Genomic DNA, 57,671 nt, shown 5'->3' with positions numbered 1-57,671 from the left:
GAGGGTGTGCGCCACCTTCTGCTCACCAGCTCGGGCACCCTCGTCGGGTACGCGCAGCTGGAGGACACCGACCCCGTCGAGGCGCCGGCCGCCGAGCTGGTCGTGCACCCCGCGCACCGCGGCCAGGGGCACGGCCGGGCGCTGGGTGCCGCCCTGCTCGCCGCGACCGGGAAGCGGCTGCGCGTCTGGGCGCACGGCGGGAAGTCCGCGGCGCGCCACCTCGCCCAGGTCCTCGGCCTCTCCCTCTTCCGTGAGCTGCGTCAGCTGCGCCGCACCTTGAGCCCGCTGGACATGGCGGAGCCCGTACTGCCGCCTGGCGTCACCATCCGCACCTTCGTGCCCGGCCAGGACGATGCCGCGTGGCTCACGGTGAACAGCGCCGCTTTCGCCCACCACCCCGAGCAGGGGACGCTCACCCAGCGCGACCTGGACGACCGCAAGTCGGAGCCGTGGTTCGACCCGAAGGGCTTCTTCCTGGCCGAGCGCGACGGCGAGCTGATCGGTTTCCACTGGACCAAAGTGCACGCCGAGGAGCAACTCGGCGAGGTGTACGTCCTCGGCATCCGGCCCGACGCGCAGGGCGGCGGCCTCGGCAAGGCGCTCACCGCGATCGGGCTGCGCCATCTGGCCGCAGAGGGGCTGCCGACCGCGATGCTCTACGTGGACGCGGACAACAAGGCGGCCCTGACGGTGTACGAACGGATGGGCTTCGCCACCCACGAGGTGGACCTGATGTACCGCACGGAGTCCTGAAAAGCCGGTTCGGAGCCCTGAGCAGCCCGCCCTGAGCCCTGGGCGACACGGCTTTCCCGAGGGGCGGCGTCCCTTGACGCCGCCCCTTCTTTTCGGCACCCTTTCACTACTCAATTAGTGAAAGGGGTGAACATGGCAGAGTCCGCAGCGGTCGAGTTCCGCATCGACCGGCGCAGCGGCGTCGCCACGTACCTCCAGATCGTCCAGCAGACCAAACAGGCCCTCCGCCTCGGCCTGCTGGAGCCCGGCGACCGGCTGCCCACCGCACGCGAGGTCGTCGAGGCCACCGCCATCAACCCGAACACCGTGCTCAAGGCCTACCGGGAGCTGGAGCGCGAAGGTCTCGTCGAGGCCCGGCGCGGGCTCGGCACGTTCGTGCGCCGGACCCTCGGTTCCACGGCCACCACGGACACGCCCCTGCGGGGCGAACTCACCGACTGGGCCCGCCGGGCGCGGGAGGCGGGACTGGAGCGCGACGACATGAACGCGCTCTTCACCGCCGTACTGGACAGCACGTTCAAGGGGGACAGCCACACATGACAGGCGCTGCGATCGAGGCGAACGGCCTCGGCATGAAGTACCGGCGCAGGGCCGGGGGGTGGGCGCTGCGCGGCTGCTCGTTCCGGCTGCCCACGGGGCGCGTGTGCGCGCTCGTCGGGCCCAACGGCGCAGGCAAGTCCACCCTGCTCGCCCTCGCCGCCGGGTTCCTGCGGCCGGTCGAGGGAACGGTCCGGATCCTGGGCACCACCCCCGCTGAGGCGCGGTCCAGGATGGCGTTCGTGGCCCAGGACAAGCCGCTGTACCCGCAGTTGACGGTCACCGAGACGCTCTGGGCGGGCGCCGAGCTGAACCCCGCCACCTGGGACCAGGCCGTCGCCGAGCGCGTCATCGGGGACCTGCCCGGGGACGCCAGGGTCCGTACGCTCTCCGGCGGACAGCGCACCCGCCTGGCACTCGCCCTCGCACTCGGCAAGCGACCCGAACTGCTGCTGCTCGACGAGCCGATGGCCGACCTCGACCCGCTCGCCCGCCACCAACTGATGGGCGTCCTGATGGCGGAGGCCGCCGAGCACGCCACCACCATCGTGATGTCCTCGCACATCCTCGCCGAGCTGGAGGGTGCCTGCGACTACCTCCTGCTCGTCGACGGCGGCCGGGTTCGCCTCGGCGGCGAGACGGAGGACATCCTCGCCGCGCACGCCCTGCTGACGGGTCCGGTACGGGACCTGGCACCGCACACCGTCGTCGAGTCCCGCACGACGGGACGGCAGCTGACCGCACTGGTACGGAGGGAGGGCCCGGTGGACGACTCGGCCTGGGAGACCGTGGAACCGTCGCTCGAGGAGCTGCTGCTGGCGCATCTCCGGTCACCGGAGGCACCGGCGCTGCTGATGCCGAGCGCCGAGGCCGGCAGGGAGGTGGCTGCCGTATGAGCGCCATCGGTCTGCGTGCACCCGCCGCACCCGCCGCCGGGTTGCGGGGCCCCATCCGCGTCCTCCTCCGCCAGCACCGCCGCTCCCTGTGGGCGGCCTGCGCGCTGCTGGTGCTGGGCATCGGCATCGTGGTCGGGCTCCGGATCTGGGTCGCGGTCGCGAGCTCGGCCGAACGCTGCGCCGACGGCGACACCACCCGCTGCGGCGACGGCTCCTACCTGACCACATACGCCCGCACGGCCGGCGAGAACTATCTGGCGAGCGGTGGTACGGCCGTCCTGCTGCTCGCCGGGCTCGTCGGCGTCTTCGTCGCCGGACCGCTGATCGCCCGCGAGCTGGAGAGCGGCACGTTCCGGCTCGCCTGGGCCCAGTCGGCCTCCCCGGCCCAGTGGCTGGCGGCCCGGCTCGCCCTGCCTGCGGCCCTGGCGACCGCCGGGATGACCGTTCTGGTCCTCGTCTACCGCTGGGGCCGGTCGTACCTGCTCGAGAGCCCGTATCCGTCCGGGCTCACCTGGTCCGCTCAGGGCGTCTACCCGGCCATCGGGCCGGTCGTGTTCGGATATGCGCTGCTGGCCGTGGCCGTCGGCGCCCTGTGCGCCGTGGTGGTACGCCGTACCGTCCTGTCCATGAGCCTCACGGCCCTCGTCCTGGGCACGGTCATGCTCGGGTTCGGCAAGCGCCGCTACGAGCTCTGGCCGACCGTCCGCGCCCTCGGTGGCGACTACCCGAGCGGTGACGCCTGGTACACCGAGTCGGGCATGCTCACCGCCTCGGGCAAGGAGATCTACTGGAAGGACTGCATCCCGGCCGGCTCGCCGGAGTCCTTCACGAGTTGCCTGCGCAACCGGGGCGGCATCACGAACTTCGCCGACTACCACCCCGCCTCGCACTTCTGGCCGCTCCAGCTGGTCGAGACCGGCATCCTGCTCGTCCTCGCCGCCGCTGCCGTCGCCCTCGCCTTCCGCGTGCTGCGCCGCCGCCACGGCTGATCCGCCCCGACCTACCAGCGGGGTCCGGGCCGCACAGGGGGCGGCCCGGACCCCGCACAGGCGGCCCGCCGCCGCAACTGCGCACCCGCTACACCGCTTCCTGCACGTCATGTCGCCGTTACCGGCCATTCAGACGCGCTTGCAACCCTCTCAGGATGCAGCCAGCTGTGCCGACCCCCCGCAACGGGAAAATTCCCGGCAGAGACCGTGCGATTCCCGCGATCTCCGTACCGTCCGACGCGCCCCAGGGGCCTTCCGCGCGGAACAATAGGGCCATGAGCCAGCAGCCCAGCTCCGAGGTCCCGGTGCAGCCCGCCGCGCAGCCGTCCATCGGCTCTCTCGCCGCGCACCGTCCGCATGCCGTCGCCTCGGCGAACGGCGGACTTTCCACCGCCGCCGACCTCGATCCCGACCTCGACGCGGACGCGGATGCGTACGAACCCGATGTCGACGGCGACGAGCTGCCCCATGGCCGGTTCCTGGACCGGGAGCGCAGTTGGCTCGCCTTCAACGAGCGAGTGCTGGAACTGGCCGAGGACCCCGCTACGCCCCTCCTCGAACGGGCGAATTTCCTCGCCATCTTCGCCTCTAACCTGGACGAGTTCTTCATGGTCCGGGTGGCGGGTCTCAAGCGCCGTATCGCGACCGGCGTCGCCACCCGCTCCGCCTCCGGCCTGCAGCCCCGCGAGGTCCTCGACCTGATCTGGACCCGGTCGCGCGAGCTCATGGCCCGGCACGCCGCCTGCTACCAGCAGGACATCGCGCCCGCACTTTCCGACGAGGGCATCCAGCTGATCCGCTGGCCGGAGCTGACCGAGAAGGAACAGGCCCGCCTGTTCACCTTCTTCCGGCAGCGGGTCTTCCCGGTACTGACGCCGCTGGCCGTCGACCCGGCGCACCCGTTCCCGTACATCTCGGGCCTCTCCCTGAACCTCGCGGTCGTCGTACGCAACCCGGTGAGCGGCCACCGCCACTTCGCCCGCGTCAAGGTGCCGCCGCTGCTGACCCGGTTCCTGGAGGCGTCTCCGCAGCGGTACGTCCCCATCGAGGACATCATCGCCGCGCATCTGGAAGAGCTCTTCCCGGGCATGGAAGTCCTTGCCCACCACATGTTCCGGGTCACCCGGAACGAGGACCTGGAGGTCGAGGAGGACGACGCCGAGAACCTCCTCAAGGCCCTGGAGAAGGAGCTCATGCGGCGCCGTTTCGGCCCGCCGGTGCGCCTGGAGGTCGAGGAGTCCATCGACCCGTACGTCCTGGACCTGCTGGTCCGCGAGCTCAAGGTGTCCGACGCCGAGGTCTACCCGCTGCCCGGACCGCTCGACCTCACCGGACTGTTCGGCATAGCGTCGCTGGACCGGCCGGAGCTGAAGTTCCCCAAGTTCATCGCGGGCACCCACCGCGATCTCGCCGAGGTCGAGTCCGCCTCCGCACCGGACATCTTCGCCGCGCTGCGCGAACGCGACGTGCTGCTGCACCACCCGTACGACTCGTTCTCCACCTCCGTCCAGGCGTTCCTGGAGCAGGCCGCGGGTGACCCGGACGTCCTCGCGATCAAGCAGACGCTGTACCGGACCTCGGGCGACTCACCGATAGTCGACGCGCTGATCGACGCCGCCGAGTCCGGCAAGCAGGTCCTCGTGCTCGTCGAGATCAAGGCCCGCTTCGACGAGCAGGCCAACATCAAGTGGGCGCGCAAGCTGGAGGAGGCCGGCTGCCATGTCGTCTACGGCCTCGTCGGGCTGAAGACCCACTGCAAGCTCTCGCTCGTGGTCCGCCAGGAGGGCGACACGCTGCGCCGCTACTCGCACGTCGGGACCGGCAACTACCACCCGAAGACGGCGCGGCTGTACGAGGACCTCGGCCTGCTGACCGCGGACCCGCAGGTCGGGGCGGATCTCTCCGACCTGTTCAACCGGCTCTCCGGCTACTCCCGCCGCGAGACGTACCGTCGGCTGCTCGTCGCCCCGAAGTCCCTGCGCGACGGACTCATCTCCCGCATAAACAAGGAGATCGCGCACCAGCGAGCCGGGCGCCCCGCCTACGTGCGCTTCAAGGTCAACTCGATGGTCGACGAAGCGATCATCGACGCCTGCTACCGGGCCGCCCAGGCGGGCGTGCCGGTGGACATCTGGGTACGCGGCATCTGCGCGATCCGCCCCGGCGTCCCCGGCCTCTCCGAGAACATCCGGGTCCGCTCGATACTGGGCCGCTTCCTCGAACACTCCCGGGTCTTCTCGTTCGGCAACGGCGGCGAACCCGAAGTGTGGTTCGGCAGCGCCGACATGATGCACCGCAACCTCGACCGCCGGATCGAAGCGCTGGTCCGCGTCACGGACCCCGCCCACCGCGTCGCGCTCAGCCGGCTCCTGGAGACAGGTATGGCCGACACCACCTCTTCCTGGCACCTCGGTCCCGACGGGAACTGGACCCGGCACGCCACGGACGCGGACGGCCAGCCGCTGCGGCACGTCCAGGAAATGCTCATTGACGCCCGGAGGCGCCGGCGTGCGACGCCCTGACCCCCAGACGACGACCCGGACGGACGTGTCCGCGGGCGCGGTCCTCGGCCCCTACCTGCAGGAACAGGCCGCGGACTTCCTGCGGAGCCTGCGGCTGCTCCACGAGAACAGCGCTCCCACCGACGCCGGGTCCGTCGCCGCCGAAGAGGCCGCCTGCGCCCTGCGCCGGTCGGCCCGCCGCATCAGCGGCACCCTGCACACCTTCCGCTCGGCACTGGAACCGGGCTGGGCGGAACAGCTCCGTACGGAACTGGCCTGGCTCTCCGGCACCTTGGCCCGCGAGCACGCGTACGCGACCCGGCTCACCCGGCTGCTGGACGCGCTGCACGCCCTGTCCGGCACCGCGCTGCCCGCGCCCCGCGCGAAGACCACGGGCAGCGCACCCCGCGACACCGATGCCGCCCAGCACGAAGTCGCCCAGCAGGCCGTCGTCCACGCCAAGGAACGTGCCGCGCTCGATGTCGGCGCGGCCCGGGCCGGGGCGCTGCTGGAGCGACAGCTGACCCTCGCCAGGACCCGCGCGCACTCGACGGCGCTCCAGGCGCTCGGCTCGTCCCGGTTCCACGCCGTCGCCGACGCGGTCGCCCTGCTCGCCTCCGAGGTCCCGCTCTCCGCCGCGGCCGGCGCCCCGGCCGTCGAGATGCTGCACGGGCCCGCCGACCGCGCCGAACAGCGGCTGCTCGGTGCGGTGGCCGCGCTCCCGGCGGACGAGGCGGTCGAGCCGTACAACGAGGCGTACGACGCGCCCTGGCACCAGACCCGCCTTCTGCTGCGACTGCACCGGTATGCCCACGAGGTGGTACGCGGCACCCCCGACCCGGTCCTGGCCGCGCCCGGGCACGCGCTCGACGTGCACCGGGACGCGGCGGAGGCGGCCGCGGCGGCGGCAGCGGCGGCCCGCACACCCCGGATCGCGCCGGCCACCGCGTACGCCCTGGGGGTGCTCCACGCCGACCAGCGGCACGAGGTGGAGACGGCCCGTGGGGTTTTCCGTGAGACCTGGCCGTATGCGGCGGCCGTGACCGCGCCATGACCGGTACGGCCGTGCAGGCCGCGGGGTGCGTGCTGTGGCGCCGGTCGCCGCACTCCGGAGAGCTGGAGATCTGCCTGGTCCACCGGCCCCGCTACGACGACTGGTCGCACCCGAAGGGCAAGCTCAAGCGTGGCGAGCCGGCGAGGGACGCCGCCCTGCGCGAGGTCCTCGAGGAGACCGGGCACCACTGCGTACCGGGTGCCCCGCTGCCCACCGTCCGGTACGTCGCGAACGGCCGGCCCAAGGAAGTCACGTACTGGGCGGCCGAGGCGACGGACGGCGCGTTCGTCCCGGGCGACGAGGTGGACCGCATCCTCTGGCTCTCCCCGGAAGCGGCCCGCACCCGCCTCACCCAGCCCCGTGACCGCGCCTTGCTGGACGCACTGCTGACCGCCCCGCCGACGGCATAGGGGCGCTTTCAAGCCACCCGGCGATCGAGGGGCCGTGGGCCACACCGGGCCCCGTTCACCACACGCTCCGCGCTCATCCCGCAACCGCAACGCGATGGCCGCACCGCACCGCCCGCCACGGTTCACCTTCCGTTCACTCTCCCCCGTAGGCCACTTCACCTGTTCTGCCTAATTTCGGCAGTGCACGGTGCGCGGCGAAACGCCGCACCACCCACCACATCGCACGCCGTCGTAGAACGAACAAGACCTCGGCGGCTCCTGGAAGGAAAAACCCGAAAGTGAAGCTTCAGCGCAAGAACCGGCTTCGTGCCACCGCGCTCGGTGCCCTCGCCGTCTCCAGCGCCCTGGTCCTCACGGCGTGCGGTTCGGACAACAACACCGGCAGCACCACCGGCGGCAGCGGCGAGAAGACGAGCGCCGCGTCCGACGTGAAGTGCGACGACGCCAAGGGTCAGCTGCTCGCATCCGGCTCCAGCGCACAGAAGAACGCCATGGACCTCTGGGTCAAGGACTACATGGCCGGCTGCAAGGGCGTGGAGATCAACTACAAGGCGTCGTCCTCCGGTGAGGGCATCATCGCCTTCAACCAGGGCACCGTCGGCTTCGCCGGCTCCGACTCGGCGCTGAAGCCCGAAGAGGTCGCCGACTCGAAGAAGATCTGCAAGACCGGCCAGGGCATCAACCTCCCGATGGTCGGCGGCCCGATCGCGATCGGCTTCCACCTCGAGGGTGTCGACAGCCTGACGCTGGACGCCCCCACCCTTGCCAAGATCTTCGACGGCAAGATCAAGAAGTGGAACGACACCGCGATCGCCAAGCTCAACGACGGCGTGAAGCTTCCGAACAAGGCGATCCAGGCCTTCCACCGCTCCGAGGACTCCGGCACCACGCAGAACCTCGGCAAGTACCTCGCCGCCACCGCGCCGAGCGACTGGAAGTACGAGCCCGAGAAGAAGTGGCCGGCCCCCGGTGGCCAGGCCGCGTCCGGCTCCGCCGGAGTCGCCGCCCAGGTGAAGCAGGTCGACGGCTCGATCGGTTACTTCGAGCTCTCGTACGCCTCTTCGCAGTCCATCTCCACGGTCGACATCAACACCGGTGGCGCCGCCCCGGTCAAGGCCTCCTCGGAGAACGCCTCCAAGGCCATCGCCGCCGCCAAGATCGCGGGCACCGGCAAGGACCTGGCGCTCGACCTCGACTACACCACCAAGGCCGAGGGTGCCTACCCGATCGTCCTGGTGACGTACGAGGTCGTCTGCGACACGGGCAACAAGGCCGAGACGCTCTCCACGGTCAAGTCCTTCCTCAACTACACCGCCGGTGACGAGGGCCAGAAGCTCCTCACCGACGCCGGTTACGCGCCGATCCCGACCGAGATCAACGCCAAGGTCCGCGAGACCATCGCGTCCCTCTCGTAACCAGAAGCAACACCCGTAACACCAGCTGAATCAGCTCCACAGGCAACACACGGCAGCCGGCCCGGTGCACCCCTCCGGGCCGGCCCGCCGCCCCACCCCATCCGGTGCACCGCCGCCAGGGGAGCGACACCGCTCCCCCACACAGACCGGAAAGACCATGGCTTCCACCACACCGATAGATACGCCACCGGCGCGCCCGGTGCAGCGCAAGCGCGCCAGGCCCAAGGCCCCCGGACGCGCAGGCGACAAAATCTTCCTGGGCCTCTCACGGGGTTCAGGCATTCTGCTGCTCCTGATCATGGCGTCGATCGCCGTGTTCCTTACGTATCGCGCGACCCTCGCCGTCTCCGAGGACCAGGGCAACTTCTTCACCACGCTGGACTGGAACCCGGTCGGCGACAAGCCGGTCTTCGGTATCGCGGTCCTGCTCTTCGGCACAGTCGTCAGCTCGATCATCGCGATGGCCATCGCGGTTCCGATCGCTGTCGGTATCGCCCTCTTCATCTCGCACTACGCGCCGCGCAAGCTGGCCGCGCCCCTCGCGTACGTCGTCGACCTGCTCGCCGCAGTGCCGAGCATCGTGTACGGCATCTGGGGCGCCCTCTTCCTGGTCCCGTACCTGGAGGGCCTGAACCTCTGGCTCGACCAGTTCTTCGGCTGGACGTACGTACTGGACAAGACCGAGGTCGGCGTCGCCCGCTCGCTCTTCACCGTCGGCATCCTGCTCGCGATCATGATCCTGCCGATCGTGACGAGCGTCAGCCGCGAGGTCTTCCTCCAGGTCCCGAGGATGAACGAGGAAGCCGCCCTCGCTCTCGGCGCCACCCGCTGGGAGGTCATCCGCCTCTCGGTGCTGCCCTTCGGCCGCTCCGGCGTGATCTCCGCGTCGATGCTGGGCCTCGGCCGCGCACTCGGCGAGACGATGGCCGTCGCCACGGTCCTGTCCCCGAGCTTCCTCATCTCGGCACATGTGCTGAATCCCGGCGGCGGAACGTTCGCCCAGAACATCGCCGCGAAGTTCGACGAGGCCGACCAGTTCGGGCGTGACGCCCTGATCGCCTCCGGCCTCGTCCTCTTCATCCTCACCCTGCTGGTCAACGGCGCGGCCCGGCTCATCATCGCCCGCCGCAAGGAGTACTCGGGGGCCAACGCATGAGCCAGGCAGCCAACACCGGCATCCAGGAACGTCCCACCCCTACGGCGGCCGCTTCCAGGAACAGCCTCAGCAGCCGGTCGCTCCCCCGCTGGGCCCCGCTCGGCTTCGCCGCCGCAGCGCTCGTGCTCGGCGTCGGTACCGGCGCGGCGGCCGGCTGGCAGAGCCGGATCCAGTGGGGCCTGTTCTCCGCGGTGCTGTTCGTCGTCATCTCGTACGTCACGACGTCGGCCGTCGAGAACCGGCGCCAGGCCAAGGACCGCCTCGCCACCAGCATCGTCTGGGTGTGCTTCCTCCTCGCCGTCGTTCCGCTGGCCTCGCTGGTCTGGACGACCGTCAGCCGCGGCGCGAAGGTCCTGGACGGCTACTTCCTCACCCACTCCATGGCCGGCGTGCTCGGCACGGAGCCGGGTGGCGGTGTCTACCACGCACTGATCGGCACCCTGGAGCAGGTCGGCCTCGCCACCCTGATCTCCGCCCCGATCGGCCTGCTGACCGCCGTCTACCTGGTGGAGTACGGCAAGGGCGCGCTCGCCAAGGCCGTGACGTTCTTCGTCGACGTGATGACCGGCATCCCGTCCATCGTGGCCGGCCTCTTCATCCTGTCGATCATGCTGATGACGCAGCTCCAGCCGTCCGGCCTGATGGGTTCGCTGGCACTCACGATCCTGATGATCCCGGTCGTGGTCCGCTCCACCGAGGAGATGCTCAAGCTCGTCCCGAACGAGCTCCGTGAGGCATCGCTCGCCCTCGGCATCCCGAAGTGGCGCACCATCCTGAAGGTGGTCCTGCCCACCGCGATCGGCGGCATCACCACCGGTGTGATGCTCGCGATCGCCCGGATCGCCGGCGAGACCGCACCGATCATGCTGCTGGTCTTCGGCAGCCAGCTGATCAACCCGAACCCCTTCCAAGGCGCGCAGTCGTCGCTCCCCTTCTACATCTGGGAGCAGTACAAGATCGGCAGCGAGGCGTCGTACGACCGCGCCTGGGCCGCTGCTCTGGTCCTGATCGCCTTCGTCATGATCCTCAATCTGGTGGCCCGCGGCATCGCCCGCTGGAAGGCCCCGAAGACCGGCCGCTGACGCGGCACGAAAGAAGCAGTGATTCAGATGGCCAAGCGCATCGACGTCAGCGGTCTGTCCGCCTATTACGGCTCCCACCTCGCCATCGAGGACATCTCGATGACCGTGGAGCCCCGCTCCGTGACCGCCTTCATCGGCCCGTCCGGCTGCGGCAAGTCCACTTTCCTGCGCACCCTGAACCGGATGCACGAGGTCACCCCCGGTGGCCGCGTCGAGGGCAAGGTGCTGCTGGACGACGAGAACCTGTACGGCTCCCACGTCGACCCGGTCACCGTGCGCCGCACGGTCGGTATGGTCTTCCAGCGCCCGAACCCGTTCCCGACGATGTCGATCTTCGACAATGTCGCAGCAGGCCTGAAGCTGAACGGCTCGTACAAGAAGAGCCGGCTGTCGGACACCGTCGAGAAGTCCCTTCGTGGCGCCAACCTCTGGAACGAGGTCAAGGACCGCCTGAACAAGCCCGGCTCCGGTCTCTCCGGCGGCCAGCAGCAGCGCCTGTGCATCGCCCGCGCGATCGCGGTCGAGCCGGATGTGCTGCTGATGGACGAACCGTGCTCCGCCCTGGACCCGATCTCCACCCTCGCCATCGAGGACCTGATCGGCGAGCTGAAGGAACGCTTCACGATCGTCATCGTGACGCACAACATGCAGCAGGCGGCCCGCGTCTCGGACCGTACGGCGTTCTTCAACCTCGCGGCGGTCGGCAAGCCCGGCAAGCTCGTGGAAATCGACGAGACGGAGCGGATCTTCTCCAACCCGTCGGTCCAGGCGACGGAGGACTACATCTCCGGCCGCTTCGGGTGATCAAGGACAGCCTTGGGGTGCTGCATGGCGGTGCCACCACAAGGCAAAGGGTCCGCCCCCGCTCCTCACATGGGAGCGGGGGCGGACCCAATTCCGGGACGGGTCACCCGACCGGCAGATCGGGGCCACCCGGAAAATCGATCGAGCCGGCCGACGGGCGGATCAAGCCCTCCGCCGGACCGGCCAAGGCCGATCGAGAACTCCTCGGAGGGCGCATCGGGCCCGTCCGGGGATCGAGGACGAAGCGGCCACCGGACCTCTCCGGCGCCCGGCCGCCCCAGCCGTCCTAGCCGAACATCAGCACAACGAGCCCATAGCTGGCCGCAGCCACCAGCGCCGCAGCCGGCATCGTGATGAACCACCCGAGGATGATGTTCTTCGCGACCCCCCACCGCACCGCGTTGACCCGCTTCGTCGCCCCCACACCCATGATCGCCGAGGTGATCACATGCGTCGTGGAGATCGGCGCGTGAAACAGGTACGCCGAGCCGAACATGATCGACGCCCCGGTCGTCTCGGCGGCGAAACCCTGCGGCGGGTCCAGCTCGATGATCTTCCGGCCGAGCGTCCGCATGATCCGCCAGCCACCCGCGTACGTACCCAGCGAGAGCATCAGCGCGCAGACGAGCTTCACCCAGACCGGGATCGGGTCGTTCGGACCCTCGACATCGGCGATGACCAGCGCCATCACCACGATGCCCATCGTCTTCTGCGCGTCCTGCAGACCGTGCCCGAGCGCCATGCCGGCAGCCGAGACCGTCTGCGCGATCCGGAAACCACGCTTGGCCTTGTGGGGGTTGGAATTCCGGAACATCCACATGATCGCGACCATCACCAGATAGCCGACGATCAGACCGACGACGGGCGAGACGAACATCGGGATGACGATCTTGTCGAGCACCCCGTCCCAGTGCACCATCGTTCCGCCGGCCAGCGCCGCACCGACCATGCCACCGAACAGCGCGTGCGAGGACGACGACGGCAGCCCGAAGTACCAGGTCACAAGGTTCCAGATGATCGCGCCGACGAGGGCGGCGAAGAGGATGCCCATCCCCTTCTCCCCCTCGGGCGTCGCGATCAGACCCTCACTGACGGTCTTGGCGACCCCCTGGCCCAGGAAGGCACCTGCGAGGTTCATCACGGCCGCCATCGCCAGGGCCGCCCGCGGGGTCAGTGCCCGGGTGGAGACCGACGTGGCGATGGCGTTCGCCGAGTCGTGGAAGCCGTTCGTATAGGTGAAGCCGAGCGCGACAGCAATGGTCACGACCAGCGCAAAGGTGTCCACGTGGGTCAGGACTCCTTGACCGCGATGGTCTCCACCGTGTTGGCGACGTGCTCGAACGCGTCGGCCGCCTCTTCCAGCACATCCACGATCTGCTTGAGCTTCAGCACCTCTATGGCGTCGTACTTGCCGTTGAAGAGATGGGCGAGCAGCTTCCGGTGGATCTGGTCCGCCTGGTTCTCCAGACGGTTGACCTCGATCCAGTACTCGGTGAGGTTGTCCATCGTCCGCAGACTCGGCATCGCCTCGGCGGTCAGCTCGGCCGCACGCGCCAGTACCTCGATCTGCTGCTCGACACCCTTGGGGAGTTCTTCGACCTGGTACAGCACGACCAGGTCGACGGCCTCCTCCATGAAGTCCATGATGTCGTCGAGCGACGATGCGAGGTTGTAGATGTCCTCGCGGTCGAACGGCGTGATGAATGAGGAGTTCAGCTGGTGGAAGATCGCGTGGGTGGCATCGTCCCCTGCGTGCTCCGCTGCCCGCATACGCTCCGCGATCTCGACTCGGGAGGCAGAGTCCGCCCCGAGCAGTTCCATCAGGAGTTTCGAGCCCGTGACGATGTTGTCCGCGGATGCGGAGAACATGTCGTAGAAGCTCGTCTCCCTGGGGGTCAGACGAAAGCGCACGTGGGGTCCTCGGGATGCTTTGGATTCGGTCAGGCTGATGCTAGGCGCATCATCCGGCCACGGCTAACCGGCATTCTTCAGTGTCGCGCATCGGACACAGTGATCAGCACGGGCCCCCGGTCACGTTTCAGCTGAGTTCGTTAGGATATACCCACCAGGGGTATATAAAACGGCGGGGTAAAGGGAAAACGGGAGGCAGTAATGAGCACCACCGAGGCCGCAGAGGCCACGGGTCCCTCGGAAGCGACGGACCCCACATCGATCGTCACCGACCACGACCGCGGCATACATGGCTACCACCACCAGAAGGCCGAGCACGTCAAACGGCTGCGCCGGATCGAGGGCCAGATCCGCGGCCTGCAGCGGATGGTCGACGAGGACGTCTACTGCATCGACATACTGACCCAGGTCTCGGCGTCCACGAAGGCCCTCCAGTCGTTCGCGCTCCAGCTCCTCGAGGAGCATCTGCGGCACTGCGTCGCCGACGCGGCGGTCAAGGGCGGCGAGGAGATCGACGCGAAGGTCGAGGAAGCCACGAAGGCGATCGCCCGCCTCCTGCGCACCTGAGGTGACCCCACCTGACGTGGGCTTCCGTCACCCCTTCTGCAACGCCCTCCCGACCGGCCCCCTTCGTCCGTCATCCCCGGTGTTCGCTCTGCCGGGGAACGGTGGTGCGTTCCCCGGTGGCAGTCACCTTGACGTTGAGCACTTCGTCGATACGGTCCGCACTGAGCCGTTCCCCGATCGCAGCCGACGCCGCGATCATCAGTTCACCGCACAGCTCGATCTCGGCAAGGGCCACATGGTCGTGATCGGTCCGAGCGCTGAGCGTCACCACGTACGTCACCTCTCACTGCCGTCGCCGACTTCCTAGCGTAGGGAGCGGACCGCGCGCCGCGCATGGCACGGACGGACCATTTCGGCCCCGCCGGATGCCTAGGCGCTCCGTACTCACCGCCCGCGCCGCTACCGCTGCCCCTGTTGGATCTTCCCGGTGTAGATGTCCCGATCGTCCGGAAGCTCTACGGTGACCGGCGCCCCGAACCCGGACAGCAGTGTCGTCGACACCACCTGCACCACCGGGCCGCTGTGCCCCCCGTTGGCGAAACTGAACCGGTGCCGCACCTTCCGCAGCCGCCCCGCCTCGTCCAGATACACATCGAACGGCACCGCGTTCGTGCGGAACCCTCGCGCCGCCGCGGCCAGCGCATCGCGCGATCCCGGCGAGGCGGCCCGCGCCGCCCGCCCGATGTCCGTGATCCCCCGGTAGTGCCGGACCGGCACCCCGGCCAGCTCGCTCCGCCCCACGTACGTCACCTCGCGCGCCCCGCGAAGCAGCTCGGCGGCGGCCATCGGGTCGGTGGCCCCGCCGGTGACCAGATTGCCGTCCTCCAGAGCCGTCGTATCGACCCTGACCCACTTGCTGTCGGGTACTCCCGCGCCACGGTTCTTCATGTACAGCGCGCCGGGAGTGAAGAGCTCGGTGATCGGACGGTGTTCCTCCTCGCCCGCGGCGTCCTTCGGCAGCACGAGCGTGAGCCGGCCGAGCCGCTTGCGGAAGTCGTACGTGCCCCGGCCGGTGATCGTCACCCGCGTCCCGCCGGCCGCGGTCTCCATCGACGTGCGCACCTCGGCGCTGCCGGTGACCTCCCGCCCCCCTGGCTGATTCTCGCCCCTCCCGTCACCTCCGGCGAGCACCTCGGCCGCCCGGTGGACGATGTCGGCGGAGTCGGCCCCGCCTCGTTCGTCCGCGACGGCCCGGCCGCCGACGACACCGCCGCTTCCGCCACCGGCCGAGCATCCGGCGGTCGCCGCCATCACGCCCACCACGGCGAGGGCGCAGACAGCACGCGCCCCGCCTCCGGACCTGTGCTGCTGCACCACCATCGCCTGCCAACCCCCAACGACGTAACTGCTTGCCCGAGCACCCCGCCCACTTCGCATAACGACCACCCGTGTCCCCCGTCACGCCGTGCCCGCAGGGGTCACCGCCGGGTGGCCGTCCCCAGTACCGTGGACGCGTGTATCACCAGCACACCGACGAGGCCCCGCCGACCGCTTCCGGCGCAGCGACCGCACCCTCCGCGCACAGGCCTTTCACCATCGAACGCGGCTCGTTCTGCATCGCCCGCTGCAGCTGCGGCTGGACCGGTCCGGCCCGTCGCTCACGCGACCGGGCCCGCACGGACGCCGAAGAGCACCGCTCCGCCCCCTGATCACCGATCACCCCTCTGATCGCCGATCGCTTCCACGGTCGCCGATCACGTCCCCGGTCGCTGATCACCTTGACCCGCGACGAGGCCATCACCCGGAGGTCCGATGAACCTGCCGAACCGGCGCACCCTGCTCACCGCGGGCGCGGCAACAGCACTCGCCGGCATCACCGCATGCAACAAGGCCAGCTCCGGCTCCGACTCCGGCAGCAGCTCTTCCACCACCACGACCCGCACCCCGTCGAAACCACCCGCCTCATCCGCCTCCGCCCCCCCGAAGGGTCCGGCGAACTGGTCCGCCCTGGCCAAGAGCCTCGACGGCACGCTCGTACGCCCCGGCGACGCCACCTATCCGACGGCCCGCCAGCTCTACAACACCCGGTTCGACAACCTGAAACCCGCGGCGGTCGCCTACGTCCGGCACGAGGCGGACATCCGCGAGTGCCTGGCCTTCGCCCGCCGCAGCGCCACACCCGTCTCCATCCGCAGCGGTGGCCACTCCTACGCGGGCTGGTCGAGCGGCAACGGCCGCCTGGTCATTGACGTCTCGTCACTCTCCCGCGTCGACCGGGACGGCACCATCGGCGCGGGCGCCAAGCTCGCCGACGTCTACTGGGGTCTCGCTCCGCACGGTCTGACGATCCCCGGCGGCTCCTGCCCGACAGTCGGCATCTCCGGCCTGACCCTCGGCGGCGGCCACGGTGTCGCGTCCCGCGCATATGGCCTGACCTGCGACAGCCTCACCGCGGCCACCCTCGTCACGGCCGACGGCAAGACCGTCACCGCCGATGCCAAGCACCATCCGGACCTCTTCTGGGCGCTGCGCGGCGCGGGCAACGGCAACTTCGGTGTGGTCACCGAGCTGAAGTTCCGCACCCGCCCGGCCCCACAGACCGTGATGGCCTACATGTCGTGGCCCTGGTCACGCGCCCAGGCCGTGATCACGGCCTGGCAGGCATGGGGCCCGAGCCAGCCGGACGAGATCTGGTCGTCCGCGCATCTGGCGGCAGGTCCGGGCGGCGGCAGGCCGACGGTGTCGATCGCCGCCTTCAGCCTCGGCACCTACGGCGACCTGCAGAATGCCGTCGACCGCCTCGCCGACCGGATCGGCGCATCGGCCACCTCGGTCTCGCTGCGCCGCCGCAGCTTCCAGGACTCGATGCTCGTGTACGCGGGCTGCTCGACCATCACCGAGGCCCAGTGCCATCTGCCGGGCAAGACACCCGGCCGCACCCCGCAGGGCACACTCCAGCGCGAGACGTACGCCGCCGCGTCCGACTTCTTCGACCACTCCCTGTCCCCGGCAGGTGTTCGCGCCCTGCTCCACCGGGCCGAGGCGTTCACCCGGATCGGCGTGAGCCCCAGCGGTGGCGGCGGATCGATCGCACTGACGGCGCTCGGCGGGGCGATCAACCGGGTCGCCCCGGACTCGACGGCCTTCGTCCACCGCCGCTCCCGGATGCTCGCCCAGTACATCGGCTCCTGGCGCCCCGGGACGGCGGGAACCGCCCAGCAGAACTGGCTGAAAAGCACACACGCGGCGATGCACCCCTACGCGTCAGGAGCGGCGTACCAGAACTACATCGACCCGACGCTGCGCGACTGGCGGCAGGCGTACTACGGCACGGCGGGCAGCCGTCTGACCCGTCTGAAGAAGCAGTACGACCCCGGGCGGCTGTTCACGTTCCCGCAGGCGCTGTGACGCGGGGCGGCGGGCCGCGGAACGAATCCCGGCCCGCCGCCGGGCGTCCCGGTCGACACCTGGCCGATCCGGACGCCCCACATCTACCGTCTACGCGGCCAGATCCTTCTCGCCGACGCCGCCGCCCGACCCCGGGCGCGGCTCGGGGATCCCGAGCGCCCCGCCCCGGCCCTCGGCCGTGGCAGACAGCGGCCGGCGCGACCGCACCAGGCGACCCACCCGTTCCGACCGGGAGACGGCCGTCACCACCGGAGTCAGCAGCGCCATCGCGAGCGGCGCGAGCAGCAGTGCGGTGGCCGTGCCGAGCGCGAATCCGCCGATGACGTCGGTGGGGTAGTGGACCCCCATGTAGATCCGGCAGAACCCTTCCAGCAGCGCGAGGGCGATCGCGGCGAAGCCGAACTTGCGGTTGGCCACGAACAGCCCGACGGCCAGAGCCATCGCCATGGTCGCGTGGTCGCTCACGAAGGAGAAGTCGTCCTTCCCCGACACCAGGACGTCCAGGCCCTGGTGGTCACGGAACGGACGCGGCCGCTCCACGAAGCCCCGGATCGGGATGTTGACGAGCAGTGCGATACCGGCGGCGAGCGGTGCCCAGACGATCCCGGCGACAGCCGTCACCGAGTCCTCGGCCGTGCCGCGCCGGCGAACGCTCCACCAGCACCACACGACCACCAGGACCATGCCGAGCATGATCCCGTACTCACCGACGAACTCCATGACCCGGTCGAACCAGGTCGGAGCGGACTTCGCGAGCCCGTTGATGTCGTAGAGCAGGCTGACGTCGGGGTTCGACCCATCCAGTGCGAGTCCAGCCATCTGCTGCGGCCCCTTGCCTTGTCTGCTGCCGCGGTGCACGCCCGTGTGCACCGCTTATGACGAACCCCCGTGTTCGGTTCGACCACTGCTTCGATCGCCGCTTCGATCCCTGTCGCGATCGCTACTGCGTGATGCGTGTGGCTGTGCCGGTCAGTGCCACATGGTCAGTGCGCATGCTGTCCCAGTCCAGGGAACGACACGCTGCGGGCGTACGTTCCACTCTCCACCGAATGATCACCATGACGTTATCGAAGAGTGACTCATCGTCGCAGCTCAGGGCCCAGGCTTCACGGAGAGTTCCAGCCACGGGCGACCCTGCGTCATACCGTCGGCAGGGCCGTCGGAAGGGCCGCGGCCCCGTCCTTCGTGACGCGTGTCGCACCGAAGTAGTCGGGCGTGTCGATCTTGTCGAACCGGATCACGGCCCCCGTGTACGGCGCATTGATCATGTATCCGCCGCCGACGTACAGCCCGACGTGGTGGATCGCCCGGGAGTTGGTCAGGTCGTCCGAGAAGAACACCAGGTCACCGGGGAGCAGCTCGTCCCGTGACGGGTGCGGCCCGGCGTTGTACTGATCGTTCGCCACGCGCGGCAGCTCGATGTCGACGGTCCGGTACGCCGCCTGCGTCAGCCCGGAACAGTCGAACCGCCCGCCCTGCTCGGCCGTGCCGTTCCCGCCCCACAGGTACTTCGTACCGAGCTTCTTCTGTGCGAAGTAGATCGCCCCGGCCGCCTGCCGCGACGGCTCGACGCGCCCCACCGGCCGGGCGAAGCTCTTCTCCAGGGACCGGATGATCTTGACGTAGTTCTGTGTCTCGGAGATCTGCGGTACGCCGCCCGCCCTGATCACCCGGTACGCACCGGCGTTGTACGCGGCGAGCATGTTGTCGGTCTGATCCCCCGGCACCTTCTTCACGTACCCGGCGAGTTCGCAGTCGTAGCTGGCGGCGGACGGGATCGCGTCGGCCGGATCCCATACGTCCCGGTCCCCGTCGTTGTCCCCGTCTATCCCGTGGCCGGCCCAGGTCCCGGGGATGAACTGCGCGATGCCCTGCGCCGCGGCCGGGCTCTGGGCCCTGGGGTTCCACCCGCTCTCCTGGTAGAGCTGGGCGGCCAGCAGAGCGGGGTTGATGGCCGGGCAGAGATTGCCCCACTTCTGGACGAGCGGCTGGAACTTCGCCGGCACCGCTCCCTTGGCCAGGCCGACGGCCCCGTTGCTGCCGGCGCTGCCGAGGCCGGCGGCGGCGGAGTACGTACCGACGACGAGCAGCGCCACGAAGCACATGGCCAACCCGATGCCGATCCCACCGACCACCCAGAATTTACGCACCCCACAACCATCCCCCATCGGGGCAGGGTTCAAGGGCAGTTTCGCGGGTGTGTGCGAGTTGTCCGAATCACCACGGTCACGGGTGCCGCCGGTGCCACTGACCAGCCATCAGGGCGCCCCCGAGGACCAGTAGTCGGAATGAACATCGGGACGGGGCAGCGGGTAGACACCTTCGTACGACGGGCCGTTCGGCTCGGAGGTGGAATCGGCGACCTTCGACTCCTTCACGCAAGGGCTGTCCGCCTCGAAGAACGCCTGCCCCCCTCCGCGGAAACTCAGACTGATACCGAACCCGGCCTTCGTCTGCGCGTAGACCGCCGGGAACTCCTTGTCGTTGTTGATCCCCTTGATCCGGTAGTCGCTCTCCCGCCAGAACTTCTCCACCCTGTCCAGGAGTTCCTCGCGCCGCCCGGCCGACACGATGGTCATCACGGTGCGCCTGCGGGTCACGTCGCAGCTTCCCGTCGTCGTCGGCCCGTGCGCCCACTGCACCTCGGGCTCGATGGCCTTCAGCACGGCGTCGAGCATGTCGTCGGACCGGTCGGCCGCTCCTTGCATGTCCATAGCGCCCTTCTTCCCTCCTGCACCGGTCGCCTGCAGGGGATCGTTCCCGCAGCCGGACAGCGAGAAGCCGAGAGCCAGGGCCACCGCAACGATCTGGAACATTCGCTTCATCGCTGTTCCTCCATCTTGAGCCGGTTGGAGTGGCCCGACACGATCAGAGCGATGCTGTCGGCCGACATGGCGTCCCGCACCGGATCAAAGTACTGGGAGTGCGCCTCCGCGCTCAGGCCGTGGCTGCTGATCACCGGTGGTCCATCGGCCACGGGGAAGCGCCTGGCCCCGAATGCCTTGCTCGCCGGGTCCTTGCCGAACCACAGATCGTCGTCCCCCGGGTCGGCAAGATCCCCGGCGAGGTACGCGCCGGCGGGTCCCGCCAGCACCAGCCCCACGGCGCCCACGGCTGACTGCAGCTTGGACGGAAGCTTGGTCACCGGGTCGTTCGCGGCGGCCCCGACGAAGACATGGCCCGCGCCCACCCCGAGGTCCACTGCGTGGTCCACACCCACACCGGGACTGCCGACCAGGATGATGTCGTCGACGCCCGGAATCCCACCGAGGCGCTGCGTCGCAGCGCCCACCGTCCGCGAGCCGTAGGAATGCCCGATGGCCGTCAGATGGGGGTCCTTGTTCTGATTGGTGGCTGCGATGCCGCCCATGAAGTCGCTGTAGGCGGCCCCGCCCCTCACCGCCCGGCCGTCGCCCATCACCGCCAGACTCCCCAGCCCGTCCGGGGTCTGCGGCGCGTCGTAACCGAGCCAGACGATCGCAGCGCTCGACCGGTCGTACCCCTGGGCACCGATCGCCGTGTCCCGGGCCCGCTTGAGGTCGTTCTTCGCGAACTCCTCGTCCAGGGAGGTGTTCAGCCCCGGCACATACGCAGACACGTTCTTCGACGTGTCCGGATTCCCGTACGAGACGATCGCCCGTCCGTTGCCCTCGTCCCCGATACCGAGCAGGAACATCGGCGGCTGCTTCCCGTTCTCCCTCAACTGCCGGTCGATCTCCCGCAACCCCGCCAGCTGCTTCTTCGACTTCGCGTCGCCCCGGCCCTCCAACTTCCCGATCAGGTCCCGCAGGTTGTCGCGGTTGGCCGAGTCCCGTGTAGCCACCGGGATCCCGTCCAGATTGCCTATCCGGTCCGGGGAGACCACGAGGTACCGGTCGCGCCGATCCTGCGTCAGCCCGTCCCACCACGCCTTGCGCCCGGCCGGCGTGGCATTGTCCGGGATGCGGGCGTTGAGGTAGTCGCGCTCGGCCTGCTGCACCACCGCCCCGACACGGGATCCGGAGCCGGGCAGCCCCACTCCCACGCGACCGGCACCGGTCGAAGCCCTGATCAGGTCCCCGGCCGCACCGACACGGTCGCCCTGGGACCACTTGTCGTTCGCGCTCTGCGCGTACTGGACCACCTGGTCGCCCAGGCTCCTGCCGCTCGTGACGGGGTGAAGAACGGTATCGGCAGCGCCGGTGACATCACCCCACAAACCGTCGCCGACGAGCCCCGTGAAGAACCCGCCGCCCTCCTCCACCGCTCGCCCGGTCCCGTTCGGCCGGCTGCTGCCCTTGCCGGCCTGGGTGGCTAAGTCACCGCTGTCGGCACTGGTGTCGGTCCCCCCGCCGCCACCGGTGGCGGCGCTGCCACCGGAGTCCGTACCCCCGGACGCAGCCGACCCCCCGGAAGCGGTACCACCGGACGCGACCGATCCACCTGAATCCGACCCGCCGGACACCGACCCGCCGGATACCGCAGAACCGCCCGAGTCCGTACCACCGGAGCCCGTTCCACCTGCGCTCGATGTCCCACCATCCGCACCGGCACCATGGCCGGCCACCACGTTCCCGTCCGTTGCCGGGCAGGCGCTCCCGGTCAGTTGGCAGATCGCACTCCGGATCTCACCGGTCAGTTGTCCACCGACCTCCGTCGCCATGAGCGCACCGACCAGAGCGACGACCACCAGGACCGTTCCCAGGTACTCCATCGCGCTCTGGCCGCTGTCCCGGCTCGGCGCGATCAGCCGCAGAAGAATGAACGGCTTCCGGATCGCGCGCTGTTCGGCACTGAGTTCGAACCACGCGCGTAGACTTCGATGAAAAAGAAGAACGGCGACGACGATCGGCATCACCAGTTGAGGCACGCCTTGGCCGCCGCCGTCTCCGCTCAGCGATGCCAGCGCACCGATGGCAAGCCAGACATGCACGGCAAGAAGACCGCGCCAGATCCAGACACCACCGGTCCGCACATACAGCGACAGGACGAATCCGGCGGTGCCCGGCAGCGCCGCGTACAACAGCATCCCCAGCAACCGGCCGTCCACCGCATCGACCGAGGACGCCACCGTCAGCACGTCGATCGCACCCACGACGGTGACCACGAAGAGCACTCGGACGAGGATCAGCACCGCTTGCAGAACACTCGGCGGCGGCCGCCTGCCCGAACGGGCAATCACACCACCCGCGCCGGCACCGTCCGGAACCGCTAACCCTTGTAATCCAGACACGGCAAGTCCCCTACCTTGTGAGTGGGCGCAGTGATCAGCGGCCGGTCCGCCACCGCTCGTATGCGACCACACAGGCACCGGAAGGGGCATGGGCCCCAGGACCCAAAATGAGTCTCAAATTCCGCAACGTCAGGACGCGCGGGCCGACCAGAAGTCGGAGTGGACGTTGGGGCGGGGAAGATTCTCCAAACCCGGATAGCTGGGCCCATTCGGCCGGGTGGTGGAATCGGCAACCTCCGACTTCTTCACGCATGGGCTGTCGACCTCGAAGAACGCCTGGCCTTCGCCTCCGACGATCAGAGTGACCCCGAAGCCGTCCTTCGTCTGAGCAAAGATCGCCGGTACGTCCTCATCGTTGTTGACCGCCTTGATCCTATAGCCGCTCTTGCGCCAGAATCGATCCACTACGCCCAGGAAACTTCCTCGACGCTCCGCCGACACGATCGTCATTACTGCGCGCCTTCGAGTTACGTCACACGTGCCGGTGGTGGTCGGACCGTGTGTCCACTGCACCTCCGGTTCAATCTCCTTCAATACGGCGTCTAGGATTCCATCGGCCCGGACCGCCGCCTCCTGCATATTCATATCCGTCCGCTCCCTCCCATTCGCACAACCGGAGATTGCCATACACAGCAGAGGCGCCGTCGCTGCAATCCGCAACAGGAGCCTCATCGATACTCCTCCGTCTTGAGTTTTTGCGAGCGTCCTGCAGCGACCAGAGCAATATTGTTTGCCGATACCGCGTCTCTATCCGGGTCAAAGTACTGGGAGTGCGCATCGATCGAGAATCCTCTTCCGCTCATCAAATCCGGCCCTTCACCCACAGAAAATCGTCTCGCTCCAAATTCCCTACTAGCCGGGTCCTTGCCGAACCAGAGATCGTCATCTCCCGGGTCGGCTAGATCTCCAGCGAAATAGGCACCGGCTGGCCCCCCAGCAATCAAGCCCACCGCGCCGAAAACACTCTGCTGCTTGGAAGGAAGCTTGGTCACCACGTCGTTCTCGGCCGCACCGACGAAGACGTGATCTTTCCCGACCCCGAGATCCTCAGCGTGGTCCACACCGACACCGGGACTGCCGACGAGGACGATGTCATCCACTCCGGGAATTCCGCCACCCTGCTGCGTGGCAGCTCCGACGGTGCGCGATCCATACGAGTGCCCAATAGCCGTCAGGTGCGGGTTCTCATTCTCATTCGTAGCCACCAAGCCACGCATAAATCCATTGAATGCACTACCGCCCCTCTCCGCCCTTTCGTCGCCCATCACCGCCAAGCCCCTAATTCCGTCCGGCGTCTGTGGTGCGTCATAACCAAGCCAGACGATCGCCGCACTGGAATGATCGAGATAGCGAGTTCCGATCGCCGTGTCCCGAGCACGCTTGAGGTCACCCTCCGCAAAGTCCTTATCCAGCGAAGTGTTCAGTCCCGGAACATATGCCGATACATTTCTTGCCGTATCAGGATTGCCAAACGATACGATTGCCCGTCCGTTTCCCTCGTCGCTAATCCCAAGCAGATGCATGGCGGGCTCACCAGGTTTGCGCGGCAAGTGCAGTTGCCGGTCGATCTCCCGCAGCCCTGCCAACTGCGTCTCCGCCCTCTCGTCGCCCCGCCCCTCCAGCTTCCCGATCAGCAGCTGAAGGTTGTCCCGGTTGGCCGCATCCCGTACCCCCGCCGGGATCCCGTCCAGGTTGCCGATCTGGTCCGGGTACACCGCGAGGTACTCCTCCCGCTGTTCCTGCGTCAGACCTGCCCACCACGCCTTCCGTTCGACCGCGCTCGCATCGTGCGGGATGGCGTCTTTCAGGTATCCGCGCGCCGCTCCCCGTACGGCTCCCGCGTCCGTCGCCGTATCCGTCCAGGTGGTGTCGGGGACCTTCAGCCCCTCCTCGGCCTTCAACTTCCGCAGGATCCGCGTGTACCGCCAGTCGATCTCCGTGGCCGTCCGTACGGCCTTCTCCACCCGGTCCGCGATCTCCTGCGCTTTCGCTGCATGCGGGTTGGGTGCGACGAGCCCCGAGGACGGCAGCAGTCCCGGTAGACCGCGTCCGGTCGCTGTCCCACCCGGCAGCGGCTTCCCGTCGATCAGGTCTTCGCCGGCTTCGGGATACGTCACCGACCCGTCCGCGTGCACCGTGAACTTCAGGGCATCCGCATCACCCAACGCCTCCTGCAGTGCTCGCTGTTGGGCAAGCATCTCGTGCGCGAGGCTGTTCAGCGCGGTACGGAGCAGGCCGCACTCCGTGTACACGTACTGAAAGTTCCGGCTCAGCTGTCGCAGCCGCGCCACCGCCGCGTCGGCGGCTTCGCCCTGCTGCGTGCCGCGCAGGCCGTTCATCAACTGCTTGTCGATGCCGTCCCGGCCCGCGTCGGCCCGGTTGCTCGCCCGGCCCCACCCGTCGGCGGCGCCCTCGAGCTCGGCGCACTTCAGGTCGCGCAACTGCGACCAGGTGAGCGTCGAAGTCACTGCGCACCGCCGCGCTCCGCCACCGGTGCGAAGGACTGCCTCACGGCCTCGTTCGTCTCGCCCTGCGCGCGAGCGACCTCCCGCAGATTCCCGGCGAGGCTCCGGCACTCCCGGCGCGCGGCTTCGATCCGCCGCTGCCACGACTCCCGTACGGCGCCCAGTTCGGTCAGCGCCTCCAGCCCGGCGGCCCCCGCCACGACGCCCTCGTGTGCGGTCTCCAGCTCGGACCTCACCGGACCCAGCAGCGTGTGCAGAGCGTCCGCTCCCCCGGCTGCCCGCATCCAGGGTCCATCGCTGTGCCTCAGCTCATCCCCGCCACCATCCCGTCCCCCTGCCCCACCCAGATCACGCAGCCTCTGCCTCTGCCCGCCCACCACGGCCACGCCGCTCACCCCGCTCCTTGATCGTGGAGCGGCACTGTGCCAAATCCGGTGCCCCCGACACGCCGGTCGCAGCAGCACCCGGGACGGGGTACGGCCCTGAATCCCAAGGCCCCACGCCCGCCTCGGCCCTGGCGGGGATTCACCCGAACGGTGGGCCGTCGAACCCTTGGTCAACGATCCGAACGCGGACCTCTCCCGAGCCGGACGACCCCCTCGACAGGCGATCAAGTTCGATGCACCACGCAACGCACCGTTCAAGGCGCCGTTCGATGAAAAGCCGATAAGACACGTATGGCCCATATATGGCAAGGCAATGCCAATAACACACATTTCTCATGGTTTCATCTCGCCATGGAGGAGATCAGATGATGACTGGAGACAAACAGGCGGCCACGTCTCGGCGAAGCCTGCTGGCCGCTGCCGCACTGGCACCGGTGCTGGCCGGGGCGGGGACGGCCGCCGCTCGCACGATGCCCGACGGGGCGTCCGGGGCCTGGCCACATATGCGGGTCAAGCCGGTGACCACCACCGAGTCGGACTGGGAGCCCGTGGCGAGAGTGCTGGGCCGCAGCGGCAACCTGCTGCGCGGGACGACGTACCACACCCCCTTCCCCCGCGACGATCTTCACGTCGTCGTCGAGGACGACATCGTCATCACCCCGGCGCTCGCGCTGGGTGCGCACGTGGCCTTCGTCCGCTACGCAGACGGCAGCACGATGTGCATGGGCGATGTGGCGGTCACCGAGACGGAAGTGCAGCAGGTGATCGACGCCTGGCAGGCGAACGGAATCACCCAGACCGCTCTCCACAAGCATCTGCCCGCCCATAGCCCCGACATCTGGTGGGTCCACGTCCACGGACACGGCGATGACGAACTGGCCCTGGCGCGCGGCCTGCGCGCGGGATTCGACCGCACCGGCATCCCGCCGGCGACACCGTCCGGCCCGCCGAGCCCCGTCGACCTGGACATCGCCGGAATCGAAGCTGCGTTGGGCGCCAAGGGTTCCAGCGACGGTGTGGTCTACAAGGCCGTCTTCGCCCGCCGCGAGACGATCTGCGACGGCCATCTGGTACTGCCCTCCGGCCTGGGCGCGACCAGCGCGTTCATCTTCCAGCCGCTGGGAAACGGCAGGGCGGCGCTCAGCGGCGACTGCGTCATGCTCGCCGAGGAGGTCCAGGACGTACTGGGAGCCTTGCGCCGGGGTGGGATCCAGCTCGTCGAGCTGCACAACCACCACCTGACGGAGAGCCCTCGCCTGTTCTTCACGCACTTCTGGGCGGTGGGCGACGCAGTCGAACTCGCCGCAGCGCTGCGACCCGCAGTGGATGCCACCAACGTGGTACCGACCAGCGGCGTGTGACGAGCAGACTGCGGATCGCCGCCCCCACGGCATCCCCACGCTGCCGGTGAGAGTTCCTCGCTGCCGGCTGCCCCGCCCCCCACCGGCTCCGCAGGACATCACCGGGGGGGCGGGGCACGACCGCTTCATGTGGGCCAATTGCCCCACATCGGTGCGTGCCCCGGTGGTCGGCGGGGTACCCACGACATACCTATGCCCTACTTCATCCCGGTAGGTGCTGCATCACCCCTCAGAACCCATATCTGGAGCTCCGTATGGAACCAGTCGCCACCCCGCGGAACTGCCCGTTCGACTACGCCGAGGCCCTCGAGTTCGACCCTGTCCTCAGGCAGCTGCAGTCCGAGGAACCCGTTGCCCGCATCCGGCTGCCCCACGGCGACGGAGAGGCATGGCTCGTCACCGGCTACGACGACGTGCGCACGGTGACCACCGACCGGCGCTTCAGCCGCAGCGCCATCATCGGCAAGGACTTCCCCCGCATGACTCCTGAACCCATCGTTCAGGACGAGGCGATCAACGTGATGGACCCTCCGGCCAGCAGTCGCCTGCGCAGTCTGATCTCCAAGGGCTTCGCGCCGCGCCACATGGAACGCATGCAGGTCCGCACCCAGCATGTCGTGGATGAGCTGCTGGACCGGATGGAGGAGCACGGCTCGCCCGCCGACCTCTTCGAGCACCTGGCCGCCCCGCTGCCCCTGACCACCATCTGCGAGGTCCTCGACATTCCCGAGGACGACCGCTCACAGTTGCGTGCTCACGCGCGGACCATGATGGACACGACCATCGAGAACCGGGACGACGCGGTACGGGCCAAGGCCGACCTCCGCGCCTACTTCAAGACGTTGACGGCGGACCGGCGCGAGAACCCGGGCGACGATCTGATCAGTGCGCTGGCCATGGCCCGTGACGGGGACGAGCTCCTCAATGACCAGGAACTGACCGTCATGGCCATGGTCCTGCTCATCACCGGCCAGGACACCACCACGTACCAGATCGGGAACATCGCCTACACCCTGCTCACCCGGCCCAAGGAGCTCGCCATGCTGCGCGAGCGTCCCGAGATGCTCCCGCAGGCCATCGAGGAGCTGTTGCGCTTCATCCCCTTCCGCAAGGGTGTCGGCATCCCCCGCGTCGCCCTGGAGGACGCCGAGCTGAGCGGGGTGAAGATCCGGGCGGGAGACATCGTGCACGTCTCCTATCTGACGGCCAACCGCGACGGCCGGAAGTTCGACCGGCCCGACGAGCTGGATCTGGAACGCAACGGCCCGTCCCACATGACCTTCGGCTGGGGCGGCCATCACTGTCTCGGCGCCCCACTCGCCGCCACGGAACTCCAAGTCGCACTCGGAACCCTTCTGGAACGCTTCCCGGACCTCAGGCTGGCGAAGCCGGCCGAAGAAGTGCGTTGGAACAAGACGTCGATCTGGCGCTATCCGCTCGCACTTCCCGTCACCTGGTGACGGGTCCGTATTCCAGCAAGGCACCGACGCCTCACGTCCGGCAACGAGGGCGGCGCCGATCAGGTGAAGCGGCGCCGCAACGGAACGCGGACACCGGCGGGGCACCCCGCCGGTGTGGTGCCCGTCCCGCCCGGCGCGGTGCGTCCCGCCCCTCACGGGACGCGTCGCCGGTGGCGGGGCGGGTCGCGAGCGGGCCGTAGAGCACCCGGCTCCGGGGCCCGCTCGCCAGGACCGGGGAAAGGGCTGTCATCGACCCCGGAAGCGGCCGTGACCGGCCCGGTGTCACCCCCGGGAGGGCAGCAGACCCCGGAACGTTCGGGCTGTCCCGACAGCGCGTTCTGCCCGAAATGCGACGCTGAACGGCCTGCCGTAGCGTGATGCGAGGGCCAGCCAAGGTGTGGCGGAAAACCCTCTGTCCATACGGTGAGAACTTGGTCTTTCGTCGGTCGGCCCGTCCGCGCCCACCAGGGGCATTGAATCGCGGCACCGCAACCACCCACGACCCGCTTCGCGCAATCGCGCGTACCGCGCCGCAGTGGCGGCCGTCTGCCGGCGGATGTCCCGGATCTTCAGGGCTCGGCCGTGTGGACCACCGTCCGCTAGGAGGAGATCCATGGCGGTACTCTGCAAGCCGGCAATCGCAGTTCCCGAGTACGTCATCACCAAGGACGAAACACTCGAACTGGCACAACGGTTGCACGGCGACCATCCGCAGCTCAGTCTCGTCCTCCGTCTGATCGAGCACACCGGTGTGCAGAAACGGCACCTGATCCAGCCGATCGAAAAAGTGCTGGAGCACCCGGGGTTCGACGCCCGCAGCATCGTCTACGAGGCACAGACCAAGGACCGAGTGCCGGCCGTCGTCCGCCAGGCACTCGACCAGGCGGAACTCGAGCCGTCACAGATCGACTTGATCATCTACGTCTCCTGCACGGGCTTCATGATGCCTCCGCCGACTGCTTGGCTCATCGGCAAGATGGGCTTCCGGCCGGAGACACGACAGATGCCGATCGCCCAACTCGGCTGTGCCGCAGGTGGTGCGGCCGTCAACCGGGCCCACGACTTCTGCACGGCCTACCCCGACGCCAACGTCCTCATCGTCGCCTGCGAGTTCTGCTCCCTGTGCTACCAGCCCACCGATCTGGGTGTCGGATCCCTGCTGTCCAACGGCCTGTTCGGCGACGGAATCGCCGCGGCAGTGGTACGGGGCCAAGGGGGCACCGGGATCCGCCTCGAACGCAACGGCTCTTACATCATTCCCGACACCGAGGAATGGATCTCCTACGCCGTCCGGTCCACAGGCTTCCACTTCCAGCTCGACAAGCGCGTGCCCGGGACCATGGAACCACTCGCCCCGGCTCTCAAAGCCGTCGCCGAGCAGCACCAGTGGAACGCCAGCAAGCTGGACTTCTACATCATCCACGCGGGCGGTCCACGCATCCTGGACGACCTGAGCCTCTTCCTCGACGTGCCGCCCGAGGCGTTCCGCTTCAGCCGGGCGACGCTCACCGAGTACGGCAACATAGCGAGTGCGGTGGTACTCGACGCCCTGGCCCGCATGTTCGACGAGGCATCGACCCTCCACGGCCAGCGCGGCATCATGGCCGGCTTCGGACCGGGCATCACCGCCGAGATCTCCCTGGGCACGTGGACCTCGGAGCCCGAGGCGGAGGGCTGAGCCGCACCACAGCATGGTGTGCGCGTGCGGCAACCCGACCGGGAAGCCCCGCGGACACACCACCCCGACCCCCGGTCCTCAGGCGCCCCGCGCAGCTTGAGGACCGGGGGCAGTACGCGCGGACCGGCCCATGGCCTGCTGCCGAGGGAGCTCCGCGGAGCCGGCCCGGCGCCCCAACTGATCCGGATATCGGCACGCTGCCCGAACCGCGGCCCCGACCATCCGCACCTGTACCGGAATCCGGCCGATCCCGATGGTCTACATTCACCGGCCATGACAAGACCGTCCGACGCCGTCCCCCGCAGCCCTCAGTCGCTCGCGCGGGCTGCTCAGATCCTCGTAGGGCTGTACGCCCTGCTCGACCCCTCGCGGCCGAAGCTCTTCGACGCGACCGACGACGGGCTCTTCTACTCCCGCTACGTGTCGGCATCCGCCCTCGTGGGGCTCGCCACGCTCGTCACCTTCCTGCTCTGGTTCCGCCGATGCCGGTACAACGCCCAGGCACTGTGGGTCGGCCCGTTCGCCCACACACCGGGCTGGGCGGTGGGCGCCTGGTTCACGCCGGTACTGATGTGGTGGCGGCCCCGTCGCATAGCTCTCGACATCCACCGGGCCGTCGGCCACGACCCGGCCACGGACACCACCGTCACGCTCATCAACGCCTGGTGGGCAGCGTGGATCGCGCACATGGTGGCAGCCGTGACGGCCACCTCCACGAGCTACGCCGACTCCGTCGTCCTCTCGGTGGTGAGCCAGGCTCTGTATCTGATCGCCGCGGTGTTCGTCATCCTGGTCATCCAGCGGATGACCGCCGCGCAGACGAGGGCCGTCGCCGCGTACGCGCCGGCCCGAGTACCGGCTGCCTGACCGTCCTGCAGCGGTTGGGTGTCGGTCGGCAGCGAGTGGTGGGCCGGCCGGCCGGCGGGCCGCATCCGACGCCCGGCGGCACCGGCGTCAGCCGACCTCACGGGTTCACGGTCAGTCTCGCGGAAGCCGCAACGCCAAGCCGTCGAGGACGACTTCCAGGCCGTAGGCGAACTTGGTTTCGCGGATCTCGCCGGGGTCGAGGGCCATGGGAGCGGCGTAGGAGTCGGCGAGGTGGTCGTGGCCGGCCGCGGCCTGCTGGGCGGCGGGCATGAGGCGGGCGATGAAAGCGGCCTCGGTCTCGCCGGAGCGGGCGACCGTGGTGAGCCAGGCCGCTTCCGTGGTGCTCATGCCGATGACGTAGGACAGGACGGTGTCGATCGCACGGCTCGGCTCGGGAAAGCCGGCAGCCGTGAACAGGGCGGCCAGCCGCTCGGAGAACGACATGAGGTTCGGACCCAGGTAGGCCAGGCCCGCCTGCCCCAGGACCGAGGACAGCCACGGGTGGCGCAGGGCCGTAGCCCGGAAGGACCGGGCGGCCTCCGTGACGGCGGCGCGCCAGTCGGGGCTGTCGGCCTCGGGGTCTCCCCCGATGAAGTCCGGCGAGGGCACGACGATCTCGGCGGCGACCTCGTCCACCGCGAGCTCCATCAGTTCGTCCTTGGTCGCGACGTGCCGGTAGAGGGAGGTCGCGCCGGCGTTCAGACGGGCGCCGAGCTTGCGCATGCTCAGCGCCTCGATGCCGTCGGCGTCCAGCATGGCGATCGCCTCGCGGACGATCACGGCCCGGCTCAGTGCGGGCTGGTCGGGCGCGGGCTGCTGCCGGGCCCACACGGAGGGGATCGGATTCGTCCTGGCCGTCATGGCGCCTCCTAGTGCGTACACCGTTCGCATTCAGCGTACATGAGGGAGTGTTGCGAACACTGTACCCAGCTGCGTACAGTGTTCGCATCGATGGAACAGTGTGCGCAGCCGAAAGGAAATCCCATGGAAACCCGCAATCCCCGCCGCTGGTGGATCCTCGTCGTGCTGTGCCTGAGCACGCTGGTCCTGGTGATCGACAGCATGGCGCTGACCGTCGCGGTGCCGTCCATGACCGAGGACATCGGCGCCGGCGCCCAGGACATCCAGTGGATCCTCGACTCCTACATCCTGGTCTTCGCCGGGCTCCTGCTCACCTCCGGCAGCCTCGGTGACCGATTCGGCCGCCGGAAGATCATGATCATCGGCTTGTTGCTCTTCGGGGCGGCGTCGCTGGCCGCGACCTTCTGCGCGAACCCCGGCGAGGTCATCGCGGCGCGGGTCGCGATGGGCGTCGGCGGGGCACTGATCATGCCCTCGACGCTGTCGATCCTCATCACCGTCTTCGACGAGGAGGAACGCCCCAAGGCGATGGCGGCGTGGGGCTCGGTGTCGATGCTCGGCCTGGTCGGCAGCCCGGTGCTCGGCGGCGTGCTGATCGACCACTTCTCCTGGCACTCGATCTTCTTCATCAACGTCCCCGTCGTCGCACTGGCCGTCCTGGCCGCCCTCATCCTCATGCCGGAGTCGAAGGGACCGTGGCAGAAGCCCGACCCGCTCGGCGCGGTACTGTCCGCGGCCGGCATGACCGCCCTCATCTGGTGGATCATCGAGCTCCCGCAGCACGGCGCCTTCGGCGGCCGCTCGGCGATCACCCTGGCCGTCGCGGTGATCGCCCTCGGTGGGTTCGTGATCTGGGAGAACGTCACCGCCGCCCCGATGGTCCCGCTGGTCCTGTTCAAGCACCGCAACTTCAGCGGCGGTTCGCTCTCGCTGACCCTCGTACAGATCGGCAACGGCGGCCTGCTGCTGGTGCTCACCCAGTACCTGCAGTTCGTCCTCGGCTACTCGCCGGTCAAGGCGGGCCTCGCGTTCGTGCCGCTGGCCGTCGCCGCACTGATCGGCAACACCGCCGGCGCCGGACTCGCCGCAAAGATCGGCAATCGCTTCCTGGTACTGGCCGGGATGCTCGTCATGGCCTCCTCCTTCGCGCTGCTGACCACGGTCTCGGCAGACTCCGGATTCACCGTCCCGGCGGTCGCGCTCGGACTCCTCGGCCTCGGCGCCGGCCTGGCGATGCCGGCAGCGGTCGGCGCACTGATGGGCACCATCCCGCAGGAGAAGGCCGGCGTCGGTTCGGCCCTCAACGACACCATCCAGCAGGCCGGCACCGCGCTCGGCATCGCGATCCTCGGCTCGCTGCTGACGAGCGGCTTCCGCAGTGAGATGCCGGCCGACGCACCCGAGCAGGCCAAGCAGTCGATCGCCGGAGCACTGGCTGTGGCCCACGGCGACAACGGCCTGGTCCACGCCGCCCGGGAGGCGTTCACCGCCTCGATGTCGACCACCTTCACCATCAGCGCGATCGGCGTCCTCACCGCCGCCCTCCTGGCGACCCTGGTCATGCGCGACAACAAGCCCGAGCCTGCCGCGGCGCCCGCGGAGGAGACCGAACTCGTCGCCTGACGTCGCCGAACGACCGGCACCCACCAGCGGGGCCTCGTCCGCTTCATCGGATGAGGCCCCGCCAGCTGTGCCCCCTCTCCTCCTCCGCCTTCGCCGCGCACTCCACCCAGAGCAGCTTCCCGCCCTGACCCGGCAGACCGCCGCGCATCGGGTACGCGCCCCAGCTGTCCGCCCAAAGGGTCACGAGGTAGAGCCCACGCCCACGTTCAGCGAGCTCCGCCGGGGCCTGCGCGCTCCATTCGAACGGCGCCGGGATGTGCGGGTTGGTGTCCCAGACGCTCAGCCTGATCCGATGCCGCCCGGCATCGCGCAGACGTAGGGAGTACGGCCCCTCGGAGTGCAGGTACGCGTTGGTGACCAGCTCGCTCACCAGGAGTTCGGCAGTTTCGGTGAGCTCACTCATGCCGTGTGCGCGCAGGACTGTACGGAGGGTGGTGCGGGCTACGCCGGGGGCACGGGGATCCTGTGGGAGTTGGAGGGTGTACGACCAGGGCGGCGTTACGGTGGCCAGAACCATGGAAGTCTCCGATCGCGGAGGGAAGTTGGATCGCGCGTTTCTGGTTACCCGGTGACGAGGCCGCTCCGTCGAGCGGGGTACTTCCGGGCGGGTGGCCTGGATCAGAGATTAGGGTCAACAAGGATTCTTTGCACCAGATGCCAGGAATCCTTGAATAGATCCACTCGTGTGAGTGACAGACCAACTCGGTCGTTTCCTGAGGAGAGTTCGAGATGGCAGGAAGGGCCGCCTCTACCGCGCGCCGCACCCGGCTCGGCACCGAGCTGCGCAAACTGCGCGAGCGGGCCGGGATGACCACCACGCAGGCAGCAGATCTCCTCGGTACCAGCTCCGGGCAGTTGAGCAACATCGAGGTGGCGCGATTCGGCGTGAGCGCCGACCGCGTACGCGTCATGGCCCGCACCTACTCGTGCACGGATCCAACCCTGATCGAAGCGCTGGTCGCCATGACTGGGGACCGCAGACGTGGCTGGTGGGATGAGTACCGGGACATCCTGCCGCCCAAACTCCTCGACCTCGCCGAGATCGAGCACCACGGCACCAGTCTCCACGCGGCACACAGCATCCACATCCCTGGGCTGCTGCAGACGGTCGATCACGCTCGGGAGATCTACCGTCAGGCCGTGCCCGAGATGTCACCGCCCGAGATCGAGCACCGCGTCTCGTACCGCATCAAACGCCAGGCGGTGTTGTACAAGCAGGACGCCGCCCCGTATCACGCAGTCATTCATGAGGCTGCGCTCCGCATGCGGTTCGGCGGCCAAGGTGTGGCCCGCGCCCAGCTTCAGCACTTGCTGAAAGTGAGCGAACAGAACCACGTGACCATGCGCGTGATCCCGTTCGAAGCCACGTACTACCCGGGCTCGGGTCAGTCGCTGTACTACGTACGCGGACCGGTGCCCGCACTCGACACCGCCCAGCTCGACCAGTCCCATGGCCCGGTGTTCATCGACTCCGAGGCCCAGCTGTCGCAGTACCGCCTCCTGCTCGATCGGCTCGACGCGGCTGCGCTGAGCCCCGAGCATTCGCGGGAACTTGTCCACAACATCGCCCAGGACCTGTGAAAGGAACAGAGATGGCCACATCCACCTGGCAGAGGTCGTCCTACTGCGCGCAAGGTGAGGCCTGCATACACGTCGCCGCCCACGACGACACGATCAACATCATGGAGAGCAGCGACCCCACCGGCGCGGTACTCCACACCACCCCCACCGCCTGGGCCGCCCTCATCCGGACCGTCAAGGACTCCGCCCACCATGACTGACCGGGCGACCCCCACCGAACTCGCCTGGGTCCGGGCCGCTCCCGAGAGCGAAGAGGGCCCCGGCCCCTGGATCGAGCTCGCCTTCGGCCCCGGCGAGCTCGTCCACCTTCGAGAGACCGGCGACCCGACCAACATCGTCACGACGACCCGGACGAAGTGGGAGGCCTTCGCCAAGGGCGTCGTGGCCGGCGAGTTCGACCACTTCGCCGAACTCGACGACGAGGGCCCGGCCGCCCCGTCCTGATTGCTCGGCGCCGCCCTGCCGGTCCGCACGAGTCGGCGTGCGGACGGGCGGGTCGGGTGGCAGCGAGCCCGGGTCCGGATCACCGAGCCACGGCAGCAAGACGTATCGACGGGATCGGGCGTTCCTTCTCCTGAAGGCAATGCGCCACTCACTGGCTGCCTCCCGGAACTGTTCTTGGATTGTTGTCTGTTTGCCCGACCAGCGCATATTCGCTACGCAACGAACCCGTCCGCGCATTGAACTCGCCGCTGTCCGGGCACAACAGATCACATCGCCACCGTCGGGCCCCGGCAGCAAGGACTGATCCATGAACCGTCTCGCGCACTCGATCAACATCACGGAAGACGTACCGGGCCGGATTCTGCACTGGAACCTCTTCATCGGAGGCCATTTGAGCGCCTCGGTACCCGTACGACTCGTCGAGCGCACGGACGAGGGCCAGCTGGTGTGGATGGAGACAGGCGCGCCCATGTGGCGCACGGAGCTCCCCGGCGGCGCACATCTTCGTGACATCGCCCCGGACGACCGACCCGCCACCGGATATCCGGTGGTACCCGGCCGTTGGCCGATGGGCAGCGCTCTGTTCTATCAGCCCAGCGGCGCCGCGCATTCCGTCCTCTGGCTCTTCGGCCGCAGGGGGAAGTTCCGTGGCTGGTACGTGAATCTGGAGCGGCGCGTCCACCACGGCGACGACATCGACATCGCCGACCACGAGCTCGACATCAACGTGGCGCCGGACCGGTCCTGGCAGTGGAAGGACGAGGAGTCCTTCGCCGAGAAGACCGGCCACCCCGTCTACTGGTCGGCCGACGAAGCGGCGGCCATACGAGCCGAGGGCATGAGAGTCGCGCGGCTCGCCGAGGCCGGAACCTTTCCCTTCGACGGCTCCTGGTGCGACTTCCGGCCGCCGAGAACCTGGACGACACCGCCCCGCCCGCCGGTGCCCCGCCGCCCCATTCTCTGACTGCCCCTCAACCTGCCTGCCCTGATGGGTGCAGTTGAGAAAGGGAAGCGGGCCCCGGCCAGGGTGGCGGGATGCCGATCGTTGCCCGGGGTCACTCTCCGTGATACACAGAGTAACCATATATATGTGGTCACACACCGATTCGATCCGCAGGTCAGGGCGGTCGGACCGGTCAAACGTGCGAGATCCCATGAAAGAGAGCCGCCAAGACGTCGTACCAGGACGGTTTCATCAGCGAAGATAGAGAGCGACCCGTGCCATGTGGCAGGGGCAGTGAACTACCCAACAGGGGCGGTGACTTACATGGTCCTGGCAGCTGACACTGATAAGGGCGGTATCAGCACCATCATCAACGGCATCGCACCCAAGTGGGGGCCGTTCGGAGCCCTGGGCGACGAAGCCAAGGTGATGATCGAGGTCGTCATGGCCGTTGCCATCCTGCTCTGCTTCGGCATCGCCATCTGGGGAGCGGCCAAGCAGCGCATCGGCGCGACGGCGCTGCGCGACACGTTCAGCGCAGAACAGGGCAAGGGTCTGATCGTTGCCGGTTTGACCGGTGTGTTCATCATCGGATCGCTGGGGACCCTGTTCACCATCGTCTACGGCATGGCCATCTAACCCTCCGTCAGCCCTGGCCGGACGCGCCGTCCCCCGCCCCGGTTCCGCTCCCACACCACCCGTCCGTCGTGCCCACCGACAGAGGTTGCGTCTCCCTGATGTCGAGTCACCACACCGCGCCCACACAGGAACCAGCACGGCTACGGTCGTACCACGCGGAATCGCACATGGTTGAGGGGGCCTACGCGGCATGAGTCTCGGCGACGACGGCTACGGCGGCGATTCGCGCTCGGGCCGTCCAGATGATGGATACAGCACGCTCGGCGGTACGCGCCAGACCCGTACCCGATTTGCCGACGGCACAGGGGGCGACGGCTACGGCAGCCGCCGCCCGGCACGCAGCTCGCGGTCCCTGACCATGGTGGTCGGCGTGGTCGTTCTACTCGTCGCGGCTATCGCGTTCGCGAACATGGGCGGGGGCAGCGGAGACAGCGACTCCTCGGGCGGGAGCAGCGGCGGCAAGGCGGGGGCGGCACCCACCGCAGCAACGGGCACGAAGCCGGTGACGGGGAAGAACGGCACGATCGCGTCGGGGTTCGCACATGACGAGCAGGGGGCGCAGAGCGCGGCTGCGAACTACTCGGTGGCGCTCGGTTCCGCCGACATGTTCGAGGCCACTCATCGCCGCCAGATCGTGAACGCTGTGTACGCGCCTGCCGTCGCCACAGCCCGCCAAGACGACCTGGACAAGGTGTATTCCGGCGAGGCGTTCCTCACCAGCATCGGCCTGAACACCGATGGCACCGCGCCCGACGGCATGACGTTCATCTCGCGCTCCAATCCCGTCGGCACCAAGGTCGTGAAGTTCAGCGGCGACACCGCGAGTATCTCCGTCTGGTACTCCGCCCTGTTCGGACTGGCTGGCGAGGGCTCCAAGAACCCGGTGTCCGAAAGTTGGTTCACCAACACCTTCGAGTTGGCGTGGATCAATGGCGACTGGAAGGTCACCGATTTCACGCAGAAGGACGGCCCCGTCCCGGTCGGCCGTGACCAGGCTGCCTCCCCCGCCCAGGAGATGGCCGACGCCGTGGAACAGTTCGGAGGGTTCACGTATGCCCGGTAAACGATCTCGCCGCGCCCTCTCGCTAGCAGCTACGGTGTCGAGCCTGCAGGTCGCTGTCGTGCTACTGGCAAGCAGCACGTTTGCTGCGCCCTCGCCCAGCCCATCGCCGAGCAAAAGCAACAACGCCTGCGACCTGATTCGAGGCCCGGCCAGAAGCTATTGCGAAAACGGCGACGCCGGCAGCCCCAGCACCACTTCTCCCGACGACGCGGCCAACGCCCTCGACCCCCTGTCGTCCCTCGCCCGCGGCTGTGCCGACGCCGCCGCCTGGATCGTCGGCAAGCTCAGCGAGGCAGTAAAGGGCACCGCGAACGTCGACTTCACGAACCCCAAGTTTCTCCAGCAGTACGCGGTCATCTTCGCCGCCTCCACCGTGCTCACCCTCGTCCTCTGGCTGCTCGCAGTCGCCAAGCGCGCCATCCGTGGCGTTCCGGTGGCCACCGCGATCTCCGAGGCTGTCGGGTTCCTCTGGCTGACCGTGCTCGCGTCCGCGTTCACACCGCTCATCCTCTACACGGTCGTCTCGGCCACCGACGGGGTCACCGACGTCATCGCGTCCTCCTCCGGCGGGCAGACCGATGTCTTCTTCGGGTCGTTCGCCGAGGCGTTGAGCAAGGGCTCCGACATCGGCGGCGGGCCGATCATGCTGATCGTCGTCTCGCTCGTGTCGATCCTCGCCGCGGGCGTGCTCTGGCTGGAGCTTGTGATCCGGGCGGCCCTCTTGTACGTCGGTGCGCTCCTCGGCGTCGTCGTCTATTCGGGTCTCGTCGACAAGAACATGTGGGGCCACGTCCGTCGCTGGGCAGGCATCATGATCGCGGTGATCATGGTGAAGCCCGTCATCGTCATCGTGCTCGGACTGGCCGGCGCGCTCTCCTCCGACGGCGGGCCGAACGCGTTCTCCGCCGTCGTCTCCGGCCTCGCCATCATCCTGCTCGCAATCTTCGCCTCGGCGATGATCTACCGCTTCGTCCCCGGCTTCGGTGACGAGATCCAGGGCGCCCGCACCAACCGTAAGCAGGCCACCGACGGCGCCCAGGCCGCCGCCCTCATCAGCTCCCCCGCCGCTCTCGTCTCCCAGGGCATCAAGACCCACAGCAGCCGCAGCGGCGGAGACAGCGGGGGACAGGGCGGCGGCAACAGCGGTGGCAGGCCCGCCAACCCGGTCAGCGGCGGGGTGGCCGCGCACAGCTCCCGCAACCCCGGCGGGAGCGGGGCCGGCGGCGGATCTGTCCCCTCCGCCGCACCTCCGCCCCGCAGCGGATCGGGGCCCACCTCGGGCACCCCGCACAGCAGCCGCGCCACCCGAGGCGGCGGTACAGGCAACTCAGGTAACAACCGCACAGGAGGTGGAGGGCGTTGACGACCCAGTCCCATCCGGTCACGCCTCGCCGTACGTATCTCATCGGCCGGGCCCGGCCGAACGCGATCGTCGGCAAGAACCGCGAGACCGGCGAGATCGCGCTGATCATCGTCGGCGCGTTCCTCGGCATGATGAGCGGGCTGATCGTCCCCGTCCTGTCCCTGCGGATCGTGCTCCTCACCGGCTTCCCGCTGATGGCACTGGCCATGGTGTACGTGCCGTACAAGCACCGCACCTTCTACAAGTGGTTCGAGATCAACCGGAGCTTCAAGCGGTCCCTGCGCCGTGGCACGGCGTACCGTTCCGCCGCCATGGAAGCCGGCGTACGGGCCGACGGCCGTGAGATCGAGATCGGGCCGCCCCCAGGCATCGGCCGGATCAACTGGCTGGCCGCGCCCTTCGGCCCGGACGAGATCGCCGTACTGCTGCACGCCGACCGTCGCACCGTCACCGCGGCGATCGAGATCGAGGGACCCGGCGTCGGACTGCGCGACAGCGAGGACCAGGAAGCGCTGGTCGACCGCTTCGGCACCCTCCTCAAGCACGTGGCCAACGGCGACGGCTTCGTGACCCGCATTCAGATGCTGGCCCGCACCCTCCCCGCCGACCCCGACGCACACGCCAAGGACGTCGCCCAGCGTGGCGACAAGGGGTCCCCGGGCTGGCTGCAGGAGTCGTACGACCAGCTGCAGTCGATGGTCTCCACCTCCAGCGAACAGCACCGTGCCTACCTCGTCGCCTGCATGCACTTCAACCGCGAACTGGCCGCCGAGGCGAACGCCATGGCCCGCGCCGCCCGCCCGCAGGCCGGCCGCAAGCTCGACCGGGACGCGGGCCTCGCGGTCGTCATGGCGCGCGAACTGACCGACATCTGCGCCCGCCTGGCCGAGGCGGACATCCGGGTGCGCCAGCCGCTCGGCCAGAGCCGGCTCGCCTCGCTCGTGCACTCGATGTACGACCCCGACCACCCCATCGACCACATCCAGGCGATGACGAAGCGCAACGCCTGGCCGGCCGAGCTGGACGCCGTCGAGCCGACGTTCCTGCAGGCCAAGACCCGCGAGTCGACGACCCGCGCGCCCTGGTGCCACGCCACGGCATGGGTGAAGGAGTGGCCGATGACGCCCGTCGGCGTCAACTTCCTGGCCCCTCTCCTCGTGCACACCCCGGATGTCATCCGTACCGTCGCGGTCTGCATGGACCTCGAACCCACCGAGGTCGCCATCGAGCGGATGCTCACGGAGAAGACGAACGACGAGGCCGAGGCGAGCCGCCAGGCCAAGATGAACCGGACCGTCGACCCTCGCGACATCGCCGCCCACGGCAGGCTCGACCAGCGGGGTGAAGATCTCGCGAGCGGCGCGGCCGGGGTGAACCTCGTGGGGTACATCACCGTGTCGTCGCGATCACCTGAAGCCCTCGCCCGCGACAAGCGGACCATCCGGGCCTCGGCCGGCAAGTCGTACCTGAAGCTGGAGTGGTGCGACCGCGAACACCACCGCGCCTTTGTGAACACACTGCCGTTCGCCACCGGCATCCGTCGCTAACCGAGAGGGCAGTCACGCCATGCGAGATCCTCTGTCCGCGTTGTCGGATGCCTTCACCTCCTTCCTCTTCGGGAAGGTGGAGACGACCAGGCTGCCCGTACGAACCTCGACCGGGCAGGCCCAGGCCGTCTACCTGCCCACCGCGGCCCCCGGCCTCGGCGACTCAGGCGTGATCATCGGCCGTGAGGTGTACTCCGGCAAGGGCTACATCTACGACCCCTTCCAGCTGTACGGACAGCAGCTCCCCGCCCCGCACTGGCTGGTGCTCGGGGAGTCCGGAAACGGCAAGTCCGCGCTCGAGAAGACGTACGTGCTCCGCCAGCTCAGGTTCCGCGACCGCCAGGTCGTCGTCCTCGACGCGCAGGGCGAGGACGGCGTCGGCGAGTGGAACCTCATCGCCCAGGAGCTCGGCCTCACCCCCATCAGGCTCGATCCGACCGCGGCCCTGAACGGCGGCATCCGGCTCAACCCGCTCGACCCCTCGATCACCACGACCGGCCAGCTCGCCCTGCTCCGCACCATCATCGAAGTCGCGATGGGCCACGGCCTCGACGAGCGCTCCGGCTTCGCCCTGAAGGTCGCGCACGCCTACGTCAACCAGACGATCACCGACCGGCAGCCGGTGCTCACCGACATCGTCGAGCAACTGCGCCACCCGGAGCCCGAGTCCGCCGAGGCGATGAACGTCGACATAGACGACGTACGGGCCTGGGGCCTCGATGTCGCCCTCGTCCTGGACCGGCTGGTCGACGGTGACCTGCGCGGCATGTTCGACGGCCCTACCTCGGCCGGCATCGACCTGGACGCCCCGCTGATCGTCTTCGACCTGTCGCACATCGACCGGAACTCGATCGCGATGCCGATCCTGATGGCGATCGTCGGGGTGTGGCTGGAACACACCTGGATCAGACCCGACCGGAAGAAGCGCATCTTCCTGGTCGAGGAGGCCTGGCACATCATCAACTCGCCCTTCGTCGCCCAGCTCTTCCAGCGCCTGCTGAAGTTCGGCCGACGGCTGGGCCTGTCGTTCGTCGCCGTGGTCCACCACCTCAGCGACGTGGTCGACGGGGCCGCGGCACGCGAGGCGGCAGCGATCCTGAAGATGGCCTCGACCCGGACGATCTACGCGCAGAAGGCCGACGAGGCCAGAGCGACCGGGCGCGTACTCGGCCTGCCCCGCTGGGCGGTCGAGATCATTCCCACCCTCACCCCCGGCATCGCGGTATGGGACGTCAACGGCAACGTACAGGTCGTCAAACACCTGATCACCGAGGCGGAACGCCCCCTCGTCTACACCGACCGCGCCATGACCGAGTCCTCGGCCGCAGATCTCCTGCCGGAGGACGTACGAGCCGCGGAGCTGGAGGCGGAGCAGCGCGCGGCACGCATCGAGCACCAGCAACGACTGAACGAGTCGTCCGAGTCAACGGTGGCATGACATGGCGGGACGCACAGAACAGCAGAGCGGACCGGGTACCGGCGGCGTCCCGGACGGTCTGCTGGTCGGTCTGCTGGGCTTCCTGCTCGGGCTGACGATCCTCGTCTGGACGGCCACCGGCCTGTCCGGACTGTTCACGCACGGCGCCTGGCCGAAGGGTGTCACCTTCACCGAGACCCCGCTGGCCATGCGCCGGCTGGCGGCGTCCCCGCACGACATGACCGCCGCCTGGCCCGGCACACCCTCGGCCGAGCTCTCCGGATACGGGCTGTTCTGGGGCCTGTTCATCGGCGAGCTCATGGTGCTCATGGTGCTGACGATGTTCGTGATGGGCGTGGTGACCCGCTGGCGAGTGGTACGGGCACGCCGTCGGGAAGAGCGCCGTCAGGAACGTCATGACGAGCGCTATGCAGAGCGCACTCAGCACGCGGTGCCCGCCGCGGCAGAAGCCGTGGAGGCCATGGAGGTGGTGGAGGCAACCGTCCCTGCGACGCCGTCCCCTGGCCCTGCTCCCGCACCTGAGCCCGTCGCCGCGACCACAGCCACAACGACAACAGAGGCGCCGACCGAGTCCGACGTGCGGGAAGAGCTTCTCCCCCTTGCCCCGGTCGTCCCCTCACCGCGCACACCCCTCGTCGTCTACGGCCCGGCCGCCACCCGTCGCCCCACGGTCGTGCAGGCCGTCCGGGAGGCCGACGGCCCGGCCCTCGTCGTCACGTCCGACCCCACCGTCTGGGCGGAGACGAAGGACGCCCGCGCCAAGCTCGGCCCGGTCCTCGTCTACGACCCGGGTCACCTCTGCGACACCCCGGCCCGCCTCCACTGGTCTCCCACCGCCGGGTGCGAAGCACCGGACACGGCCGCCGCCCGCGCCATCGCCCTCCTCGCCCCGGTCCGGCCGCAGGCCCGTATCGACGCGATGACGGCGGAGACCGCGGAGACCCTCCTCCAGTGCTGGCTGCACGCCGCCGCCATAGACGGTCGGCCGTTCCGCCAGGTGCACCGCTGGGCCCTCGGTGGCAATGCCCATGAACCGGTGCGGCTCCTCCGCACCCACACCAAGGCCGCCTCCGGACTCGCCGGTCTGCTGGAATCCGCGCTCACCGGTCATCCCGAACGCCGCGAGATGGCCCAGGAGCTGACGGTACGTGCGTTCGCCGCGCTCTCCTCGATCCACATCCGCGAAGCCTGCACACCGAACCGATCCGATTCGCTCGCGCTGGAATCTTTTGCGGGCGAAGGGGGCACTCTTTATGTGGTAGGTGAACCCATCGAGGATCCTCGCTCCGGACCCGGTGCGATGCCCCTGCTCACCGCCCTCGCCTCACACGTGGTCGAGCACGGCCGCCGCATGGCCGCACGGTCAACCGACGGTCGGCTCGACCCACCAATGACGCTCGTCCTCGACGACGTCGCGGCTGTGGCGCCCCTTCCCCAGCTCCCGGAGCTGCTCTCCACGAACCAGGACCAGGCCCTGCCGACGCTGGTCCTGCTCCGCTCGCAGGAACAGGCCCGCGCCCGCTGGACGTCCCCGCTCCAGCCGTAACGCGGTGGCTGGAGCAGTGGCCAGGAACGGGCCTGCAGGCAGCAGTTCCTGACCCGGACCGATCCGGTCCGGGGCCACAGCGCGCCGACCGGCACTGACGACGTCAGACGGGGCGGACGATCTCGTACTCCAGCTCCCGCGCCGTCGGATCGCCCGGTACGGCAAGGGTCTCCCCGCTCGGTGCGAAACCGAACCGCCGGTAGAAGGCAGCGGCCCGCGGATTGCTCTCGTGCACGTACAGCCTCACCCGCTCGATCCGCGGCTCGCCCAGTGACCACGCCCATTCGACCCCGGCCCGGAACAACTGCTCGGCCAGTCCGCTGCCCCGCGCCTCCGGCCTCAGGAACACACCGACCACATGAGCCTGGTGGACCTTTGCCGCTTCACCGAACCGCACATCATCGTCCGGCCGCTCGACAAGCACGGTGATCGACCCCGCCCAGCTCCCGTCGGGCGCCTCGGCGATGAACTGACGCACCTCGTCACCACCGGTCTCCGATCCACGGGCCGTGCGGTCCTGCCAGAACTCGTCGGGCTGGGCCACGGCCTGCTCGTGCGTCTCCAGGAACGCCACCGGTGCCACGGGATCCTGAAGAGCGGCGAGCCGGAGTTCCTTGGCGAGCGCCCATTCCTCAGCGCGCACGGGCCGAATCACATAGTCCATGCACCGATCCTGTCTTGCCCCACGTCCCCCGGCAATCGAATTCCTGCCCCTGCCTCGCACCTCGGCTCGTACCGTCTACTCCCGTGACAGACATGGATGACAAGACGACGGCCGAGATGGCCGGCTTGCTCTCGGCCTATGACGAGCAGATGCGGGGTGTCCCGCCCAACCCTCCGGCGGGGGTCGGCTACGAACAGGACGGACCCCTGACCCGGACCGTCGGCCAGTTCCGCGGCTTCATCAGCGCCCCGCGCGACGTGCAGGTACACGGTGCCGAACTCGACGCGCTCATCGCCCGTCAACGTGACCGATTCGCCGCCCGCGGAGAGGCGGTCGAGTGGAAGATACGCGGCCACGACCTGCCGTCCGACCTCACCGACCGCCTGCGCGCCGCGGGTTTCACGGCGGAGACGGAGGAGACCGTCCTCATCGGCCGTGCCAAGGACATGGCATCACCACCCGTGCTCCCGGACGGCGTCGTACTCCGCCAGGTCACTGAACACGCAGACATGCACCGCATCGCGGCACTCGAGTCGACCATCTGGGGCCAGGACCTGAGCATGATCGGCGATGACCTGGCGGGCCGCGTCGCCGCTGCACCGGACGACCACGTCGTTCTGGTCGCCGAGGTGGACGGCGAAGTCGTCTCCGCGGCTTGGCTGGTCTTCCGCACAGGCACTGAATTCGCCGGCCTGTGGGGCGGCTCGACGCTCTCCGCCTGGCGCGGACGAGGCATCTACCGCGCTCTGGTCGCCGCCCGCGCCCACATCGCAGCAGCTCGCGGGGTTCGTTATCTGCAAGTGGACGCGTCCGGCGACAGCGCACCGATCCTGCGCCGGCTGGGCTTCCACGCAGTGACCACCACGACCCCTTATGTATGGTCGCCGCCGCGGGAAAGGGCCGGCCCGTAAACGCAGAAAAGCCCCGCACCAGAGGTGCGGGGCTTTCCCGGAATAATTGTTCGGCGGCGTCCTACTCTCCCACAGGGTCCCCCCTGCAGTACCATCGGCGCTGAAAGGCTTAGCTTCCGGGTTCGGAATGTAACCGGGCGTTTCCCTAACGCAATGACCACCGAAACACTATGAAATTAACCAACACCGGGCAACAACACGGCCGTTCGTTATTTCAGAACTAACACAGTGGACGCGAGCAACTGAGGACAAGCCCTCGGCCTATTAGTACCAGTCAGCTCCACCCGTTGCCGGGCTTCCACATCTGGCCTATCAACCCAGTCGTCTACTGGGAGCCTTAACCCCTCAAAGGGGGTGGGAACACTCATCTCGAAGCAGGCTTCCCGCTTAGATGCTTTCAGCGGTTATCCTTTCCGAACGTAGCCAACCAGCCATGCCCTTGGCAGGACAACTGGCACACCAGAGGTTCGTCCGTCCCGGTCCTCTCGTACTAGGGACAGCCCTTCTCAATATTCCTACGCGCGCAGCGGATAGGGACCGAACTGTCTCACGACGTTCTAAACCCAGCTCGCGTACCGCTTTAATGGGCGAACAGCCCAACCCTTGGGACCGACTCCAGCCCCAGGATGCGACGAGCCGACATCGAGGTGCCAAACCATCCCGTCGATATGGACTCTTGGGGAAGATCAGCCTGTTATCCCCGGGGTACCTTTTATCCGTTGAGCGACAGCGCTTCCACAAGCCACTGCCGGATCACTAGTCCCGACTTTCGTCCCTGCTCGACCCGTCGGTCTCACAGTCAAGCTCCCTTGTGCACTTACACTCAACACCTGATTGCCAACCAGGCTGAGGGAACCTTTGGGCGCCTCCGTTACTCTTTAGGAGGCAACCGCCCCAGTTAAACTACCCATCAGACACTGTCCCTGATCCGGATCACGGACCCAGGTTAGACATCCAGCACGACCAGAGTGGTATTTCAACGGCGACTCCACAACCACTGGCGTGGCTGCTTCAAAGTCTCCCACCTATCCTACACAAGCCGAACCGAACACCAATATCAAACTGTAGTAAAGGTCCCGGGGTCTTTCCGTCCTGCTGCGCGAAACGAGCATCTTTACTCGTAGTGCAATTTCACCGGGCCTATGGTTGAGACAGTCGAGAAGTCGTTACGCCATTCGTGCAGGTCGGAACTTACCCGACAAGGAATTTCGCTACCTTAGGATGGTTATAGTTACCACCGCCGTTTACTGGCGCTTAAGTTCTCAGCTTCGCCGACCCGAAAGTCAGCTAACCGGTCCCCTTAACGTTCCAGCACCGGGCAGGCGTCAGTCCGTATACATCGCCTTACGGCTTCGCACGGACCTGTGTTTTTAGTAAACAGTCGCTTCTCGCTGGTCTCTGCGGCCACCCCCAGCTCATGGAGTAAATCCAATCACCAGTGATGGCCCCCCTTCTCCCGAAGTTACGGGGGCATTTTGCCGAGTTCCTTAACCATAGTTCACCCGAACGCCTCGGTATTCTCTACCTGACCACCTGAGTCGGTTTAGGGTACGGGCCGCCATGAAACTCGCTAGAGGCTTTTCTCGACAGCATAGGATCATCCACTTCACCACAATCGGCTCGGCATCAGGTCTCAGACTTAATGTGTGACGGATTTGCCTATCACACGCCCTACACCCTTACCCCGGGACTACCACCGCCCGGGCTGGACTACCTTCCTGCGTCACCCCATCGCTTACCTAGTACAAGTCTGGTTCGTCGGCTCCACCACTACCCTCAACTCCGAAGAGATCGGGCCGGCTTCACGGACTTAGCATCGCCTGATTCAGTATTGGGCGTTTCAAAGCGGGTACCGGAATATCAACCGGTTGTCCATCGACTACGCCTGTCGGCCTCGCCTTAGGTCCCGACTTACCCTGGGCAGATCAGCTTGACCCAGGAACCCTTAGTCAATCGGCGCACACGTTTCTCACGTGTGTATCGCTACTCATGCCTGCATTCTCACTCGTGAACCGTCCACAACTCGCTTCCGCGGCTGCTTCACCCGGCACACGACGCTCCCCTACCCATCCGTACTCCCGTTGGGGATACATGTACGAATGACACGACTTCGGCGGTACGCTTGAGCCCCGCTACATTGTCGGCGCGGAATCACTTGACCAGTGAGCTATTACGCACTCTTTCAAGGGTGGCTGCTTCTAAGCCAACCTCCTGGTTGTCTCTGCGACTCCACATCCTTTCCCACTTAGCGTACGCTTAGGGGCCTTAGTCGATGCTCTGGGCTGTTTCCCTCTCGACCATGGAGCTTATCCCCCACAGTCTCACTGCCGTGCTCTCACTTACCGGCATTCGGAGTTTGGCTAAGGTCAGTAACCCGGTAGGGCCCATCGCCTATCCAGTGCTCTACCTCCGGCAAGAAACACACGACGCTGCACCTAAATGCATTTCGGGGAGAACCAGCTATCACGGAGTTTGATTGGCCTTTCACCCCTAACCACAGGTCATCCCCCAGGTTTTCAACCCTGGTGGGTTCGGTCCTCCACGAAGTCTTACCTCCGCTTCAACCTGCCCATGGCTAGATCACTCCGCTTCGGGTCTTGAGCGTGCTACTAAAACGCCCTATTCGGACTCGCTTTCGCTACGGCTTCCCCACACGGGTTAACCTCGCAACACACCGCAAACTCGCAGGCTCATTCTTCAAAAGGCACGCAGTCACGACTGTTGCTCCGAAGAACAACAGCGACGCTCCCACGGCTTGTAGGCACACGGTTTCAGGTACTATTTCACTCCGCTCCCGCGGTACTTTTCACCATTCCCTCACGGTACTATCCGCTATCGGTCACCAGGGAATATTTAGGCTTAGCGGGTGGTCCCGCCAGATTCACACGGGATTTCTCGGGCCCCGTGCTACTTGGGTGTCTCTTAAACGAGCCGTCAATGTTTCAGCTACGGGGGTCTTACCCTCTACGCCGGACCTTTCGCATGTCCTTCGCCTACATCAACGGTTTCTGACTCGTCTCACAGCCGGCAGACTATGAAAAAGAGATCCCACAACCCCGCATGCGCAACCCCTGCCGGGTATCACACGCATACGGTTTGGCCTCATCCAGTTTCGCTCGCCACTACTCCCGGAATCACGGTTGTTTTCTCTTCCTGAGGGTACTGAGATGTTTCACTTCCCCTCGTTCCCTCCACACTGCCTATGTGTTCAGCAGCGGGTGACAGCCCATGACGACTGCCGGGTTTCCCCATTCGGACACCCCCGGATCAAAGCTCGGTTGACAGCTCCCCGGGGCCTATCGTGGCCTCCCACGTCCTTCATCGGTTCCTGGTGCCAAGGCATCCACCGTGCGCCCTTAAAAACTTGGCCACAGATGCTCGCGTCCACTGTGCAGTTCTCAAACAACGACCAGCCACCCATCACCCCACCCCTAAGGGCGAGTTCACTGGGACCGGCAACTGAAGGCAACCTCGCGGCCATACCCTCAGACACCCAACAACGTGCCCGACACGACCGACCATCCCCCACGTTCCACGCCGAAGCAGTACTAGTGAAAAACAACCTGTCGTGCCGAATAGTCAACGTTCCACCCATGAGCTAACCACCGTCGAACATTTGCCGACGTAGTGGCCTCTGACCGAGCAAGCCCGGTAAGAAGTGCTCCTTAGAAAGGAGGTGATCCAGCCGCACCTTCCGGTACGGCTACCTTGTTACGACTTCGTCCCAATCGCCAGTCCCACCTTCGACAGCTCCCTCCCACAAGGGGTTGGGCCACCGGCTTCGGGTGTTACCGACTTTCGTGACGTGACGGGCGGTGTGTACAAGGCCCGGGAACGTATTCACCGCAGCAATGCTGATCTGCGATTACTAGCAACTCCGACTTCATGGGGTCGAGTTGCAGACCCCAATCCGAACTGAGACCGGCTTTTTGAGATTCGCTCCGCCTCGCGGCATCGCAGCTCATTGTACCGGCCATTGTAGCACGTGTGCAGCCCAAGACATAAGGGGCATGATGACTTGACGTCGTCCCCACCTTCCTCCGAGTTGACCCCGGCAGTCTCCTGTGAGTCCCCATCACCCCGAAGGGCATGCTGGCAACACAGAACAAGGGTTGCGCTCGTTGCGGGACTTAACCCAACATCTCACGACACGAGCTGACGACAGCCATGCACCACCTGTATACCGACCACAAGGGGGGCACCATCTCTGATGCTTTCCGGTATATGTCAAGCCTTGGTAAGGTTCTTCGCGTTGCGTCGAATTAAGCCACATGCTCCGCTGCTTGTGCGGGCCCCCGTCAATTCCTTTGAGTTTTAGCCTTGCGGCCGTACTCCCCAGGCGGGGAACTTAATGCGTTAGCTGCGGCACCGACGACGTGGAATGTCGCCAACACCTAGTTCCCAACGTTTACGGCGTGGACTACCAGGGTATCTAATCCTGTTCGCTCCCCACGCTTTCGCTCCTCAGCGTCAGTAATGGCCCAGAGATCCGCCTTCGCCACCGGTGTTCCTCCTGATATCTGCGCATTTCACCGCTACACCAGGAATTCCGATCTCCCCTACCACACTCTAGCCTGCCCGTATCGACTGCAGACCCGGGGTTAAGCCCCGGGCTTTCACAACCGACGCAACAAGCCGCCTACGAGCTCTTTACGCCCAATAATTCCGGACAACGCTTGCGCCCTACGTATTACCGCGGCTGCTGGCACGTAGTTAGCCGGCGCTTCTTCTGCAGGTACCGTCACTCTCGCTTCTTCCCTGCTGAAAGAGGTTTACAACCCGAAGGCCGTCATCCCTCACGCGGCGTCGCTGCATCAGGCTTTCGCCCATTGTGCAATATTCCCCACTGCTGCCTCCCGTAGGAGTCTGGGCCGTGTCTCAGTCCCAGTGTGGCCGGTCGCCCTCTCAGGCCGGCTACCCGTCGTCGCCTTGGTAGGCCATCACCCCACCAACAAGCTGATAGGCCGCGGGCTCATCCTTCACCGCCGGAGCTTTTAACCCCGTCCCATGCGGGACAGAGTGTTATCCGGTATTAGACCCCGTTTCCAGGGCTTGTCCCAGAGTGAAGGGCAGATTGCCCACGTGTTACTCACCCGTTCGCCACTAATCCACCCCGAAGGGCTTCATCGTTCGACTTGCATGTGTTAAGCACGCCGCCAGCGTTCGTCCTGAGCCAGGATCAAACTCTCCGTGAATGTTTTCCCGTAATCGGGAGACACATCACGAGAGCGGGACGATCAGCCGGAATAAGACCGATCGTCCACAGCGTCCTCGCTGTGTAATTGCCTACCGGAACCACAAAGGCCCGACAGGACTTTCAAAGGAACCACCAACCTGCCGAAACAGGCCGGGGTATCAACATATCTGGCGTTGACTTTTGGCACGCTGTTGAGTTCTCAAGGAACGGACGCTTCCTTTGTACTCACCCTCTCGGGCTTTCCTCCGGGCTTTTCCCTTCGGTCTTGCGTTTCCGACTCTATCAGACTCTTTCGTGTCCGATTCCCGGTCGAAGCGGGTTCCGCTTTCCAGTTCTTCGCTTTCGCGTTTCCCTTTCCGGCGAGTCCGACTCTATCAGATCCTTTCGGGCCTGATTCCCAGTCAGCGGGGTTTGTCTTCCCGGCTGTTGGGCCGTTCCGACGTCCAAACTCTAGCGGATTTTCCCGGCGGCTCATAATCGAGCCTTCGAAATGAATTCCGGCATGCCGAAATCGTCCCGAGTGGGAGATCGTGCAGAGTTTTGGTTGCCGCATTCGCGGCGGGATCGGCTGTCGCAGAACCGTTCCGGCTCCGTGACAACTCGAAGAACCTTACGGATCGGCGGGGGGTGTGTCAACCCCGCCAGGTCAAGCCGTTTTTCCCCTCGCCCGGCGGGGGTCAGTCCAGGTCGGTGAGTCGGCCGCCGGCGTCCGGCTGGGCCTGTTCCACCCGGCGCAGGAGGCGGATCAACATCTCGCCGAGAGCTCCGCGTTCGTCGCCCGAGAGGTCCTGGAGCAGGTCTTCCTCGAAGGCGGACGCCATGCGCATCGCCTCCAGCCACTTCGTACGGCCTTCGTCGGTCAGCTCGACGATCACGCGCACCCGGTTGTTCTCGTCCCTGTCCCGGGTGACCAGGCCCTCGCCCGCCATGCGGTCGATGCGGTGGGTCATCGCGGCCGGGGTGAGGCCGAGGCGCTTGGCCAGCTCGCCCGGGCCCAGCCGATAGGGGGAGCCGGCCACGACGAGGGTCTTGAGGACCTCCCACTCGGCGTTGCTGATGCCGAGGTCGGCCAGCTGGCGTCCGTAGCCGACGTTCATCCGGCGGTTCAGTCGGCCGAGGGCCGAGACGACCTGCTCGACCTGGGGGTCCAGGTCCCGGAACTCGCGCTGATAGGCCGCGATCTGCTCGTCGAGGCTCGGCTCCTGGAGGCCGGAGGGCTCGGTGGTGTCAGACATGGCGGGCAGTATGGCACGCCTCCATTGGCGTCGAAGTCCTTCGGTCTGTATTGTTGAAGCTCTAACTTTACTGTTAAAGTCTTTGGACGTCAGTCCTTCTGAGCTTGAGGTAGGTGAGTGTGACCAGGGAAATGGGCGCAGCGCTGCGGCGGATCCAGCTGGGGAGCGCGCTGAGCGCGTTCGGTGTGGGGTTCACCGTTCCGTATCTGTACGTCTATGTGGCGCAGGTACGGGATCTGGGCGCCGGTACGGCAGGAGTCGTGCTGGCGGTCTTCGCCATGGCTGCGCTGGCCGTCCTGCCGTTCACCGGACGTGCCATCGACCGGCGCGGTCCGATGCCGGTGCTGATCGTCTCCGCCGTGGTGGCCTCGGTGGGGGCGGCGGCTCTCGGGCTTTCGTCGAACGTGACGACCACCGTGCTGTCGGCGGCCGTACTCGGCGCGGGCACGGCCGTCATGTCGCCGGCGCTCGCCACGATGCTGGTCTGGTGCTCGAGCACGGCCACCCGTACGCGCGCCTTCGCCATGCAGTTCTTTCTGCAGAACCTGGGCCTCGGCATCGGTGGGCTGGTCGGCGGACAGATCGTCGACACGGACCGGCCGGAGACCTTCACGCTGCTGTTCCTGATCGAGGCGGCGATGTTCATCGTGCTCGGCGTCGTCGCCGTGACGGTGCGGATGCCTCGTACTCCTGTGATCGCGGACGCCCGGCCCACCGACGGGTCCACCGCGAAGGGCGGGCTGCGGGCGCTGTTGTCGCACCGGGCCATGGTTCAGCTGTGTGTGCTGGGCTTTGTGCTGTTCTTCGCCTGCTACGGGCAGTTCGAGTCCGGTCTCGCGGCGTACGGCACGGAGGCTGCCGGGATCGAGCCTTCGACGCTGGGTATCGCCCTTGCCGCCAACACCGCTGTCATCGTCGTGGCGCAGTTCGTCGTGCTGCGGCTGGTCGAGCGACGCAAGCGCAGTCGGGTCATCGCCTCGGTCGGCCTGATCTGGGCGTTCGCCTGGATCGTGGCGGGGTACGCGGGGCTCGGGCACGGCAGCCAGACCATGGCGACGGCCGCGATGATCTCGACGTACGCACTGTTCGGACTCGGTGAGTCGATGCTGTCGCCGACGGTGGCGCCGCTGGTCGCCGACCTTGCCCCGGAGTCGATGGTCGGTCAGTACAACTCGGCGTTCGCCCTGGTCAAGCAGCTTGCGTTGGCGGTCGGTCCGGCTGTGGGCGGGCCGATGGGGGCTTCGCTGCACGGGCCGTACATCGTGACGTTCGTGCTGTTCTCCCTGGGGATCACCGTGCTCGCCCTGCGGCTGGGCCACCGGCTCACCCCCGTACAGGACCAGCCTTCGCTCGCGGCGTTGCCGTCGCGGGTGGTGGCCGTGTCCCGGCCGCCGGCCGGGATGGTGGCCGAGCGCGTGTCCGAGCCCGCTGCCGCTCGGTGACGTCACCCGCTGACGCTCACCGAGGCAGCGCGAACTCGCACCAGACCGCTTTGCCGCCGCCCGGTGTGCGGCGGCTGCCCCAGGACGAGGCGATCGTCGCGACGATGGAGATGCCGCGGCCCGACTCGTCCGCCGGTTCGGCGCGGCGGCGGCGTGGCAGGTGGTCGTCACCGTCGGTCACCTCGATGATCAGGCGGCGGTCGGTGCGGCGCAGTCCCAGGCGCATCGGCGGGATGCCGTGCTGGAGGGAGTTCGCCACCAGTTCGCTGGCGGCCAGGACGCCCAGATCGCACAGCTCGACCGGGAAGCGCCACGACGTGAGGACGCCGGTCGCGAAAGCGCGGGCGCGCGGGGCCGCTTCGATGCCGCCGAGCAGATCGAGCGAGGCGTTGTGGAACAGCTCCGCGTTCGTCCCCGTGCGGGCGGGATGCTGGACCACCAGCACGGCCACGTCGTCGTCGTGTTCGGCCGTGACTCCCAGGGAGCGGATCAGACGGTCGCAGACCACCTGTGGCGCCCCGTTGGCACCGGAAAGGGCGCGCTCCAGCGCGGCGACCCCCTCGTCGATGTCCTCACTGCGGCGTTCGACGAGGCCGTCCGTGTAGAGGACGGCGGTGGACCCGGGCGGCAGCGCGATCGTGCCGGAGGTGTGGATCCAACCACCGGTGCCGAGCGGCGGTCCGGTCGGGTCCTCCGCGCGGTGGACCGTGCCGTCCTGGTCGCGCACGAGGATCGGGAGGTGGCCGGCGGAGGCGTAGACGAGCCGGCCCTCGTTCGGATCGTGGACCGCGTAGGCGCAGGTGGCGATCTGGCTGGCGTCGATCTCCGCGGCGAGACCGTCGAGCAGCTGGAGCACTTCGTGCGGCGGAAGGTCGAGACGGGCGTAGGCGCGCACGGCCGTGCGGAGCTGGCCCATCACCGCGGCGGCGCGCACCCCGCGGCCCATCACGTCCCCGATGACGAGGGCGGTGCGGCCCGCGCCGAGAGTGATGACGTCGTACCAGTCGCCGCCGACCGCCGCGTCGGTGCCGCCCGGCTGGTAGGTGGCGGCGATCCGCAGATCGTCCGGCTGCTCCAGCTCCTGCGGGAGCAGGGAGCGCTGGAGGGTGACGGCCGTCTCGCGGTGGCGGCGTTCGCTGGTACGCAGGCGTTCGGCCGCTTCGGCGTGGTCGGTTACATCGGCGGCGTACAAAAGGACACCGCGGCCATCACTCCCCTGGTTCCTGCCGTTCTTGTTCTTGGTCCTGCCGCTCGCGGGGAGACCGGCGGGCGTGGCGACGGGGGTGCAGGTCACGGTGTACGAGTTGCCGCTGCGGACCTTGCGGGACTTGACCGTCCGGGGGGTGCCGCTGCGCAGGACCTGGTCCATGAGGGGCAGCAGGCTCAGCTCGTCGAGCTCGGGCATCGCCTCGGCGGCGGTGGCGCCGGTGGGTCTGGGGCCGAAGGCGGCTGCGTAGGCGTCGTTGACGTAGGCGATGCGGTGGTCGGGGCCGTGCACGAGGGCGACGAGGGCGGGCAGCCGGCCGAGGATCTCGCGGGCTGAGAGATCCTCCAGCAGGGCGGGGCCGGAGAGTTGGTCCGCGGGTCGGCCGGCGGTCTCCTGAGAGATGTCTGCGGATGCCCCAGGAGAGGCCTTGAGGGTGTCGCCGTCCGCTGAGCCGGCCCCGGGTTCGGGCCTGGCGTACTCGGCGCGGGCCGCGGGGACGGAACTGCGGTCGTCCCGGGCGGCGGCGCGGCGCGTTCCTGGTAGGCGGGCGCTCCAACGCGTGAAGTTCACGGAATTTCTGGCCTCGTGTGTCGGTCTGGTCCGCTCGGGCGGGCTGCTTCCTCTTCCGGTTCTTCTACCGGTTCTCTCTCGCCGGGGTCGGGGGCACCGGGGGCCGGACCCCCGGGGAGGCGCAGCCGGGCCTCTCGTACTGGTCACTGTTGGTCACTGCCGGCCGGGTCACTCTGTGCAGGTGTGGGCCCACCTATGGTCACACGTCCAGTGTGACCGACCGTACTGACAGTCAGCCATCCTTCTTCGGCGGGCCGTCGCCGTCGGCACGTCTTCCCCCCGCGGCGAGTTCGAATTCGGCGCGCGGGTGTTCCAGTGAGCCTAGGGAGACGATCTCGCGCTTGAAGAGTCCGGCGAGGGTCCACTCCGCAAGGACGCGGGCCTTCCGGTTGAACGTCGGCACCCGGCTTAGGTGGTACGTACGGTGCATCAGCCAGGCCGGATAGCCCTTGAGCTTGCGCCCGTAGACATGGGCGACGCCCTTGTGGAGGCCGAGCGAGGCGACGGAGCCCGCGTAGCTGTGCCGGTACTCCTTGAGCGGTTCGCCGCTGATCGCCGCGAGGATGTTCTCGGCGAGGACCTTGGCCTGACGCACCGCGTGCTGTGCGTTGGGGGCGGTCTCCTTGCCCGGTTCCTCCGCGGTCAGATCGGGGACAGCCGCGGCGTCCCCGGCGGCCCAGGCATGTTCGGCGCCCTCGACGGTGAGCTGCGCCGTGCACCTGAGCCTGCCGCGTTCGTCGATCGGCAGGTCGGTGGCGGCAAGGACCGGGGCGGGCTTGACGCCCGCCGTCCACACGAGTGTGCGGGTCGGGAAGCGGGAGCCGTCGCTGAGGACGGCGACCCGGTCCTCACAGGAGTCCAGCCGGGTGCCGAGACGTACGTCGATGTTGCGGCCGCGCAGCTCCCGGATGGCGTACGTGCCCATCGCGGCACCGACTTCGGGAAGGATCCGGTCGGAGGCCTCGACGAGGATCCATTTCAGGTCCTCGGCCTTGATGTTGTGGTAGTAGCGGGCGGTGTAGCGGGCCATGTCCTCGAGCTCGGCGAGTGCCTCCACGCCCGCGTAGCCGCCGCCGACGAAGACGAAGGTCAGGGCGGCGTCGCGGATGGCAGGGTCGCGGGTGGCGGAGGCGATGTCCATCTGCTCGATGACGTGGTTGCGCAGGCCGATGGCCTCCTCGATGGTCTTGAAGCCGATGCCGTGGTCGGCGAGGCCGGGGACCGGGAGGGTGCGCGAGACCGAGCCGGGCGCGATGACGATCTCGTCGTACGGGATCTCCATGGCGCCCGTGCCGTCCTCACCGCTGGCGAGCGTGGTGACGGTCGCGGTGCGCTTGGCGTGGTCGATCTGCCGCGCCTCCCCGATGACGATGGTGCAGTGGTCAAGGACGCGGCGGAGCGGCACGACGACATGGCGCGGCGAGATCGAGCCGGCCGCGGCTTCGGGCAGGAACGGCTGATACGTCATATAGGGGTCGGGCGTGACGACGACGATCTCGGTCTCGCCGGACTTGAGTCTCTGCTTCAGCTTCCGCTGGAGACGCAGCGCTGTGTACATCCCGACGTAGCCGCCGCCGATGACGAGAATGCGCTCACCCGGCGGCGGGCCGGGGGGCGTCCCCCGGGAATCTGAAGCCATCACCTCCCCATGACGCAACGTGCTCCGATATTTGTCCACAGCCCCGGCAAATTGTGTGACCGGAGGTTTTCCTGGGGCCGGTGTCGTTGATCCCTCCGGGTGTACGGAAGGCGCGCAGGTCAGACGTTGCAGCGGCGGTGTCGGGGTGGGGTGGAAACGGGAACCAACCGGTCCTTGCTCCGATCGGGGGGCGCTCCGTGCGGAACTACCCCCTTCTGAATTGACCCGGGCTCAACTATGTTCGTATGTCGTCGGGGTGTCGGGTTGGGATGATGATCCACTCCCCGGCTGACACGGCGGGAGTCTCCGGGGGGAGACGTCATAACCGGGGGAAAAGTTATGCACATTCAGGAATCGCATTGGCAGACTGCTGCTGTCTCGTCCGACGGAAACGGGCGAATCGGCGCAGTGGGGACAGTCGGCTCGGTGGGTTCCGCCGGAGCGGGAAGTGCGGTGGGAACCACGGTCGGGTCCGGCGGCGGCGCCCGCTCGGCGCCGCTGCGCGTGGATGCACAGCGCAATCTCGAGCATGTGCTGCGGGCCGCGCGCGAGGTGTTCGGCGAGCTGGGATACGGGGCCCCGATGGAGGACGTGGCGCGCCGCGCCCGGGTCGGGGTCGGCACGGTGTACCGGCGGTTCCCGAGCAAGGACGTGCTGGTGCGCCGGATAGCCGAGGAGGAGACCTCCCGGCTGACCGACCAGGCGCGCACCGCACTGGGGCAGGAGGACGAGCCGTGGTCGGCGCTCTCGCGCTTCCTGCGTACGTCCGTGGCCTCGGGCGCGGGTCGTCTGCTGCCACCGCAGGTGCTGCGGGTCGGCGTCGATGTGGACGACTCGACAGTCGTCGGGGAGCCGTCGGCTGTACAGGACGCGGTCCTGGGTCAGGGATCCGGCTCCGGTGATGTC

Annotated in this window: 49 protein-coding genes and 3 rRNA genes (2 of these 52 running past the window's edge); 32 read left to right on the top strand and 20 right to left on the bottom strand. The window is 67.7% G+C overall.

Annotation, left to right across the window (positions count from 1 at the left end):
• From mshD to pstB, 11 genes are all read left to right on the top strand, one after another.
• Positions 1-753: the 3' portion of a mycothiol synthase gene (gene mshD, locus OG963_RS24770; RefSeq protein ID WP_093778014.1), read on the top strand. It extends 171 nt beyond the left edge of the window; 753 of the gene's 924 nt are visible here — the last part of the coding sequence; its start codon lies off the left edge, out of view; its stop codon occupies positions 751-753.
• A 132-nt stretch (positions 754-885) separates the two neighbouring features.
• Positions 886-1,293 carry a GntR family transcriptional regulator gene (locus tag OG963_RS24765; RefSeq protein WP_030925008.1) on the top strand — a complete coding sequence of 136 codons (408 nt, stop codon included), beginning with the start codon at positions 886-888 and terminating at the stop codon, positions 1,291-1,293.
• The gene (locus tag OG963_RS24760; protein WP_319329565.1) at positions 1,290-2,186 is read left to right on the top strand and encodes an ABC transporter ATP-binding protein; all 897 of its coding nucleotides are present in this window, start codon (positions 1,290-1,292) and stop codon (positions 2,184-2,186) included. The genes OG963_RS24765 and OG963_RS24760 overlap by 4 nt, the downstream gene beginning before the upstream one ends.
• Positions 2,183-3,175: an ABC transporter permease gene (locus OG963_RS24755; RefSeq protein WP_371799464.1), complete on the top strand. Its 993-nt coding sequence runs from the start codon at positions 2,183-2,185 to the stop codon at positions 3,173-3,175. Before OG963_RS24760 ends, OG963_RS24755 begins: the two co-directional genes overlap by 4 nt.
• A 275-nt stretch (positions 3,176-3,450) precedes the next feature.
• A complete protein-coding gene (locus OG963_RS24750; RefSeq protein WP_030924999.1) occupies positions 3,451-5,697 on the top strand; it encodes an RNA degradosome polyphosphate kinase in 2,247 nt (748 codons plus the stop codon).
• On the top strand, positions 5,684-6,730 hold the full coding sequence (locus OG963_RS24745) for a CHAD domain-containing protein (protein WP_319329558.1): 1,047 nt from the start codon (positions 5,684-5,686) through the stop codon (positions 6,728-6,730). The genes OG963_RS24750 and OG963_RS24745 overlap by 14 nt, the downstream gene beginning before the upstream one ends.
• Positions 6,727-7,140, top strand: a complete 414-nt coding sequence (locus OG963_RS24740; protein WP_093778018.1) for an NUDIX hydrolase — start codon at positions 6,727-6,729, stop codon at positions 7,138-7,140. Before OG963_RS24745 ends, OG963_RS24740 begins: the two co-directional genes overlap by 4 nt.
• Positions 7,141-7,418: 278 nt before the next feature.
• Positions 7,419-8,555 carry a phosphate ABC transporter substrate-binding protein PstS gene (gene pstS, locus OG963_RS24735; RefSeq protein ID WP_093778020.1) on the top strand — a complete coding sequence of 379 codons (1,137 nt, stop codon included), beginning with the start codon at positions 7,419-7,421 and terminating at the stop codon, positions 8,553-8,555.
• Between the two features lie 157 nt (positions 8,556-8,712).
• Positions 8,713-9,711 (top strand): phosphate ABC transporter permease subunit PstC, encoded by a 999-nt coding sequence (gene pstC, locus OG963_RS24730; protein WP_030924988.1) that lies wholly within the window; start codon positions 8,713-8,715, stop codon positions 9,709-9,711.
• Complete coding sequence (gene pstA / locus OG963_RS24725) at positions 9,708-10,793, top strand: phosphate ABC transporter permease PstA (RefSeq protein WP_093778022.1); 1,086 nt, start codon at positions 9,708-9,710, stop codon at positions 10,791-10,793. Before pstC ends, pstA begins: the two co-directional genes overlap by 4 nt.
• A gap of 27 nt (positions 10,794-10,820) precedes the next feature.
• Positions 10,821-11,597 (top strand): phosphate ABC transporter ATP-binding protein PstB, encoded by a 777-nt coding sequence (gene pstB / locus OG963_RS24720; RefSeq protein WP_030924985.1) that lies wholly within the window; start codon positions 10,821-10,823, stop codon positions 11,595-11,597.
• A 286-nt stretch (positions 11,598-11,883) separates the two neighbouring features.
• Here the strand turns inward: pstB and OG963_RS24715 are convergent, their stop codons facing one another.
• Positions 11,884-12,882 (bottom strand): inorganic phosphate transporter, encoded by a 999-nt coding sequence (locus OG963_RS24715; RefSeq protein ID WP_030924981.1) that lies wholly within the window; start codon positions 12,880-12,882, stop codon positions 11,884-11,886.
• A gap of 5 nt (positions 12,883-12,887) precedes the next feature.
• Positions 12,888-13,508 (bottom strand): DUF47 domain-containing protein, encoded by a 621-nt coding sequence (locus tag OG963_RS24710; protein ID WP_030924980.1) that lies wholly within the window; start codon positions 13,506-13,508, stop codon positions 12,888-12,890.
• A 201-nt stretch (positions 13,509-13,709) separates the two neighbouring features.
• Between OG963_RS24710 and OG963_RS24705 the strand changes: the two genes are divergently transcribed.
• Complete coding sequence (locus OG963_RS24705; RefSeq protein WP_030924978.1) at positions 13,710-14,075, top strand: metal-sensitive transcriptional regulator; 366 nt, start codon at positions 13,710-13,712, stop codon at positions 14,073-14,075.
• A 70-nt stretch (positions 14,076-14,145) separates the two neighbouring features.
• On the opposite strand, the gene OG963_RS24700 is transcribed toward OG963_RS24705, so the two are convergent.
• Both OG963_RS24700 and OG963_RS24695 read right to left on the bottom strand, forming a co-directional pair.
• The gene (locus OG963_RS24700) at positions 14,146-14,346 is read right to left on the bottom strand and encodes a hypothetical protein (RefSeq protein WP_093778098.1); all 201 of its coding nucleotides are present in this window, start codon (positions 14,344-14,346) and stop codon (positions 14,146-14,148) included.
• A gap of 128 nt (positions 14,347-14,474) precedes the next feature.
• Positions 14,475-15,395, bottom strand: a complete 921-nt coding sequence (locus OG963_RS24695) for a hypothetical protein (RefSeq protein WP_093931293.1) — start codon at positions 15,393-15,395, stop codon at positions 14,475-14,477.
• A gap of 134 nt (positions 15,396-15,529) precedes the next feature.
• Between OG963_RS24695 and OG963_RS24690 the strand changes: the two genes are divergently transcribed.
• Together OG963_RS24690 and OG963_RS24685 are read left to right on the top strand one after the other, a co-directional pair.
• A complete protein-coding gene (locus tag OG963_RS24690; RefSeq protein WP_030924973.1) occupies positions 15,530-15,724 on the top strand; it encodes a hypothetical protein in 195 nt (64 codons plus the stop codon).
• Between the two features lie 103 nt (positions 15,725-15,827).
• Positions 15,828-17,423 (top strand): FAD-binding oxidoreductase, encoded by a 1,596-nt coding sequence (locus tag OG963_RS24685; protein ID WP_093778026.1) that lies wholly within the window; start codon positions 15,828-15,830, stop codon positions 17,421-17,423.
• A gap of 90 nt (positions 17,424-17,513) precedes the next feature.
• Here the strand turns inward: OG963_RS24685 and OG963_RS24680 are convergent, their stop codons facing one another.
• The 7 genes from OG963_RS24680 to OG963_RS24650 all read right to left on the bottom strand — a co-directional run bounded on the left by OG963_RS24680 (position 17,514) and on the right by OG963_RS24650 (position 25,384).
• Positions 17,514-18,242, bottom strand: a complete 729-nt coding sequence (locus OG963_RS24680; RefSeq protein ID WP_030924968.1) for a phosphatase PAP2 family protein — start codon at positions 18,240-18,242, stop codon at positions 17,514-17,516.
• A 320-nt stretch (positions 18,243-18,562) separates the two neighbouring features.
• Entirely contained in the window at positions 18,563-19,573 is a 1,011-nt protein-coding gene (locus OG963_RS24675) for a bifunctional lytic transglycosylase/C40 family peptidase (protein ID WP_093778028.1), read from the bottom strand.
• 108 nt (positions 19,574-19,681) lie between these two features.
• Positions 19,682-20,248 (bottom strand): hypothetical protein, encoded by a 567-nt coding sequence (locus tag OG963_RS24670; protein ID WP_371799463.1) that lies wholly within the window; start codon positions 20,246-20,248, stop codon positions 19,682-19,684.
• Positions 20,245-22,536, bottom strand: coding sequence for an alpha/beta hydrolase (locus OG963_RS24665; RefSeq protein ID WP_371799462.1), 2,292 nt, complete (start codon positions 22,534-22,536; stop codon positions 20,245-20,247). The genes OG963_RS24670 and OG963_RS24665 overlap by 4 nt, the downstream gene beginning before the upstream one ends.
• 228 nt (positions 22,537-22,764) lie before the next feature.
• A complete protein-coding gene (locus OG963_RS24660) occupies positions 22,765-23,220 on the bottom strand; it encodes a hypothetical protein (protein ID WP_176902355.1) in 456 nt (151 codons plus the stop codon).
• A gap of 83 nt (positions 23,221-23,303) precedes the next feature.
• Positions 23,304-25,103, bottom strand: a complete 1,800-nt coding sequence (locus OG963_RS24655) for an alpha/beta hydrolase (RefSeq protein WP_371799461.1) — start codon at positions 25,101-25,103, stop codon at positions 23,304-23,306.
• Positions 25,100-25,384 (bottom strand): hypothetical protein, encoded by a 285-nt coding sequence (locus OG963_RS24650; RefSeq protein ID WP_319740029.1) that lies wholly within the window; start codon positions 25,382-25,384, stop codon positions 25,100-25,102. Before OG963_RS24650 ends, OG963_RS24655 begins: the two co-directional genes overlap by 4 nt.
• A 467-nt stretch (positions 25,385-25,851) precedes the next feature.
• Between OG963_RS24650 and OG963_RS24645 the strand changes: the two genes are divergently transcribed.
• From OG963_RS24645 to OG963_RS24630, 4 genes are all read left to right on the top strand, one after another.
• Positions 25,852-26,847: a DUF1259 domain-containing protein gene (locus OG963_RS24645; RefSeq protein ID WP_256224069.1), complete on the top strand. Its 996-nt coding sequence runs from the start codon at positions 25,852-25,854 to the stop codon at positions 26,845-26,847.
• 254 nt (positions 26,848-27,101) lie between these two features.
• Entirely contained in the window at positions 27,102-28,307 is a 1,206-nt protein-coding gene (locus OG963_RS24640; RefSeq protein WP_093778035.1) for a cytochrome P450, read from the top strand.
• 613 nt (positions 28,308-28,920) lie between these two features.
• Complete coding sequence (locus OG963_RS24635; RefSeq protein ID WP_093778037.1) at positions 28,921-29,985, top strand: type III polyketide synthase; 1,065 nt, start codon at positions 28,921-28,923, stop codon at positions 29,983-29,985.
• A gap of 273 nt (positions 29,986-30,258) precedes the next feature.
• Positions 30,259-30,852 (top strand): DUF4328 domain-containing protein, encoded by a 594-nt coding sequence (locus OG963_RS24630; protein ID WP_371799460.1) that lies wholly within the window; start codon positions 30,259-30,261, stop codon positions 30,850-30,852.
• 111 nt (positions 30,853-30,963) lie between these two features.
• Here OG963_RS24630 and OG963_RS24625 read toward each other — a convergent pair whose 3' ends face one another.
• The gene (locus OG963_RS24625; protein ID WP_093778041.1) at positions 30,964-31,713 is read right to left on the bottom strand and encodes a TetR/AcrR family transcriptional regulator; all 750 of its coding nucleotides are present in this window, start codon (positions 31,711-31,713) and stop codon (positions 30,964-30,966) included.
• Positions 31,714-31,836: 123 nt separating this feature from the next.
• Between OG963_RS24625 and OG963_RS24620 the strand changes: the two genes are divergently transcribed.
• Entirely contained in the window at positions 31,837-33,336 is a 1,500-nt protein-coding gene (locus OG963_RS24620) for an MFS transporter (protein WP_093778043.1), read from the top strand.
• Positions 33,337-33,379: 43 nt separating this feature from the next.
• On the opposite strand, the gene OG963_RS24615 is transcribed toward OG963_RS24620, so the two are convergent.
• Positions 33,380-33,853 (bottom strand): ATP-binding protein, encoded by a 474-nt coding sequence (locus OG963_RS24615; RefSeq protein ID WP_371799459.1) that lies wholly within the window; start codon positions 33,851-33,853, stop codon positions 33,380-33,382.
• Between the two features lie 212 nt (positions 33,854-34,065).
• On the opposite strand from OG963_RS24615, the gene OG963_RS24610 reads away from it, so the two are divergent.
• The 10 genes from OG963_RS24610 (at position 34,066) to OG963_RS24565 (ending at position 43,900) form a co-directional block, all read left to right on the top strand.
• The gene (locus OG963_RS24610) at positions 34,066-34,917 is read left to right on the top strand and encodes a helix-turn-helix domain-containing protein (RefSeq protein WP_371799458.1); all 852 of its coding nucleotides are present in this window, start codon (positions 34,066-34,068) and stop codon (positions 34,915-34,917) included.
• Between the two features lie 11 nt (positions 34,918-34,928).
• Entirely contained in the window at positions 34,929-35,117 is a 189-nt protein-coding gene (locus tag OG963_RS24605) for a DUF397 domain-containing protein (protein WP_093778049.1), read from the top strand.
• A complete protein-coding gene (locus OG963_RS24600) occupies positions 35,110-35,361 on the top strand; it encodes a DUF397 domain-containing protein (RefSeq protein WP_093931300.1) in 252 nt (83 codons plus the stop codon). Before OG963_RS24605 ends, OG963_RS24600 begins: the two co-directional genes overlap by 8 nt.
• A 307-nt stretch (positions 35,362-35,668) precedes the next feature.
• Positions 35,669-36,325, top strand: a complete 657-nt coding sequence (locus OG963_RS24595; RefSeq protein ID WP_037822714.1) for a DUF402 domain-containing protein — start codon at positions 35,669-35,671, stop codon at positions 36,323-36,325.
• 303 nt (positions 36,326-36,628) lie between these two features.
• Entirely contained in the window at positions 36,629-36,943 is a 315-nt protein-coding gene (locus OG963_RS24590) for a hypothetical protein (RefSeq protein WP_030924923.1), read from the top strand.
• A 190-nt stretch (positions 36,944-37,133) separates the two neighbouring features.
• Entirely contained in the window at positions 37,134-38,006 is an 873-nt protein-coding gene (locus OG963_RS24585) for a hypothetical protein (RefSeq protein ID WP_093931302.1), read from the top strand.
• A complete protein-coding gene (locus tag OG963_RS24580) occupies positions 37,996-39,369 on the top strand; it encodes a hypothetical protein (RefSeq protein WP_093931303.1) in 1,374 nt (457 codons plus the stop codon). Before OG963_RS24585 ends, OG963_RS24580 begins: the two co-directional genes overlap by 11 nt.
• A complete protein-coding gene (locus OG963_RS24575) occupies positions 39,366-40,916 on the top strand; it encodes an SCO6880 family protein (RefSeq protein WP_093778058.1) in 1,551 nt (516 codons plus the stop codon). Before OG963_RS24580 ends, OG963_RS24575 begins: the two co-directional genes overlap by 4 nt.
• A 19-nt stretch (positions 40,917-40,935) precedes the next feature.
• Entirely contained in the window at positions 40,936-42,354 is a 1,419-nt protein-coding gene (locus OG963_RS24570; protein ID WP_030924913.1) for an ATP-binding protein, read from the top strand.
• A 1-nt stretch (position 42,355) separates the two neighbouring features.
• Positions 42,356-43,900, top strand: a complete 1,545-nt coding sequence (locus OG963_RS24565) for a type VI secretion protein (protein WP_371799457.1) — start codon at positions 42,356-42,358, stop codon at positions 43,898-43,900.
• 103 nt (positions 43,901-44,003) lie between these two features.
• Here OG963_RS24565 and OG963_RS24560 read toward each other — a convergent pair whose 3' ends face one another.
• Complete coding sequence (locus OG963_RS24560; RefSeq protein WP_093778062.1) at positions 44,004-44,564, bottom strand: GNAT family N-acetyltransferase; 561 nt, start codon at positions 44,562-44,564, stop codon at positions 44,004-44,006.
• A gap of 92 nt (positions 44,565-44,656) precedes the next feature.
• Here OG963_RS24560 and OG963_RS24555 point away from each other — a divergent pair, with 92 nt between their 5' ends.
• Positions 44,657-45,475, top strand: a complete 819-nt coding sequence (locus OG963_RS24555) for a GNAT family N-acetyltransferase (protein WP_093931305.1) — start codon at positions 44,657-44,659, stop codon at positions 45,473-45,475.
• A gap of 48 nt (positions 45,476-45,523) precedes the next feature.
• Here OG963_RS24555 and rrf read toward each other — a convergent pair.
• The 4 genes from rrf to OG963_RS24535 form a co-directional block, all read right to left on the bottom strand.
• Positions 45,524-45,640, bottom strand: a 5S ribosomal RNA gene (gene rrf, locus OG963_RS24550).
• Between the two features lie 79 nt (positions 45,641-45,719).
• Positions 45,720-48,845: ribosomal RNA gene (locus tag OG963_RS24545) — 23S ribosomal RNA — on the bottom strand.
• Positions 48,846-49,144: 299 nt separating this feature from the next.
• Positions 49,145-50,670, bottom strand: a 16S ribosomal RNA gene (locus OG963_RS24540).
• Together the 16S, 23S and 5S rRNA genes form the textbook arrangement of a ribosomal RNA operon.
• Positions 50,671-51,349: 679 nt before the next feature.
• Entirely contained in the window at positions 51,350-51,907 is a 558-nt protein-coding gene (locus OG963_RS24535) for a MarR family winged helix-turn-helix transcriptional regulator (protein WP_030929564.1), read from the bottom strand.
• A gap of 131 nt (positions 51,908-52,038) precedes the next feature.
• Between OG963_RS24535 and OG963_RS24530 the strand changes: the two genes are divergently transcribed.
• Positions 52,039-53,349, top strand: a complete 1,311-nt coding sequence (locus OG963_RS24530; RefSeq protein ID WP_093930926.1) for an MFS transporter — start codon at positions 52,039-52,041, stop codon at positions 53,347-53,349.
• Positions 53,350-53,365: 16 nt separating this feature from the next.
• Here OG963_RS24530 and OG963_RS24525 read toward each other — a convergent pair whose 3' ends face one another.
• Together OG963_RS24525 and OG963_RS24520 are read right to left on the bottom strand one after the other, a co-directional pair.
• On the bottom strand, positions 53,366-55,126 hold the full coding sequence (locus OG963_RS24525) for a SpoIIE family protein phosphatase (protein WP_093930927.1): 1,761 nt from the start codon (positions 55,124-55,126) through the stop codon (positions 53,366-53,368).
• 232 nt (positions 55,127-55,358) lie between these two features.
• The gene (locus OG963_RS24520; protein WP_051878980.1) at positions 55,359-56,765 is read right to left on the bottom strand and encodes an NAD(P)/FAD-dependent oxidoreductase; all 1,407 of its coding nucleotides are present in this window, start codon (positions 56,763-56,765) and stop codon (positions 55,359-55,361) included.
• Positions 56,766-57,104: 339 nt separating this feature from the next.
• Between OG963_RS24520 and OG963_RS24515 the strand changes: the two genes are divergently transcribed.
• Positions 57,105-57,671, top strand: partial view of a TetR/AcrR family transcriptional regulator gene (locus OG963_RS24515; RefSeq protein WP_093774090.1) — the 5' portion only. Its footprint extends 315 nt past the window's final position; 567 of the gene's 882 nt are visible here — the first part of the coding sequence; it begins with the start codon at positions 57,105-57,107; the stop codon falls past the right edge of the window.

It is taken from the genome of Streptomyces sp. NBC_01707 (genome assembly GCF_041438805.1).
GTDB lineage: Bacteria > Actinomycetota > Actinomycetes > Streptomycetales > Streptomycetaceae > Streptomyces.
The sequence above is the reverse complement of the archived record's forward strand: the minus strand, read 5'-3'. Positions and strand labels throughout refer to the sequence as shown.

Bases quoted from the DNA above. Each gene is read 5' to 3' on its own strand.
- pstB (WP_030924985.1), top strand. From the start codon at position 10,821: ATGGCCAAGCGCATCGACGTCAGCGGTCTGTCCGCCTATTACGGCTCC.
- pstA (WP_093778022.1), top strand. From the start codon at position 9,708: ATGAGCCAGGCAGCCAACACCGGCATCCAGGAACGTCCCACCCCTACG.
- OG963_RS24750 (WP_030924999.1), top strand. From the start codon at position 3,451: ATGAGCCAGCAGCCCAGCTCCGAGGTCCCGGTGCAGCCCGCCGCGCAG.
- OG963_RS24535 (WP_030929564.1), bottom strand. From the start codon at position 51,907: ATGTCTGACACCACCGAGCCCTCCGGCCTCCAGGAGCCGAGCCTCGAC.
- OG963_RS24605 (WP_093778049.1), top strand. From the start codon at position 34,929: ATGGCCACATCCACCTGGCAGAGGTCGTCCTACTGCGCGCAAGGTGAG.
- OG963_RS24615 (WP_371799459.1), bottom strand. From the start codon at position 33,853: ATGGTTCTGGCCACCGTAACGCCGCCCTGGTCGTACACCCTCCAACTC.
- OG963_RS24590 (WP_030924923.1), top strand. From the start codon at position 36,629: ATGGTCCTGGCAGCTGACACTGATAAGGGCGGTATCAGCACCATCATC.
- OG963_RS24685 (WP_093778026.1), top strand. From the start codon at position 15,828: ATGAACCTGCCGAACCGGCGCACCCTGCTCACCGCGGGCGCGGCAACA.
- OG963_RS24640 (WP_093778035.1), top strand. From the start codon at position 27,102: ATGGAACCAGTCGCCACCCCGCGGAACTGCCCGTTCGACTACGCCGAG.
- OG963_RS24680 (WP_030924968.1), bottom strand. From the start codon at position 18,242: ATGGCTGGACTCGCACTGGATGGGTCGAACCCCGACGTCAGCCTGCTC.
- OG963_RS24705 (WP_030924978.1), top strand. From the start codon at position 13,710: ATGAGCACCACCGAGGCCGCAGAGGCCACGGGTCCCTCGGAAGCGACG.
- OG963_RS24530 (WP_093930926.1), top strand. From the start codon at position 52,039: ATGGGCGCAGCGCTGCGGCGGATCCAGCTGGGGAGCGCGCTGAGCGCG.
- OG963_RS24645 (WP_256224069.1), top strand. From the start codon at position 25,852: ATGATGACTGGAGACAAACAGGCGGCCACGTCTCGGCGAAGCCTGCTG.
- OG963_RS24695 (WP_093931293.1), bottom strand. From the start codon at position 15,395: ATGGTGGTGCAGCAGCACAGGTCCGGAGGCGGGGCGCGTGCTGTCTGC.
- OG963_RS24660 (WP_176902355.1), bottom strand. From the start codon at position 23,220: ATGAATATGCAGGAGGCGGCGGTCCGGGCCGATGGAATCCTAGACGCC.
- OG963_RS24570 (WP_030924913.1), top strand. From the start codon at position 40,936: ATGCGAGATCCTCTGTCCGCGTTGTCGGATGCCTTCACCTCCTTCCTC.
- OG963_RS24625 (WP_093778041.1), bottom strand. From the start codon at position 31,713: ATGACGGCCAGGACGAATCCGATCCCCTCCGTGTGGGCCCGGCAGCAG.
- OG963_RS24670 (WP_371799463.1), bottom strand. From the start codon at position 20,248: ATGAAGCGAATGTTCCAGATCGTTGCGGTGGCCCTGGCTCTCGGCTTC.
- OG963_RS24760 (WP_319329565.1), top strand. From the start codon at position 1,290: ATGACAGGCGCTGCGATCGAGGCGAACGGCCTCGGCATGAAGTACCGG.
- OG963_RS24565 (WP_371799457.1), top strand. From the start codon at position 42,356: ATGGCGGGACGCACAGAACAGCAGAGCGGACCGGGTACCGGCGGCGTC.
- OG963_RS24610 (WP_371799458.1), top strand. From the start codon at position 34,066: ATGGCAGGAAGGGCCGCCTCTACCGCGCGCCGCACCCGGCTCGGCACC.
- OG963_RS24595 (WP_037822714.1), top strand. From the start codon at position 35,669: ATGAACCGTCTCGCGCACTCGATCAACATCACGGAAGACGTACCGGGC.
- OG963_RS24560 (WP_093778062.1), bottom strand. From the start codon at position 44,564: ATGGACTATGTGATTCGGCCCGTGCGCGCTGAGGAATGGGCGCTCGCC.
- OG963_RS24755 (WP_371799464.1), top strand. From the start codon at position 2,183: ATGAGCGCCATCGGTCTGCGTGCACCCGCCGCACCCGCCGCCGGGTTG.
- OG963_RS24600 (WP_093931300.1), top strand. From the start codon at position 35,110: ATGACTGACCGGGCGACCCCCACCGAACTCGCCTGGGTCCGGGCCGCT.
- OG963_RS24520 (WP_051878980.1), bottom strand. From the start codon at position 56,765: ATGGCTTCAGATTCCCGGGGGACGCCCCCCGGCCCGCCGCCGGGTGAG.
- OG963_RS24620 (WP_093778043.1), top strand. From the start codon at position 31,837: ATGGAAACCCGCAATCCCCGCCGCTGGTGGATCCTCGTCGTGCTGTGC.
- pstC (WP_030924988.1), top strand. From the start codon at position 8,713: ATGGCTTCCACCACACCGATAGATACGCCACCGGCGCGCCCGGTGCAG.
- OG963_RS24585 (WP_093931302.1), top strand. From the start codon at position 37,134: ATGAGTCTCGGCGACGACGGCTACGGCGGCGATTCGCGCTCGGGCCGT.
- OG963_RS24650 (WP_319740029.1), bottom strand. From the start codon at position 25,384: ATGCGGGCAGCCGGGGGAGCGGACGCTCTGCACACGCTGCTGGGTCCG.
- OG963_RS24580 (WP_093931303.1), top strand. From the start codon at position 37,996: ATGCCCGGTAAACGATCTCGCCGCGCCCTCTCGCTAGCAGCTACGGTG.
- OG963_RS24635 (WP_093778037.1), top strand. From the start codon at position 28,921: ATGGCGGTACTCTGCAAGCCGGCAATCGCAGTTCCCGAGTACGTCATC.
- OG963_RS24765 (WP_030925008.1), top strand. From the start codon at position 886: ATGGCAGAGTCCGCAGCGGTCGAGTTCCGCATCGACCGGCGCAGCGGC.
- OG963_RS24740 (WP_093778018.1), top strand. From the start codon at position 6,727: ATGACCGGTACGGCCGTGCAGGCCGCGGGGTGCGTGCTGTGGCGCCGG.
- OG963_RS24555 (WP_093931305.1), top strand. From the start codon at position 44,657: ATGGATGACAAGACGACGGCCGAGATGGCCGGCTTGCTCTCGGCCTAT.
- OG963_RS24630 (WP_371799460.1), top strand. From the start codon at position 30,259: ATGACAAGACCGTCCGACGCCGTCCCCCGCAGCCCTCAGTCGCTCGCG.